The sequence below is a fragment of the Desulfobaculum bizertense DSM 18034 genome, from assembly GCF_900167065.1.
GTDB classification, from domain to species: Bacteria; Desulfobacterota; Desulfovibrionia; order Desulfovibrionales; family Desulfovibrionaceae; genus Desulfobaculum; species Desulfobaculum bizertense.
The window spans coordinates 115,344-172,386 of the sequence record NZ_FUYA01000006.1 but is presented as its reverse complement, the minus strand read 5'-3'; the positions used below and the strand labels follow the sequence as shown (position 1 = coordinate 172,386).

50 protein-coding genes (1 of these 50 running past the window's edge) are annotated in these 57,043 nt (G+C 54.6%); 30 read left to right on the top strand and 20 right to left on the bottom strand.

Annotation, left to right across the window (positions count from 1 at the left end; all coding sequences use genetic code 11):
* Positions 1–116: 116 nt before the first annotated feature.
* Positions 117–1,463 (top strand): glutamine synthetase family protein, encoded by a 1,347-nt coding sequence (locus B5D23_RS10305; protein ID WP_078685359.1) that lies wholly within the window; start codon positions 117–119, stop codon positions 1,461–1,463.
* 603 nt (positions 1,464–2,066) lie between these two features.
* Here the strand turns inward: B5D23_RS10305 and plsY are convergent.
* The gene (gene plsY / locus B5D23_RS10295) at positions 2,067–2,657 is read right to left on the bottom strand and encodes a glycerol-3-phosphate 1-O-acyltransferase PlsY (RefSeq protein WP_078685357.1); all 591 of its coding nucleotides are present in this window, start codon (positions 2,655–2,657) and stop codon (positions 2,067–2,069) included.
* Between the two features lie 253 nt (positions 2,658–2,910).
* Between plsY and B5D23_RS10290 the strand changes: the two genes are divergently transcribed.
* The 3 genes from B5D23_RS10290 to B5D23_RS10280 are packed head-to-tail and all read left to right on the top strand — an operon-like array spanning position 2,911 to position 6,096.
* A complete protein-coding gene (locus B5D23_RS10290) occupies positions 2,911–3,381 on the top strand; it encodes a MarR family winged helix-turn-helix transcriptional regulator (RefSeq protein ID WP_078685356.1) in 471 nt (156 codons plus the stop codon).
* Between the two features lie 4 nt (positions 3,382–3,385).
* Positions 3,386–4,555 carry an HlyD family secretion protein gene (locus B5D23_RS10285; protein ID WP_078685355.1) on the top strand — a complete coding sequence of 390 codons (1,170 nt, stop codon included), beginning with the start codon at positions 3,386–3,388 and terminating at the stop codon, positions 4,553–4,555.
* Positions 4,552–6,096 (top strand): DHA2 family efflux MFS transporter permease subunit, encoded by a 1,545-nt coding sequence (locus B5D23_RS10280; protein WP_078685354.1) that lies wholly within the window; start codon positions 4,552–4,554, stop codon positions 6,094–6,096. Before B5D23_RS10285 ends, B5D23_RS10280 begins: the two co-directional genes overlap by 4 nt.
* Positions 6,097–6,599: 503 nt before the next feature.
* On the opposite strand, the gene B5D23_RS10275 is transcribed toward B5D23_RS10280, so the two are convergent.
* Complete coding sequence (locus B5D23_RS10275; RefSeq protein ID WP_078685353.1) at positions 6,600–8,264, bottom strand: hydantoinase/oxoprolinase family protein; 1,665 nt, start codon at positions 8,262–8,264, stop codon at positions 6,600–6,602.
* A gap of 257 nt (positions 8,265–8,521) precedes the next feature.
* On the opposite strand from B5D23_RS10275, the gene B5D23_RS10270 reads away from it, so the two are divergent.
* Entirely contained in the window at positions 8,522–9,841 is a 1,320-nt protein-coding gene (locus tag B5D23_RS10270) for a histone deacetylase family protein (protein WP_078685352.1), read from the top strand.
* 499 nt (positions 9,842–10,340) lie between these two features.
* Here B5D23_RS10270 and B5D23_RS10265 read toward each other — a convergent pair whose 3' ends face one another.
* Positions 10,341–12,200 carry a LysM peptidoglycan-binding domain-containing protein gene (locus tag B5D23_RS10265; protein WP_078685351.1) on the bottom strand — a complete coding sequence of 620 codons (1,860 nt, stop codon included), beginning with the start codon at positions 12,198–12,200 and terminating at the stop codon, positions 10,341–10,343.
* A 155-nt stretch (positions 12,201–12,355) separates the two neighbouring features.
* Between B5D23_RS10265 and B5D23_RS10260 the strand changes: the two genes are divergently transcribed.
* The 11 genes from B5D23_RS10260 to B5D23_RS10210 all read left to right on the top strand — a co-directional run bounded on the left by B5D23_RS10260 (position 12,356) and on the right by B5D23_RS10210 (position 21,044).
* Positions 12,356–13,129 (top strand): TrmH family RNA methyltransferase, encoded by a 774-nt coding sequence (locus B5D23_RS10260; protein WP_078685349.1) that lies wholly within the window; start codon positions 12,356–12,358, stop codon positions 13,127–13,129.
* A 357-nt stretch (positions 13,130–13,486) separates the two neighbouring features.
* Entirely contained in the window at positions 13,487–14,338 is an 852-nt protein-coding gene (locus tag B5D23_RS10255; RefSeq protein WP_078685347.1) for a universal stress protein, read from the top strand.
* A gap of 42 nt (positions 14,339–14,380) precedes the next feature.
* Entirely contained in the window at positions 14,381–15,844 is a 1,464-nt protein-coding gene (gene atpD / locus B5D23_RS10250; protein ID WP_078685346.1) for a F0F1 ATP synthase subunit beta, read from the top strand.
* Positions 15,841–16,239, top strand: coding sequence for a F0F1 ATP synthase subunit epsilon (locus tag B5D23_RS10245; RefSeq protein WP_233813344.1), 399 nt, complete (start codon positions 15,841–15,843; stop codon positions 16,237–16,239). Before atpD ends, B5D23_RS10245 begins: the two co-directional genes overlap by 4 nt.
* Positions 16,239–16,559: an AtpZ/AtpI family protein gene (locus B5D23_RS10240; protein WP_078685345.1), complete on the top strand. Its 321-nt coding sequence runs from the start codon at positions 16,239–16,241 to the stop codon at positions 16,557–16,559. Before B5D23_RS10245 ends, B5D23_RS10240 begins: the two co-directional genes overlap by 1 nt.
* On the top strand, positions 16,559–16,873 hold the full coding sequence (locus B5D23_RS10235; protein WP_078685344.1) for an ATP synthase subunit I: 315 nt from the start codon (positions 16,559–16,561) through the stop codon (positions 16,871–16,873). The genes B5D23_RS10240 and B5D23_RS10235 overlap by 1 nt, the downstream gene beginning before the upstream one ends.
* Entirely contained in the window at positions 16,857–17,573 is a 717-nt protein-coding gene (locus B5D23_RS10230; protein ID WP_078685342.1) for a F0F1 ATP synthase subunit A, read from the top strand. Before B5D23_RS10235 ends, B5D23_RS10230 begins: the two co-directional genes overlap by 17 nt.
* Before the next feature lie 9 nt (positions 17,574–17,582).
* Positions 17,583–17,861 carry a F0F1 ATP synthase subunit C gene (locus B5D23_RS10225; RefSeq protein WP_078685341.1) on the top strand — a complete coding sequence of 93 codons (279 nt, stop codon included), beginning with the start codon at positions 17,583–17,585 and terminating at the stop codon, positions 17,859–17,861.
* 57 nt (positions 17,862–17,918) lie between these two features.
* Positions 17,919–18,668 (top strand): F0F1 ATP synthase subunit B family protein, encoded by a 750-nt coding sequence (locus B5D23_RS10220; RefSeq protein ID WP_159445977.1) that lies wholly within the window; start codon positions 17,919–17,921, stop codon positions 18,666–18,668.
* Complete coding sequence (locus B5D23_RS10215) at positions 18,665–20,197, top strand: F0F1 ATP synthase subunit alpha (RefSeq protein ID WP_078685339.1); 1,533 nt, start codon at positions 18,665–18,667, stop codon at positions 20,195–20,197. Before B5D23_RS10220 ends, B5D23_RS10215 begins: the two co-directional genes overlap by 4 nt.
* Positions 20,184–21,044 carry a F0F1 ATP synthase subunit gamma gene (locus B5D23_RS10210; protein ID WP_159445976.1) on the top strand — a complete coding sequence of 287 codons (861 nt, stop codon included), beginning with the start codon at positions 20,184–20,186 and terminating at the stop codon, positions 21,042–21,044. The genes B5D23_RS10215 and B5D23_RS10210 overlap by 14 nt, the downstream gene beginning before the upstream one ends.
* 499 nt (positions 21,045–21,543) lie before the next feature.
* On the opposite strand, the gene B5D23_RS10200 is transcribed toward B5D23_RS10210, so the two are convergent.
* From B5D23_RS10200 to B5D23_RS10190, 3 genes are all read right to left on the bottom strand, one after another.
* Positions 21,544–22,023: a hypothetical protein gene (locus tag B5D23_RS10200; protein WP_078685336.1), complete on the bottom strand. Its 480-nt coding sequence runs from the start codon at positions 22,021–22,023 to the stop codon at positions 21,544–21,546.
* A 201-nt stretch (positions 22,024–22,224) separates the two neighbouring features.
* A complete protein-coding gene (locus tag B5D23_RS10195; RefSeq protein WP_078685335.1) occupies positions 22,225–23,190 on the bottom strand; it encodes an ABC transporter ATP-binding protein in 966 nt (321 codons plus the stop codon).
* Positions 23,191–23,283: 93 nt separating this feature from the next.
* Positions 23,284–24,171, bottom strand: a complete 888-nt coding sequence (locus B5D23_RS10190; protein ID WP_078685334.1) for a metal ABC transporter solute-binding protein, Zn/Mn family — start codon at positions 24,169–24,171, stop codon at positions 23,284–23,286.
* Between the two features lie 281 nt (positions 24,172–24,452).
* Here B5D23_RS10190 and B5D23_RS10185 point away from each other — a divergent pair, with 281 nt between their 5' ends.
* Together B5D23_RS10185 and mazG are read left to right on the top strand one after the other, a co-directional pair.
* Positions 24,453–25,157 carry a CvpA family protein gene (locus B5D23_RS10185; protein WP_078685333.1) on the top strand — a complete coding sequence of 235 codons (705 nt, stop codon included), beginning with the start codon at positions 24,453–24,455 and terminating at the stop codon, positions 25,155–25,157.
* Positions 25,150–25,992 carry a nucleoside triphosphate pyrophosphohydrolase gene (mazG, locus tag B5D23_RS10180; protein WP_078685331.1) on the top strand — a complete coding sequence of 281 codons (843 nt, stop codon included), beginning with the start codon at positions 25,150–25,152 and terminating at the stop codon, positions 25,990–25,992. The genes B5D23_RS10185 and mazG overlap by 8 nt, the downstream gene beginning before the upstream one ends.
* 58 nt (positions 25,993–26,050) lie before the next feature.
* Here the strand turns inward: mazG and B5D23_RS10175 are convergent, their stop codons facing one another.
* From B5D23_RS10175 to B5D23_RS10140, 8 genes are all read right to left on the bottom strand, one after another.
* Complete coding sequence (locus tag B5D23_RS10175) at positions 26,051–26,677, bottom strand: biotin transporter BioY (RefSeq protein WP_078685330.1); 627 nt, start codon at positions 26,675–26,677, stop codon at positions 26,051–26,053.
* Positions 26,674–27,645 (bottom strand): biotin synthase BioB, encoded by a 972-nt coding sequence (gene bioB / locus B5D23_RS10170; RefSeq protein ID WP_078685329.1) that lies wholly within the window; start codon positions 27,643–27,645, stop codon positions 26,674–26,676. Before bioB ends, B5D23_RS10175 begins: the two co-directional genes overlap by 4 nt.
* A 119-nt stretch (positions 27,646–27,764) precedes the next feature.
* A complete protein-coding gene (gene cbiE, locus B5D23_RS10165; RefSeq protein WP_078685328.1) occupies positions 27,765–28,991 on the bottom strand; it encodes a precorrin-6y C5,15-methyltransferase (decarboxylating) subunit CbiE in 1,227 nt (408 codons plus the stop codon).
* Entirely contained in the window at positions 28,988–30,094 is a 1,107-nt protein-coding gene (locus B5D23_RS10160) for a cobalt-precorrin-5B (C(1))-methyltransferase (RefSeq protein WP_078685327.1), read from the bottom strand. Before B5D23_RS10160 ends, cbiE begins: the two co-directional genes overlap by 4 nt.
* Positions 30,087–31,502: a cobyrinic acid a,c-diamide synthase CobB gene (locus B5D23_RS10155; protein ID WP_078685326.1), complete on the bottom strand. Its 1,416-nt coding sequence runs from the start codon at positions 31,500–31,502 to the stop codon at positions 30,087–30,089. The genes B5D23_RS10160 and B5D23_RS10155 overlap by 8 nt, the downstream gene beginning before the upstream one ends.
* A 225-nt stretch (positions 31,503–31,727) precedes the next feature.
* Entirely contained in the window at positions 31,728–32,195 is a 468-nt protein-coding gene (locus tag B5D23_RS10150) for a MarR family winged helix-turn-helix transcriptional regulator (RefSeq protein WP_078685325.1), read from the bottom strand.
* Between the two features lie 56 nt (positions 32,196–32,251).
* Positions 32,252–35,389 carry an efflux RND transporter permease subunit gene (locus B5D23_RS10145; RefSeq protein WP_078685324.1) on the bottom strand — a complete coding sequence of 1,046 codons (3,138 nt, stop codon included), beginning with the start codon at positions 35,387–35,389 and terminating at the stop codon, positions 32,252–32,254.
* A complete protein-coding gene (locus B5D23_RS10140) occupies positions 35,386–36,552 on the bottom strand; it encodes an efflux RND transporter periplasmic adaptor subunit (protein ID WP_078685323.1) in 1,167 nt (388 codons plus the stop codon). The genes B5D23_RS10145 and B5D23_RS10140 overlap by 4 nt, the downstream gene beginning before the upstream one ends.
* A gap of 446 nt (positions 36,553–36,998) precedes the next feature.
* On the opposite strand from B5D23_RS10140, the gene B5D23_RS10135 reads away from it, so the two are divergent.
* The 9 genes from B5D23_RS10135 (at position 36,999) to B5D23_RS10095 (ending at position 48,174) form a co-directional block, all read left to right on the top strand.
* Positions 36,999–38,879 (top strand): cache domain-containing protein, encoded by a 1,881-nt coding sequence (locus tag B5D23_RS10135; protein WP_078685322.1) that lies wholly within the window; start codon positions 36,999–37,001, stop codon positions 38,877–38,879.
* A 15-nt stretch (positions 38,880–38,894) separates the two neighbouring features.
* Complete coding sequence (locus tag B5D23_RS10130) at positions 38,895–40,319, top strand: sigma-54-dependent transcriptional regulator (RefSeq protein WP_078685321.1); 1,425 nt, start codon at positions 38,895–38,897, stop codon at positions 40,317–40,319.
* Positions 40,320–40,650: 331 nt separating this feature from the next.
* Positions 40,651–41,310, top strand: coding sequence for a succinate dehydrogenase/fumarate reductase transmembrane subunit (locus B5D23_RS10125; protein WP_078685320.1), 660 nt, complete (start codon positions 40,651–40,653; stop codon positions 41,308–41,310).
* A 28-nt stretch (positions 41,311–41,338) separates the two neighbouring features.
* Positions 41,339–43,219: a fumarate reductase flavoprotein subunit gene (locus B5D23_RS10120; protein ID WP_078685319.1), complete on the top strand. Its 1,881-nt coding sequence runs from the start codon at positions 41,339–41,341 to the stop codon at positions 43,217–43,219.
* A 17-nt stretch (positions 43,220–43,236) separates the two neighbouring features.
* Positions 43,237–44,025, top strand: a complete 789-nt coding sequence (locus tag B5D23_RS10115) for a fumarate reductase iron-sulfur subunit (protein WP_078685318.1) — start codon at positions 43,237–43,239, stop codon at positions 44,023–44,025.
* Positions 44,012–44,848, top strand: a complete 837-nt coding sequence (locus tag B5D23_RS10110) for a fumarate hydratase (protein WP_078685317.1) — start codon at positions 44,012–44,014, stop codon at positions 44,846–44,848. The genes B5D23_RS10115 and B5D23_RS10110 overlap by 14 nt, the downstream gene beginning before the upstream one ends.
* A complete protein-coding gene (locus tag B5D23_RS10105; RefSeq protein ID WP_078685316.1) occupies positions 44,848–45,402 on the top strand; it encodes a Fe-S-containing hydro-lyase in 555 nt (184 codons plus the stop codon). Before B5D23_RS10110 ends, B5D23_RS10105 begins: the two co-directional genes overlap by 1 nt.
* Before the next feature lie 12 nt (positions 45,403–45,414).
* The gene (locus tag B5D23_RS10100) at positions 45,415–46,731 is read left to right on the top strand and encodes a malic enzyme-like NAD(P)-binding protein (RefSeq protein WP_078685315.1); all 1,317 of its coding nucleotides are present in this window, start codon (positions 45,415–45,417) and stop codon (positions 46,729–46,731) included.
* 111 nt (positions 46,732–46,842) lie between these two features.
* Positions 46,843–48,174, top strand: coding sequence for an SLC13 family permease (locus B5D23_RS10095; protein ID WP_078685314.1), 1,332 nt, complete (start codon positions 46,843–46,845; stop codon positions 48,172–48,174).
* Positions 48,175–48,780: 606 nt separating this feature from the next.
* On the opposite strand, the gene hisG is transcribed toward B5D23_RS10095, so the two are convergent.
* The 6 genes from hisG to B5D23_RS10065 form a co-directional block, all read right to left on the bottom strand.
* Entirely contained in the window at positions 48,781–49,683 is a 903-nt protein-coding gene (gene hisG / locus B5D23_RS10090) for an ATP phosphoribosyltransferase (protein ID WP_078685313.1), read from the bottom strand.
* Positions 49,683–50,057, bottom strand: a complete 375-nt coding sequence (gene hisI, locus B5D23_RS10085; RefSeq protein ID WP_078685312.1) for a phosphoribosyl-AMP cyclohydrolase — start codon at positions 50,055–50,057, stop codon at positions 49,683–49,685. The genes hisG and hisI overlap by 1 nt, the downstream gene beginning before the upstream one ends.
* A gap of 18 nt (positions 50,058–50,075) precedes the next feature.
* On the bottom strand, positions 50,076–51,125 hold the full coding sequence (gene rlmN, locus B5D23_RS10080; RefSeq protein WP_078685311.1) for a dual-specificity RNA methyltransferase RlmN: 1,050 nt from the start codon (positions 51,123–51,125) through the stop codon (positions 50,076–50,078).
* A gap of 178 nt (positions 51,126–51,303) precedes the next feature.
* The gene (locus tag B5D23_RS10075; protein WP_078685310.1) at positions 51,304–52,635 is read right to left on the bottom strand and encodes an HD domain-containing protein; all 1,332 of its coding nucleotides are present in this window, start codon (positions 52,633–52,635) and stop codon (positions 51,304–51,306) included.
* Between the two features lie 81 nt (positions 52,636–52,716).
* Positions 52,717–53,985 carry a dihydroorotase gene (locus B5D23_RS10070; protein ID WP_078685309.1) on the bottom strand — a complete coding sequence of 423 codons (1,269 nt, stop codon included), beginning with the start codon at positions 53,983–53,985 and terminating at the stop codon, positions 52,717–52,719.
* Between the two features lie 9 nt (positions 53,986–53,994).
* A complete protein-coding gene (locus B5D23_RS10065; protein WP_078685308.1) occupies positions 53,995–54,921 on the bottom strand; it encodes an aspartate carbamoyltransferase catalytic subunit in 927 nt (308 codons plus the stop codon).
* Positions 54,922–55,714: 793 nt separating this feature from the next.
* Between B5D23_RS10065 and B5D23_RS10050 the strand changes: the two genes are divergently transcribed.
* The 3 genes from B5D23_RS10050 to B5D23_RS14925 form a co-directional block, all read left to right on the top strand.
* Positions 55,715–56,227 (top strand): septal ring lytic transglycosylase RlpA family protein, encoded by a 513-nt coding sequence (locus B5D23_RS10050; protein ID WP_233813369.1) that lies wholly within the window; start codon positions 55,715–55,717, stop codon positions 56,225–56,227.
* Positions 56,228–56,340: 113 nt separating this feature from the next.
* Positions 56,341–56,853, top strand: a complete 513-nt coding sequence (locus B5D23_RS15325) for a septal ring lytic transglycosylase RlpA family protein (protein ID WP_078685396.1) — start codon at positions 56,341–56,343, stop codon at positions 56,851–56,853.
* 110 nt (positions 56,854–56,963) lie between these two features.
* Positions 56,964–57,043: the beginning of a hypothetical protein gene (locus B5D23_RS14925; RefSeq protein WP_144012603.1), read on the top strand. It continues 121 nt past the right edge of the window; only the first 80 of its 201 coding nucleotides appear in the window; its start codon is at positions 56,964–56,966; its stop codon lies off the right edge, out of view.

The window sequence follows — 57,043 nt, the reverse complement described above, 5'->3', positions numbered from 1 at the left end:
GGGACTTTCTCCTTTTGGCCCGCCTTTTGAATTACTCTGAAAAGTTTGCAGCACCCCGATCCATTGATCGGTCACTTTTATAAAAAAACGCCCAGCACCCTTTGGAGGAAATGACCATGGAAAACACTCCCGTTTTCAATTGCAAAAACGCTGACGACGTCCTGAAGGCCGTTCGTGACTACAACGTCAGCTTTGTTCAGTTCTGGTTCATCGACATCGTCGGTACCCTGAAAAGCTTCCAGGTTACCCCTAACGAACTCGAAGCCGCTTTCGAAGAAGGCATGGGCTTTGACGGCTCATCCATCCTCGGCTTCACCCGTATCGAAGAATCCGACATGGTCGCTATCCCCGACCCCACAACTTTCCAGATGGTTTCCTGGCGCCCAACCGAGCGCCCCGTCGCTCGTATGTTCTGCGACATCATGAAGCCCGACCTCACCCCTTACGAAAATGACCCCCGCCACATCCTGCGCAAGGTCATCGCTAAGGCCGCTGAGAAAGGATACACCTTCTATGTCGGCCCTGAACTCGAGTTCTTCGTCTTCGGCGACTCCAAGTCCCCACAGCTCCTCGACGTTGGTGGCTACTTCGACGCTCCGCCGCTGGACCTCGGTAACGACATCCGTCGTGACATCATTTTCGCCCTCGAGCGTATGGGTATTCAGGTCGAATACTCCCACCACGAGGTCGCTCCCTCTCAGCACGAAATCGACCTCCGTTACAACGAAGGCCTTAAAATGGCCGACGTCGCTACCACCTACCGCGTCGTCGTTAAGGAAGTCGCTCGCAAGCACGGTGCCTATGCTACCTTTATGCCCAAGCCTATCTATGGCCAGAACGGCTCCGGTATGCACGTCCACCAGTCCCTCTTCAAGAACGGCCGCAACGTCTTCTTTGATCCCAAGGACCCCAACTGCCTCTCTGCTGAGTGCAAATCCTACATCGCTGGCCTGCTCAAGCACGCTAAGGAATTCTGCTGCGTTACCAACCAGTTCGTGAACTCCTACAAGCGTCTCGTGCCCGGCTACGAAGCCCCTGTGTACATCGCTTGGGCTCAGCGTAACCGCTCCGCTCTTATCCGCGTGCCTATGTACAAGCCCGGTAAGGAAGCCGCTACCCGTATCGAACTCCGTAACCCCGATCCGGCTGCTAACCCCTACCTTTGCTTCGCTGTCCAGCTCGCCGCTGGCCTCAAAGGCATCGAGGAAGGCTACGAGCTCGCTCCCGCCGTTGAAGAAAACATCTTCGCCTTCAATGAAGTCGATATGGATACCCACGGCATCGAATCCCTCCCCGGCGACCTTTACTCCGCCGCTAAGGAACTCGAAAAGTCCGAGCTTATGAAAGAAACCCTCGGCGAATCCCTCCACCGGAACCTCGTCGAGAACAAACTCGCTGAGTGGGACGAGTACCGTACCCACGTCTCCGAGTTCGAGATTAACAAGTACCTCCCCGTACTCTAATCTCCACAACTTCTTTCCCCCATTCGTTGAAAGCGTAATCCCCCCTCCTCGTGAGGGGGGATTTTTTTGGCATTTGAACAGGTGGTGTCTGAGGTGGGTGGGGATACGAGACTCCGTCTCGTGCTCTGCAAGGGGCGCAGTTTTATTGGGGCGCTGCCCCAAACCCTGCAAGGGGCGCTGCCCCTTGACCCCGCCCAAGGACGAGGCCCTTGGGAATCCCGCTATCGCCCAAAAATAAGGGGCCGGATGTGTGAAAGCCGTTGGCTTTCCCTTGCATCCGGCCCCTTATTTTTGGCCTAGTGGGCGTTTCCCTACCCCGTGTTCTTCTGCCTTTTTCTACCGCACTTATTTTCTTTCTGAACGCAAGCGTTCAGAAAGAAAATGGTGGCGAACGCGCGGGAAAGAGAAAGAGGCTCTCGACGTTATGCCCAACAAGTTTGAATTTCATTCACGCGAAGCGTGGAGGGAATTCAAACTCGATGAGGATACGTAAGGGAATCATTCCCTTACGCGGGGGGTTGGGGGCAGGCCCCCAATCTTCTTCTTCCCACCCACCCATCCAGCGCTAACGTGCTGGGGCAGGCCCCCAATTCTTTCTTCTTATTAATTTTTCTTTTTTTTCCAGCTTTTTTCAGTTCCGTGAGCGAGTCGCTGAATATTATCAGCGTGTCGGTAAAAGACGAGAGCGGCGATGAGAGCGGCGAAGAAGGCGAGTCCAAACTGTCCGGAGAGGATGAGGAAGAGGACGAGAGCGGAGACGAGAGCGAGGGAGCCGAGGGAGACGAAGCCAGAGGCGAGGACGACGCCGATAAAGACGAGACAGGAGAGGAGGAGTGCGCCGGGGGCGAGGGCGAGGAAGGCGCCGACGGTTGTTGCGACGGCCTTGCCACCTTTCCAGTCGAGGAAGACAGAGTAGACGTGCCCGGCGACGGCGGCGAGGGCGACGAGTCCGAGGAAGAAGGTGGAGTCGCTGAAGGTGGAGGCGAGGTAGACGGGCAGGAAGCCTTTGCCTGCGTCAAACAGGAGCGTCAGCACGCCATAGCGAAAGCCGCAAAGGCGGGCGACGTTTGTTGAGCCTGTGTTGTGGCTTCCGTCGAGCCGCGGGTCGATGCCACAAAATATGCGGCCAACAAAAAGTCCAAAGGGCACTGCGCCAAGCAGATAGGTAACGGCGATCCAACCGAGTGACAGCATGTGTTTCTCCTTAAAAAAAAGTGTCGTCATGAATGGGGTAGCAGCACTTATGCAGATGAGCAAGACGCACTGTAGCAGAGATTTGCAGCGTATAAAATGGGGCAAAAGCAGCCCTGCTTTCTACCTAAAATCCTTGTTTTCATAGAAAAAACATATGCTTTTTATATGAGAAAATAATTTAGTTGCATGTCCAACGATTTTCACGTTAGAGAAGAAGAATAGAGAAATACGAATTCGAGCTGAAGGAGAGGCCATGGTGTGGAGAAGAGACGGAATACTTGGTCGCTGTATTTCGGTGTGTAACCGAGTTGGGATGACATACGTCGGAAGACAGCTCTCGCCTCTTGGGATCGGTAAGGGGCAGTTCATGCATATGGCGGAGCTGTACTACGAGGACGGGATAAGCCAGGAGGAGCTGGCGGGCAGGCTGTACATGGATAAGGGGACAGTCGCCAGGGCGCTGGGGCACCTTGAGAACAAAGGATATATTGAGAAGCGGGCAGACGCAAAAGATGCCCGTAAGAAGCTTATTTTTTTGACAGAGAAAGCCAAGAAACTCGAGGGAGAGTTTATTGGAACACTGATTCGCTGCAACGTGAATGTGACGGAAAATATTCCGGACGAGGAGCTGCAAACCTGCATAAGTGTTTTGCAGCGAGTGGCGAAAAATATGGAATCTTCAGTAAACGATGAGCCGCTTCGAAAAGAAGTGGAAGAAGGATAGCGGTATGGCAGACGAACAGAATGGGACGGAAAAACACGCGGGGCTAAAACGCAAAATTTTTGCTGGCCTGCTCGTACTCATGGCAGTTGCTGCACTGGTCTGGTTCCTGTTCATGCGGGGCAAGGTGCAGACAGACGATGCCTTTGTTGATGGTCATATCTACATGATTTCACCGCGAGTGAGCGGATACGTCACAGACGTTTTGGTGGAAGACAACCAGTTCGTGAAAAAGGGGGAGTCGCTTCTCCTGCTGGACGAGACGGATTATACAGTGGCACTTGCTGAGGCGCGCGCCGCGCTGGCTTCTCTGGAGCTTGGTGTGCCGCTGGAGCGGAGCCAGACCGGCTACAAGGTGCAGAGTGCAACCGCAGCAAAGGTCAGCCTTGAGCGGAAGCTGGAAGAGCTGGCCAAGCGACGGGAATCGGCACTGCACAGCTTTGAGAGTGCAAAAAGTACGCACATCAAGGCTGCAAAGGATCTGCGCCGCTATCGCACACTGGTCAAGGACGACGTGGCTCCGCAGTCGCAGCTTGATGATGCCGTGATGGCCGAGCGGACTTCGCAGGCGGCCCAGTCGCGTGCCGAGTCAGAAGTTGCCGCTGTTGAGCGCGAGATCGCTGCAACTAAGGCTGATCTCAAGCGACTGGCTGCCAACATTGATCTTGCCGCAACGGGCGAAGGTCTGGCCGAGATTAAGTCGCGTGAGGTTGAAGCGCAGATGGCGCGTGTTCACAAGGCTGAGCTGAATCTCAAGTACTGCGATGTGAAGGCCCCTGTTGACGGGTACGTCACCAAGAAGAACGTCGAAGCCGGGCGCGTTGTTGCTTCTGGGCAGCCCGTGCTGGCTGTGGTTCCACTGGCTCCAGAGGATCTCTGGATTACGGCCAACTACAAGGAAACGCAGCTTGAAGACGTTCGCGTCGGTCAGCATGTGACCATCAAGGTCGACACGTATTCCGACGTGACTCTTGAAGGCGTTGTGGAATCCATTATGGCCGGAACAGGTTCTGCCTTTTCGCTTTTCCCGCCGGAGAATGCTTCTGGCAACTATGTCAAAGTCGTTCAGCGCATTCCTGTGCGCATTCGTCTGACCAAAACGGAGGGAATTCCGCCCCTGCGCATTGGCATGAGTGTTGTTCCCACCATTCACACCAACGGCGGCGATGACGAATGACGGCCAAGGCTCCAGGAAAGTGGCTTATAACCTTGTCGGTTATGCTGCCCACCATGATTGAAGTGCTCGACACCAGCGTGGCAAATGTCGCGCTGGAGCACATTCAGGGCAGTCTTTCAGCCGGGCAGGACGAAGTCACATGGGTTCTCACCTCGTATCTCGTGGCCAATGCCGTGGTTATTCCCATGAGTGGCTGGCTTTCGCGCATGATGGGGCGCAAGCGCTATCTTGTTGCCTCCGTTGCGCTCTTTACCTTGAGTTCACTCCTTTGTGGTGCTGCGACCAATCTTATGCAGATCATTCTTTTCCGCGTGATGCAGGGCATTGGTGGCGGTGGTTTGCAGCCCGTGTCGCAGGCCATTCTGCTTGAGACTTTCCCCGCCAAGCAGCGCGGTATGGCGATGGCTATTTTTGGTCTTGGTGTGGTCATGGGACCAATCTTTGGCCCGCTCGTTGGTGGCTGGATTACGGACACCTGGTCGTGGCGCTGGATTTTTTACATCAATTTGCCGTTCGGCATTTTGGCCTTTTACATGTGTTCTGCCTTTGTGCAGGACCCACCGTATCTCAAGCGCGCCAAGAAAGGCGAAGAAGTGGACGTGCTCGGTCTCGCCTTGCTCTCTGTCGGCATTGGCTGTTTGCAGATTGTTCTCGACCGTGGGCAGCAGGATGACTGGTTTGCCTCCACAAACATTACGGTGATGTCCATTATTGCCGTTTCTGCTTTGAGTTTTCTCGTTTGGTGGGAGTTACGGCACAAGAATCCAGTTCTAGACCTGCGCATTTTCAAGAGTGGAAGTTTTTCGATTGGCTGTGTGGTGATGTTTTTAGGCTTTTTCGCCTTTTTCGGCTCCATTGTTTTGCTCCCGATGTTTCTTCAGGGGCTTATGGGCTACACCGCGCTTCTCGCTGGTCTCGTGCTTGGACCCAGTGGCGCTGTCGTCTTCATCTTTATGCCCATCGCGGGCAAGCTGACTGAGCGCATTGACGCTCGCTGGATTCTCTCCTTTGGGCTGCTTTTATGTTCCTACTCGTTGTATCTCATGGCAGGTTTTAACCTGAACATTGATTTCTTTAGCGCGGCGCTTCCGCGTGCGATTCAGGGTGCAGCGATGCCGTTTTTCTTTGTCGCTCTCTCTTATCTCACTTTCGCCTACGTTAAGAACAATCAGATGAACAATGCCTCTGCCCTCTACAACCTTTTGCGTAATCTTGGCGGTTCCTTTGGAACAGCCTTTGTGACGACACTTCTCGCCCGGCGCGCTCAGTATCATCAGAATATCCTCACTGAGCACATGACGCCGCTTAACCCCATTTATCAGCTGCGACTTTCAGAAATTCAGCAGGCTTTGACTGCGAAGCTCGGCCCTCTTTCCGACCATCTCGAAGAGGCCCGCGCCTTTCTCTATCAAGAGCTGATGAAGGAAGCCAACGCCCTCGCATTTAACGACGCCTTTTACATTCAGTGCCTCATCTTCCTCTGTCTCGTCGGTGGTGTCTGGTTTATGAAAAAACCACCCATTAAAGTCGATGAAGAATAAAAAGAATGGGTGGGGGAAAGTTGGGGGCCAGCCCCAGCCTGAAAAGGCTGGATGGGTGGGAGGGGAGAAAACCGGGGCCAGCCCCGGACCCCGCGTAAGGGAATGATTCCCTTACGTATCCTCATCGAGTTTGAATTCCATCCACGCTTCGCGTGAATGAAATTCAAACTTGGGTGAGAATGGCGTAAAGAGCTTCTTTCTCTTTCTCGTGCGTTCGCCACCATTTTCTTTTTGAACGCGAGCGTTCAAAAAGAAAGGGTTGAGGCGCAAAGAAAAAGAACACACGCCCAGTTAATTAGGCCGAAAAAAAGGGGACCGAAATGGAGAAGAGAGCGTAGCTCTCATCACATTTCGGTCCCCTTTTATTTCGGGCGAAATCGGGATTCCCAAGGGCCTCGTCCTTGGGCGGGGTCAAGGGGCAGCGCCCCTTGCAGGGTTTGGGGCAGCGCCCCAATAAAACTGCGCCCCTTGCAGAGCACGAGACAGAGTCTCGTTATTCTCTCTTAATCAACGCCGGGGCGGAGCTGACATTTAACGCGAATGTTCTTGCCGGTGGTGGAGTATCCTTCGACCATGCTAAATGCTTCAGCCTCGGTGATTTCTGGTTCGGAGTCGCGAACGGAGACGCCGCGAGAGCGGAGAAATGCGAGGATTTCTGTGATAGCGTCAGCCTTGGCATCCTCAAGGGTGTAGTTCCGAGCGACGTGCTTTTTCACATCGAGGGAGGGGATGAAGAGGGAGCCTTTTGCGGTGTCGGCGAAAAGTTCAACGTCGAGGGTGGTCCGAGTGCGGGCGGCGCCAATGGCGTTGGCGACGGAGTAGTGGTCTGGCAGCTCGACGGGCAGAGAGAGGGCGTCCTGAATGGGGTCGAGCATGGCCTGAGCGGGACCACCCATCGCGACGACGCGACGGGGTCGAACACTCTTGCCCTTGAGCATCTCATAAATGGTGTACACGGGTTTCTCGTTGATGCGTTCAACCATGCTGCGAACGGCTTCGGCAATGGTGCTTGCGGCGACGCTGACGACCTTCTGCGCGAGTTTCTCGGGAGACATGTCCCAGAGCTTGGCAAGTGCGGCAATGCCTGTCTTTGATGCTTCGACGTCGCCAAAGTCGCTGAGTCCGAGAGTGTTGAGGGCGTCAGTCAGAGTGGGGGTGCAGCCTGAGCCGGAACACACGGCAAGGGCGGGTCCCTGACGATCGGGGCCGACGGTAACACCAGCCTCGCGGGAGAGACGAATAGCGGAGTCGCCACCAATGCCAATGGGGGTGACGCGAAGCGCCTGCACGAGCGTGGGAGCGCCATTGATGGCCATGCCTTCGCTTTCGATGAGTGGTGCGCCGTTGGCGAAAAGGGCGATGTCCGTGGTGGTTCCGCCGATGTCCAAAAGAATGGCGTCATCCTGCACGTCGCAGAGGGAAATAATCCCCATGACACTTGCTGCTGGTCCGGACAAAATTGATTCGACAGGAGTCTCGCGAGAGGCTTCAAGAGGCATGGTGCCGCCGTCAGCCTTGAGGATGTTAATCTCCGCATCGAGACCAAAGTGCGCGGCGCTTTCTTCCACAGCCTGCGCAAAGTCGTTGTAGACGCGCCAGACCGCGCTGTTGAAATACGCAGTTGCGACGCGGCGGGGGAAGTTGAGCGTTCCAGAGAGGGAATGCCCAAGAGTGACGCGATCTGGAGCCAGCGCATCATCCAGGGCCTCGGCGAGCTGGTTTTCATGCGCGGGGTTGCGGGTGGAGAACTTGGTGACAGCGGCAAAGACACGCAGATTGCGCTCCTTGCAGGCTTCAAGCGCGGCATCGAGATCGCGGGGGCTGAGTGATTCCTGCTCGGTGCCCCGGTGGTCAATGGAGCCGCCAAGGACGAAGTAGTTTTCGCCGATGCGGTAGCTTTCGGGGTCAATGCCGGGGCCGGAAGAGACCAGGACGCCAACGGGTTCGGTTTTCCCTTCGACAATGGCGTTGGTGGAAAGCGTAGTGGACAGGTTCACGCGGCGGACGGCTTTGGGGTCAACGCCGTGAAGGACCTTTTCCAGTGCTGTTCTGATGGAGGAGAGCAGATTTTTGTGGTCAGTCGGAATCTTGATTGACGCCTTGATTTCCTGACCGTCCAGTACAACGGCATCCGTGTGTGTTCCTCCAACATCAATTCCAAGCAGCATGGTTTTTCTCCAGATTCTTCATCTCATAAAATTTTTTTATAGAAGCAGGCTGTGCCCAAGGTAACAAGATTCACGGTGAAGTAAAACCAGCCAGAAAAGGCGAAAAGTGTCTTTTTTTGATATGCGAAAAGCATGCAGGAGAGGCTTTGCTATGGCGTGCTGTAGGCGCTCATGCGTTCCGCTCAGTTGACATTTTGGGGCGGAAGTCGTCTCCTCTCTGGAAAAAGCAATTAATGGTGCAACGATAGAGAGGCGTCATGCTCAAGGCACAGAATCGACTCGGTATCATATTTTTCCCGGCCTATGACTGGGCCATTAGCCCTACCCATCCAGAACGCGAAGAGCGCCTGCTGTATACGCAGGACCAGCTTCGTGAAGAGGGGCTTTTTGATATCGAAGGAATAACAGAACACAAACCCGACATTGCGACAGCAAAGGACATTGAACGTGTCCATTTTTGCTTTCCCGATGTGTCCGAAGTGACAACAAAGAGTCACTTTATTTCGGCCGGTGGCGCTATCCGCGCCGGGCGGCTCGTTATGGAGGGCACAGAGGACAAGGCTTTTGCTATGGTGCGCCCTCCCGGCCATCACGCCATGAAGTGTGTTCACGGTAATCGCGGATTTTGCAATATTAACATTGAAGCCATCATGATTGAGCACATCCGTGCGAATTATGGGCACAAGCGTGTCGCGGTGGTCGACACTGACTGCCATCATGGCGACGGTTCACAGGACGTGTTTTGGCACGACCCGGATACCCTGTTTATCTCGCTGCATCAGGATGGTCGTACTCTGTATCCCGGTACGGGCTTCCCGCAGGAACTTGGAGGTCCCAACGCCTTTGGCAAGACCATCAATATTCCGCTGCCGCCTAACACCAGTGATGAGGGCTTCCTCTACGTCATTGAGAACGTTGTGAAGCCGCTCCTTGATGATTTTAAGCCTGATCTCGTTATTAATTCGGCCGGGCAGGACAACCACTTCACTGACCCGATTACCAACATGAATTTCTCTGCGCAGGGCTATGCAAAGCTCAACGAGCTTGTGAACCCAGACATTGCCGTGCTTGAGGGGGGCTATTCCATTCAGGGCGCTCTCCCCTATGTCAATCTCGGGATTTGTCTCGCTATGGCTGGCGCGGATTACTCTGGTGTTCGTGAACCGAATTATGACCCGGATCAGCTCCGGCAGCCCGCAAAGGTGACGGACTACATCAAGGACCTGAGCGACTCCATTCGTGAGCTGTATTTTGACCCGCCGCGTGGCAACATCGAAGGGCGTCTCGTTAACGGTATGTATGTCCGCGACAAGAGTATTTTTTACGACACGGACGGCATCAACGAGAATCAGGTCGAGTCCATTACCAAGTGTGATGACTGCCCCGGTGTGCTCAAGATCGAATCTCGCTCCACTGTGAACCCCCTTTCCGTCGGTATTCAAATCCCCCGGAACTGCTGCCCCAAGTGTTACGCAAAGGCTATGCAGATGTGGGAAGATGCACAGATAAAAGGCAACTACCGCTACCTTAAGCTCATCAACCTCAAAGATGACGACATTCAGTCCTTTGGATTTTAATGCCGTGTTTTGATGGATGAGTGGGGGAAAGTTGGGGGCCAGCCCCAGCACGTTAGTGCTGGATGGGTGGGTGGGGGAAGATTGGGGGCCAGCCCCCAAACCCCCGCGTAAGGGAATGATTCCCTTACGTATCCTCATCGAGTTTAAAAGCCGTTCAAGCTTCGCTTGGACGGCTTTTAAACTTGTTGGGGCTGCCTAAAGCGGCCTCTTTCTCTTTCCCGTGCGTTGCCACCATTTCCTTTTTGAACGCTCGCGTTCAGAAAGAAAATAAGTGCGGTCTGGAAAAGGCAGAAGAACACGCATTCGGGAAACGCCCACTAGGCCAAAATTAAAGGGCCGGATGTACGGGAAAGCCAACGGCTTTCACACATCCGGCCCTTAAATTTTGGGCGATAGCGGGATTCCCAAGGGCCTCGTCCTTGGGCGGGGTCAAGGGGCAGCGCCCCTTGCAGAGCACGAGACAGAGTCTCGTACCCCACCCACCCCAATAAAATTGCCCTTATTGATATAAGGTCAAGCTGTCACCGGGGCGAATATTGGTAGACGAGAGCTTGTTCCACGCCATGATTTTTTTAGTCGTGGTGTTGAATCGACGTGCGATGGCATAGAGTGTATCGCCACGGCGGACGCGATATTTTTTCTGAGCGGCTTTGGAAGAGGAAGCCGTGACAGAAGCGGAGCGTCCGGGGATGTAGAGAGACTTGCCGGGGCGAAGAGTAGCGCGCCGGGAGATGCCGTTTGCACGTGCGAGAGTCGCGACGGTGGTGTTGTGCTTGCGTGCGATGGTCCAGAGCGAGTCGCCACTCCTGATGGTGTAGTTGGAGCGGGACTGTGCGAGCTGCCGGGTGCGAGCTGCTGCGTTGGAGGACGGGATGTAAAGCCGCTGACCGACCTTGAGATGGGCGCGAACGGGGAGGTTGTTCGCACGGGCGAGGGCGCCAATGGAGAGACCGTTGCGCTTGGCGACGACCCAAAGGGTGTCACCTTTGCAGACGCGGTAGGAGCCATTGGAAGTAGCGCGAGAGGAGCGCTTGGAGCTGCGCTTGTTCTGCGCGACCATGCTCCGGGTGAGGCCTTTGCCGGGAACCTTCAAAGACTGACCGGGGCGTAGCAGGTTGGAACGGCGATGGTTGTACTTCTTGAGGACGGCAATAGAGACGCCAAAGCGGCGGGAAATGCGATACCATGAATCACCGCGACGAACGCGATAGAAGGCATAATAGCCTGTGTACTCGCGGAAGGACGAGCTGGCGAGATACTCCTGCGCCTTGGTGATTTTGTCCTGTGGCAGATAAATAGTGGAAGAACGCTCGGGGTGGGTACCGGCCTCAACGTAGGCGGGGTTCATGTCGCGGAAGGCTTTCCAGTCCATGCCGACGTTGGAGGCGAGGCGACGCAGGTCCGTCTTGGGTTTGGTCTCAAGGGCCTGTACGGTGACTTCGCGGTCCCAGTTGGGCTTTTCAAAACCGAGGGATTCAAGATTCCGCACGATTTTGATGACGGCCATAAACTTGGGAACATAGTTCCGGGTTTCTTTGGGGAGGTAATAGAGCCTGCGGCCGCGGCGCCAGCGATTTGAGCGTTTTTTGGAAAGGTCGAAATAATTGTCGCAGCCGGAGCTTTTGAGGGCGCGCATAATGCGGCCTTCGCCAGCGTTGTAGGCAGCGAGGGCGAGATACCAGTCGCCAAAATCGGAATACAGCTTGGTGAGATAGTCGGCAGCGGCGTGTGTTGACTTGTAGGGGTCATAGCGTTCGTCGAGCCACCAGCCAACGCTCAGGCCATACTTCTTGCCAGTGTAGGGCATGAACTGCCAAAGGCCTTTTGCTCCGGCGTGGGAGCCAGCTTTTGGGTTGAATCCGCTCTCGACAAATGGCAGGAAGGCGAGGTCGTGCGGGAGGCCGCGCTTGGCAAGCTCGGTCTGCACGTAGGGCATATATTTCTCGGAACGCTTGAGCCAGCGTTCAAAGCTCTTGCGTCCGCGGCGATCATGGGTGAAGAAGCGGAAGAACTGGAGCATTTCTTTGGTCTCGACAGAGTCGAGTTCAAAGCTGAGGTCTGGTTTAGTGCTCAGGGCCTGTTCTTCCTGAGGGGAGAGAGGCATTGCGTCTTTCTGGGCGAAGTTGGCGACCTCTTCTTCGTTGGGCTGCTCTGAGCCTTCGGCGCGTTCATCCGGGGTATCCGGCGGCGCATCTGCGGAGATGAGAGGAGTATCAGGAGCCTTCTGACCTGTGGTCACACAGGCGGAAAGAGAGAGCAGGGCACAGGCAGCCAGCATAAGGCATAAGAGGCTGAAAACCTTTGATGCCGTATGGCCGGAGATCTGTACGTCTGGAGCGGTGCTTGATATGTTTTTCATCGTTTGCAGAGATGGTTATGGTTTGTTTCAGTGTGCAGTTTACAAGAAAATCTAGAAAACGGCTAATGAAAGTCAAGAAAAATTGAAAACGCAATTGGGAAATAGTCCCGACACGCAATGCTATTTCAATTTTTCATCTGGGAGCAGGAAAGCGAATGCATAATAAAAAAGACATGCGGCAATCCACAAAGAGTGAAGAAAATATTGTTCCAGGGAGAAAGCCTGTTCTGGAGCTTTTGCGTAATAATCCTCAGAGTGTCGACCTTGTTTTGGTGCAGGAAGGCGCACATGGAAAAGAGCTTGGGGAGATTCTGGATTTGTGCCGCAGTTCCCGTGTTCGTTTTCGGCTTTCGTCGCGTACTGACTTGGCACGGCTTTTTTCTGGCAACACGCAGGGCGTTGTCGCCCGGGTCAGTGAGAGTCGTTTTATTGAGCTGGATGAGCTGCTGGCTCAGGCAATGGACGCGCCACTGCCACTTATTCTTGCGCTGGATCAGGTACAGGACCCTGGTAATATTGGAGCGATGGCACGTACACTTTTTGCACTTGGTGGCGCGGGACTGATTGTTCCGAAAGATCGCACAGCATACATGGGTGCTGCTGCAGTAAAGTCTTCTGCGGGTGCACTGACGCGGCTTCCTGTAGCAAAAGTTGTGAACTTGTCACGAGCACTGGATACCTGTGTTGACGCTGGTTGGCCAGTTTATGGCTCCATTGTAGACCCCAAGGGTGAGAACATGTACGCGCGCAGATTGTCAACTCCGGCAGTCCTTGTGATGGGCAATGAGGAGAAAGGAATCCGCCCCGGCGTCGCCAAAAGATGTTCGGAAAGACTGACAATTCCGCTCCAGAGGGATTTTGATTCTTTGAATGTTGCACAGGCTGCGGCGATAATTATGGGTGAATTTTTACGGCAGAAGCTTTTGTAGTCACAAGAAAAAATATTTTTTCTTGAAAAAATCACAAAAAATCTTTTGAAAAGAATTTCCCGTGCACTCCGGAAGAGGAATGCACGGGTTTTTTTATGCAGTATGATAAATAGGTAATGATGGAAAAGACTTGTGTACTTGGGAAAACTATACGATACAGGAGTAGAGGTCGGATCTCTGACGCAATGAGAATGACGTGTTAGCAGAGAAAAAATCTGCTATGTTGAATGATCGGATAAATTGTGTTCCCATTGAGGCGAAAAGAATACAACTTTTGGCCTTTGCCCAAGGCAAAAGAATCAAAAAGATTCAGTATCTTTCTGTGCATCAAAGACGCCATAACGCGGGGTGAGCATTATGAAACGGCATCTTCTTGTCACTGTGAGTGGAGAGAAAAGTAGTCTTCATGGTTTACGTTTCGTGCAGCAGTTTTTTCAGAATCACAAGGATGTTGAGCTAACGCTTTTGTATACCGCGCCACGTGCGGCAGACTGGGGACCGGGGACGGCTTCCGCAGCAGAGACGGCAGTGGGAGAAAAGGGGCAGCAGGCCCTGGAAGAGGCTCAGGAATTTTTGTGCAATCGGCATTTTTCCAAAGAACATGTTCACCTCAAGCTTTTGCCACGGCGCAATACTGCGGCGCTTGATATTCTGGAAGAAGGCGAGAGTGGGCTGTACGACGCCGTGGTTCTTGGGCGCCGGGGCCTCTCGCGGCTGGAAGAGCTGGTGGAAGATAGTGTGACTGGCGAAGCGTTGAGTCAAAAGACCGTGGCCCCACTGTGGATTTGCCGCTGGCCAGAAAAGCACCGCCAGCACGTGCTGCTTGGGCTTGACGGTTCAGAGGCGAGCTACAGAATGGCCGATCATGTGGGCTTTATGCTTGCAGATGAGCCTGAGCACCATGTGCGCATGATGCGGGTGATTTCTCCGGGCACATCGAGCCACAAGGATTCCGAAGAAATTTTTGAGCGTGCCGGAGAGATTTTGGCTTCCAATGGCGTTTTGCAAAATCGTCAGCACATCCTGGTGGTGGAGCGGGTGAACGTCTGGAAAGCCATTCTGGAAGAGGCAGAAACAGGAAAATACGCAGCTGTTGCTGTTGGGCGCACAGGCGTTGGCGGCGGCATGATAAAGAAAATTTTTGTTGGTGCGACGGCGGAAAACCTTGGGCGCAAGCTGAATGGTGCAGCGCTTTGGGTAAATTCCTGACCGTGATTTTGGGCCAAAGCCCGAAGAGAAGGAGAGCAGACTGTGGAACGCAGTGGAACAGAAGAACGTCGGGAAGAAACCCGTTTTGATGGTGTGGTCGATTCCGTCCGGGGAAGCGTTATTGATGTTGCGTTTGAGCAGGGTCTGCCTCCCATGCGGACCTTGCTATACACTGGCCCTGATGGGGCTTTTGTTCTGGAAGTTGCCGCACACCTGAACCGAAATCATGTGCGCTGCGTGGCGCTGACCTCGGTGGCCGGGCTTGCACGTGGTGAGGCTGTGACTGGCGAGGGAGAAACCTTGCAGGCCCCCGTGGGGGACGAGCTTCTGGGCCGGGTTTTCAACGTCTTTGGCAATCCCATTGACGGCAAGGATGCCCCGGATTTGTCGCGCAAGCCTGTGTACTCAGAGCCTGCTCCTCTGGCCGAGCGTGTTGCTGGTGAAGAATTCTTTTCGACAGGCATCAAGGCCATTGACCTTTTGGCTCCGCTGGAGCGAGGCGGCAAGGCTGGCATGTTTGGTGGTGCTGGCGTGGGCAAGACCGTTGTCATCACCGAGCTGATTCACAACATGGCAGGCCACCACAAGGGTGTGAGTATCTTTTGTGGCATTGGCGAACGCTGCCGCGAAGGTGAAGAGCTGTACCGGGACATGAAAGACTCCGGAGTCATGGACTCCACAGTCATGGTCTTTGGGCAGATGAATGAACCTCCGGGAGCGCGTTTCCGCGTTGCCCTGCCTGCGCTGACAATGGCCGAGCATTTCCGCGATGAAGACGGGCGCGACGTGCTGCTACTGGTGGATAATGTTTTCCGTTTCATTCAGGCCGGTATGGAACTGTCTGGACTGATGGGGCGGCTTCCGTCGCGCCTTGGCTACCAGCCCACAATGGCAACGGAGCTTGCCGAGCTGGAAGAACGTATTTCCAGCTCAAAACGGGCGGCCATTACCTCCATTCAGGCCGTGTATGTGCCTGCGGACGATTTGACTGACCCGTCGGCCGTGCACACCTTTGCGCACCTTTCTGCAAGCATTGTTTTGTCCAGAAAGCGGGCCGGAGAGGGCCTGTATCCGGCCGTGGACCCCTTGCAGTCCACATCCAGAATGCTGTCTGCGGCCATCGTAGGGCAAAAGCACTACGATGTTGCCCGTGAGGTTCAGCGGACGCTGGCGTCCTATGAAGAACTCAAGGACATCATTGCCATGCTCGGACTGGAAGAGCTGTCACGCGAAGACCGGAACACGGTGTATCGCGCCCGGCGCATTGAGCGTTTTTTGACCCAGCCATTTTTCACCACCATGCACTTTACGGGTAAGGAAGGCCGGATGGTGACCGCAGAGCAGACCGTCGAGGGCTGCGAGCGTATCCTGAACGACGACTTTTCTGATGTCCCGGAGTCCGCGCTTTACATGGTGGGCAGCATTGATGACGTCGAAGGCGGCAAGACTCGCCACGCTGTCCCGGATGAGATTGGCGAAAGCGAGACCGCAAAGGACGAGGCATGATGCAGTTTGAGCTGATTTTGCCGCTGGAGCGTTTTCTGGAGGTAGAAGCTGAAAAGATTGTCGCCAGAAGTGCGATGGGAGGCTTTTGTCTTCGGCCCCGGCATATCGACATGAGTTCGGCGCTGGTGCCGGGCATCCTTTCGTGGTGGCCACCGGGAGGCGAAGAGCAGTTTGTCGCGGTGAACGGCGGCATTCTGGTCAAGGTCGGTGAGCGCGTTCAGGTGGCGTCGCGCCATGCTGTTACTGGCGAGCTCGGGCAGCTCAAGGACGCTGTGAAGCAGATGCTGGAGGAGCAGGACGACCTTGAGCGTTCGGCACGAACAGCGCTTGCACGGCTGGAAGCCCGTTTTGTGCGCGGAGTTCTGGATTTTGGTTCTCTTCAGGAGGGTGGCTGATGCCAAAGCGTTTTGAAGAGCGTGTCGCACGGGAAGAGGAACGTCGGCTGCACGGGCGGCGGGACAACCGGCCAGAGCTGCTGCGAGGTCTCGGCATGTTTGGGCTTGTGGGCTGGGCCGTTGCGGTTCCGCTTTTGGCTGGCGCATTTCTGGGCCTCTGGATTGACCTGACGCATCCGGGCACCCGTTCGTGGACTTTGATGCTTCTTGTACTGGGCCTCGTGATTGGCTGCATGAATGCGGCCTACTGGGTTGGTCGTGAGCGCAAGGCGATTTTGCGCGACAAGGAAAACAGGGAAAAGCCAAGGCAGGAGGAATAATGCAGCAGGGTCTGGATTTGAATACGCTTTTTGTCGCCACCATGTGGGGCGCATTTCTGGGCGTGCTGTACTTTGGTGGCCTGTGGATGAGTCTCAGGACGACGCCGGGGCGCAGTCATCCCAGGCGAAGCTATTTTTTGCAGTATCTGCTACGTCTTGCCGTTGCGCTTGCGGGCTTTTGGCTGGCCATGCAGCACGGCCCTGCCGCGCTTGTGTGCTCGGTGATTGGGTTTATCGCCATGCGGGTTCTCATGGTGCGGCACCTTGGCCTGCGACCGGGAGAGCGAGGAGGGCAGCATGGACATCAGTCCTGACTGGATTGTCTATTATCAGTACGGCCCGTTCGTCATAAACAAGACCATTGTGCTGACGTGGCTGGTCATGGGCATACTCGTGTGTGGTTCATGGCTGGTGACGCGCAGGCTGGTGCGCCCGCAGGACCTGACGCCAGAGGAGCTGGCCAGTGGCAAGCGTATTCCGCGCGGGCAGACGGTACTGGAGAGCATTGTGGTGGAGTCGGCCAAGCAGATTGATGATGTGATGCAGGTTTCTGCGCGGGGTTTGCTCCCGTTTTTGGGAACCCTGTTTCTCTACATCCTTGTGAGCAATCTTCTTGGAGCGGTACCGGGCTTTGATTCTCCGACGGGTTCGCTGTCCACCACGGTCGCGCTTTCCCTTTGCGTTTTTATCATGGTCCCGGCCTACGGTATATTTCGTGGCGGCATCAGAACCTACCTCAAGGTCTATGTGCAGCCCTCCCCGTTTATGCTTCCACTCAATATTTTTTCTGAGCTGTCCCGGACAATGGCGCTTGCCGTTCGTCTTTTTGGCAACATCATGAGCGGGCGGGTCATGGGCATGATTCTGCTCATTATTGCCCCGCTTTTTGTTCCGGTTGTCATGCAGCTTCTGGGACTGCTTATTGGCGTTGTACAGGCGTATATTTTTGCAGTGCTGGCTGCCGTATACATTGCGGCGGGCATCGAAACAGATCAGCAACACATGAATGAATAGGAGAACAGCATGGACAGTCTGACCCTTATTGCTGCGGCGTCCATTATCGCTTCTGGTTTTGCCATTGGCCTTGGTGCCATTGGTCCCGGCATTGGCGAAGGTCATGCCCTTGGCCGCGCTCTGAACTCTCTGGCTCAGCAGCCAGATGAGGCCAGCACCATCACCCGGACTCTGTTTGTCGGTCTGGCAATGGTCGAATCAACCGCCATTTATGCATTTGTTGTGACCATGATTCTGCTTTTTGCGAATCCGTACTGGAATTACTTTGTGGACAAGCTTGGTGGCTAGCACGCGCTTTCCACGCCTGCACAGAGCGGTGTGGAGTGCAGCATTCGGAGGTACGACGTGCTCATAGACTGGTTTACTGTCGGAGCGCAGATTCTCAACTTTCTGATTCTTGTCTGGCTGCTCAAGCGCTATCTCTATGGTCCTATCCTCAAGGCTGTGGATCAGCGGGAGCAGGCTGTTCGCGATCGTATGCGTGAGGCTGAGGAGGCTCGAAAAGAGGCTCAAAAGCAGCAGGCCGCATTGGTTCAGGAGCGGCAGGACTTGCGCGATGAGCGGCAGGCGCTCCTCCAGCAGGTGCGAAACGACGTGGAGCGCTGGCGGGAAAACGCAACGGAGCAGGTCCGCGAGGAAGTTGATGCCCGGCGTCAGCGCTGGCTCGAAGCACTCGCGGGAGAGCAGAAAGAACTGGAGCGCAATGTGTCTGAGCGTGTGGCGCGCGAAGTTCTGGAGCTGTCTCGGCGTGTTTTGCACGACCTTGGTGGTGCGGACTTTGAGCAGCGCATGATTGCTGCGTTTTTTCAGAAGGTCGACGAGGCAGAGCTTGTGCAGGTTGGCCCGGTGGTGACCGTTTTTACGGGCGCGGACCCCAGCAGTGCATTTTGCGAAAAGCTCGAAGCAGAGCTGAAAGCTCGTTTTCCTGAACTCACGCAGTGCACATTTGAGACTCTGCCGGAACTGGGTTTTGGCCTGCGGCTGGAAGGTGAAGACCGGCGCATTGAATGGACTTTGGCCGGGTATCTTGATGGCCTGGAAGAGCGGGTAATGAGCGTTCTTTCGCGCCCAGAGCACAAGGAGGGCACAGCGTGAACTCTGCTGGTCGTGAACTTGATGCAGCCCTTGAGCGCGGCGCAGATGCCGTGAACAAGGCGCTTGATGAATACAGTTTTGAGGCTCCGGCGCAGGAAGTCGGGCGAGTCATTAGTGTTGGTGAGGGCATTGCCTTTGCCGAAGGACTCCCCGGTGTTGGCTCTGGCGAGCTGGTGACGCTTGGCGGCCGTGTCTCTGCCCTGACCATGGACATTCTCCCGGACCGTATTGGTCTGGTGCTGCTGGACCCCCCACAGGGCTTGGCTGCCGGTGAGGATGCCGTGCGCACAGAGCGTGTTTTGGATGTGCCTGTTGGTCCATCCATTATTGGGCGTGTCCTCGACCCCCTAGGTCGTCCCCTCGATGGCGGTGGGCCTGTTGATGCGGCGACCCGCTGGCCCATTGAACGCGAAGCCGCGCCGATCATGCACCGCGACCCTGTTGATGCGCCTCTCGAAACCGGTATGACGGTTGTTGATGCGCTCATCCCTGTTGGCCGTGGGCAGCGTGAGCTGATTCTGGGAGACAGGCAGACTGGAAAAACGTCTGTGGCTGTGTCCACCATCCTGAATCAGCAGGGCAAGGACTGCCTCTGCATTTACTGCGCGACCGGGCAGCGAAGTGCCAGCGTTGCGCAGGTTGTGGAGACGCTTCGGGCCAATGGTGCGATGGAGTACACCACGGTGGTCGTGGCCGAAGGTGGCGATCAACCCGGTCTGATTTATGCCGCGCCCTACGCTGCTGCGAGCATGGCGGAATATCTCATGGAGCAGGGGCGTGATGTCTTGGTGGTCTATGATGACCTGACTCGTCACGCCATTGCCTATCGTCAGATTTCACTGCTCCTTCGGCGGCCTCCGGGGCGTGAGGCGTTCCCCGGTGACATTTTTTATCTGCATTCCCGCCTTTTGGAGCGGGCAACGCATTTGCGTGAGGCATATGGTGGCGGTTCCGTGACTGCGCTTCCGGTCATTGAAACCGAGGCCCAGAACATGGCTGCCTACATTCCTACAAACCTGATTTCTATTACTGATGGGCAGATTTATGTGAACCCCGATCTCTTCCGCAAAGGGCAGCTTCCTGCTGTTGATGTTGGGCGTTCTGTCTCGCGTGTGGGTGGACGTGCGCAGCATTCCGGCTATCGCAAAGTGGCTGCGGATCTCCGGCTTTCCTATTCCCAGTTTCAGGAGCTGGAAGCCTTTGCCCGTTTCGGTACCCGGCTCGATGACTCCACCCGTGCGACCCTTGAGCATGGGCGGCGAGTGCGTGAGGTCTTTAAGCAGGGGCGGTATGAGCGCATTCCCGCTGCGTGGCAGGTCGCTCTTCTCTATGCCGTGACGCAAGGGTATCTCGACGTCACCCCGCTCGAAGAACTCAGTGCTGCGCGGCAGCAGATTTATGACTTCATTGCTGCCGACTCTGCTCTTGAAGCCCGTCTTCTCGCCGCAGACAAGGACGACCTCATCTGGAACGATCTCGACAGGGAGTTTCAGGCAATGTTTGGTGAGGTGGGTCATGCTGACGCTTGAAGGCCTTGAGAAGCGCATTGGAACAGCAGGAAGTCTGCTCTCCGTTGTCACTTCCATGAAGAATCTCGCCGCCGTCAACATGCGGCAGTTTGAAAAGGCCGTTGAGTCGCTCTCTGCCTACGACAGCGTCACGCAGCAGGGATGGGCCGCGCTTCTTCGCAATGGCGGTCTTCGGACGACGCATCTCACTGGTGCGCACATTGTCCTCGCCGTGGGTACGGATCAGGGCTTATGCGGCGCGTTTAACGAGCTTGTCAGCGAGCACGTTCTTTCCTTTATTGATGCGCAGGACGTCCCCCCTGTGATTTTTGTCAGCGGAGAACGGCTTGCTGGTGCCCTAGAAGATGCCCGGCTTTCCCTGTCTGGGCGTATTCCTCAGCCTGCCGGGCTTCCCGGTATCGCCGGAACCGCAATGGCCGCCGTGCGTGGTTTGCCCGTTAAGCCTGCGCCCTTGACCGTTGTCTACAATCGCCCTGCCTCTGGCGGCGGCTTTGAGTGTCGGGTGCGGCAGGTGCTCCCCCTTAATCGCGACTGGGCTGAGTCACTCGGTGAAAAACCTTGGCCCCGGCGCAATCTCCCCATGATTGGCGTGCCCAAGCGCGACATGTTTTCCGCACTCTTTCGACAGCATCTCTTTATTTCCCTCTATCGCGCCTTTGGCCACTCCATGGCTGCCGAGAATGCCGCGCGTCTCGCCGCGATGCAGCGCGCCGAGAAGAACATCGAAGAAATGCGCGACGAACTCGCTGCGCAGTTCCGCGAGCTTCGGCAGAACATGATTACTGCCGAACTCCTCGAAGTCGCCAGCGGCTTCGAAGCCCTCGGCGGTGACACTGACGTGGTGTAGCCGGTGGGGGAAGATGGTTGGGTGAGGGCTGGATGGGTAGGTGGAAAGATTGGGGGCCAGCACCAGCGCGTTAGCGCTGGATGGGTGGGTGGGGGAAAGTTGGGGGCCTGCCCCCAAACCCCCGCGTAAGGGAATGATTCCCTTACGTATCCTCATCGAGTTTGAATTCCATCCACGCTTCGCGTGAATGAAATTCAAACTTGGGTGAGAATGGCGTAAAGAGCTTCTTTCTCTTCTGCGAGTTCGCCACCATTTTCTTTTTGAACGCTTGCGTTCAAGAAGAAAATAAGTGCGGTTTGGAAAAGGCAGAAGAACACGCGTTAGGGAAACGCCCACTAGGCCAAAATTTAAGGGCCGGATGTACGGGAAAGCCAACGGCTTTCACACATCCGGCCCTTAAATTTTGGGCGATAGCGGGATTCCCAAGGGCCTCGTCCTTGGGCGGGGTCAAGGGGCAGCGCCCCTTGCAGGGCACGAGACGGAGTCTCGTACCCCCGATTTATTGAGGCTGAGTAGAATCGACGTCAGTGAGTCGCGTGAGATAGTCTTTTACTTCGTCGGAGTTTTTCCAGGCGTTGAAGTGGTCGAGCCACTGCTCAAAGCTCATGGTTTCTTCGTCGAGCATTTCTTCGTGGGCATGCATCCAGAGTCCGAAGATGTACATTTCGAGCTTGAGTTCTTTGGAGTCAAAGGCTTTCTGGACGAGTCCGGAGGGGTACTTGGTCCCGTCATAGGCGCTTGCGACGGTTGCGCAGACCTCGGCGCAGGAGCGCTGATAGTCGATAAGGGCGCCGTCATAATGCTCTGCGAGGTTCACCATGTCGGGATACTTGGCGGTGATGTCCTCAAGGGTTTCCTTGGGAATGGAAATCTTGACGGCTTCGCCTTCTTCGCCGGAGCAGAAATAAAAACGCAGCCAGTTTTCGAATTTCATGACGTTAGAAACATCGGCTGCTGCATGTATAAGTTCGCTGGCCATCTTTGCCTCCATTCTAGTCAGGGATTACGTTGTGCAAGGTTTCACAAAGTAGGCACCAGGGGCAATTCCGTCAAGCCCTGTGAACCGGGGAAATGGAAAGAAGGGTGAGGAAAAAAGTAAAAAAAGCGCGCGAAAAAGAAAAAAATAAAAAAGGCCCCTTCGGGGCCTTTGGACTGACGCTGATTCCACGGAAAGTATTCTCTAATACAAATGACAGGATACACTGTGACCTGGAGAAATTTCTTTCCAGCCGGGATGCTCTTCTTTGCAAATGGGAAGAGCCTTGGGGCAACGCGGATGAAAGGGACACCCTGAGGGGAGTAAAAAGGGGCTGGGTAATTCTCCACCAAGATGCAGAGCAAAACGATTCGCTTTTGGGTCCGGGATGGGAATCGCTTTGAGAAGTGCCTGCGTGTAGGGATGAAGGGGCCTGTCGTATAGCTCTTGCGCGGGAGATAACTCCATAAGCTGTCCAAAATACATGACGGCAATGCGGGTACTCATGGCGCGAATAACCGCGAGATCGTGAGAAATAAAAACATAGGTTAATCCTAGACGTTCCTGAAGATCGCGAAGCAGGTTGATAACCTGTGCCTGAATGGAAACGTCGAGGGCCGAAACGGCTTCATCACAAATAATGCAGGCAGGACGAGGAGCGAGAGCGCGGGCAATGGCAATGCGCTGGCGCTGGCCGCCCGAAAATTCGTGCGGATACCGTGTGGCATGCTCTGGACGTAGCCCAACCAGAGCGAGAAGCTTTTGAACCCTTTCGGCACGCTCCGCGCGAGGCATGCCCTGAACGGTGAGCGCTTCCGCAATGGTACTCTGAACGCGACGGCGCGGATTCAGAGAAGAGAAGGGGTCCTGAAAAATCATCTGAATTTTGTGCGGCAGAGCATCTATGAAACGTGGGTCCTGTGACCAAAGACTTTGTCCTTCAAGATAAATATTGCCAGAGCTTGGCGCTTCGAGCCGCATGAGGAGCCGGGCAAGAGTGGATTTGCCACAGCCAGATTCTCCAACAAGACCGAGAGTCTCGCCACGCATGATGTCGAGGGAGATACCATTGAGGGCGTGAACAGCGGAGCGGTTGAGACCGAGCAAACCGGAAGACATTTCATAAGTCCGGGTCAGGTCCCTGATTTGCAGATATGGCGAAGAACTCATGCGATCTCTCTTGTGAAGGTGTTTTGCGGCAATGCGTGGGGGAGTGCCCCGGCAAAGCACGCAGTGTGCAAAGACCGGGGCAAAAACGCAAGCCTAGCGCAGGGCCTTGTGAAAGGCGCGCCCCACGGTTTGCATGTTGGCGAACCAGTCGCGGGCAAGCGGGTCAGCGGGGACGACCTTGCCGTCAATGCCGGAGGCAATGGCTGCGGCACTTCGCTGGGCAAACTGTGGCTGCACAAAAACAACCTTGATGCCGTGCTCTTTGGCAAGACGAATCAGGCGGGCAAGATCTTTTGGTGAAGGCTCGCGCCCCTGCTGCTCAACGGGAATCTGAGTCAGACCATAGGCATTTGCAAAGTATCCCCATGAGGGGTGGAAAACCATGAATGCTCGTTTTTTTTCTGGAATTTCAGCAAAGAGTTCGGTGAATTCAGCGTCGAGCGCATCAATTTTTTTGCAGAAAAGCGTGAAGTTTTTGTGATAGCGTTCTGCATTGGCTGGATCTGCCTTGCTCAGGGCTTCAAGAATGTTCTGGGCAATGATGCGAACATTTTTTGGGGAAAGCCAGACATGCGGGTCAAGCGTTTCATGGTGTCCCTCGTGGGCGGTGTGATGCCCTTCGACATGGTGATGATGTCCTTCGATGGGCAGCTTGTGTATGCCTGCACTCACGTCCACGATCGTGAGGTTTTTGGCTGCATCATGAAAGCGCGGAAGCCATGCTTTTTCAAAGGGAACGCCAATGGCGAAATAGAGTTGGGCCGTGCTGAGCTGTGCCATTTGGCTGGGCTTTGGTTCATAATGATGCGGGTCCGCACCGGGGGGGACCATAACTGTGACCTTGGCGTGAATACCGGCTATTTCCTCCACAAACTGCTGCTGTGGAAGAATGCTGACTGCGACGTTCAGCTCGGCACGGGCTGGAGCTGCGAGCAGGGCGACAGCAAAGAGCGCTGCGAATATGCGAAACATGGCGTGCATGGTGTCTCCTTTTTCTGAAAGATGAGGGAAAAGCTGGTTCTGGTTTGTATACCATTTTTTATGGAATTCAACATGTGGCGCAGTGCGTGGCAAAACTGGAAATATGCAGAAACGGGCTGCATTGCCCGAGGCTGGTGCAGGCTTGTACTATTCACCTTTTTTAGGGCTTCTGATACGAGAATGAGAGCAGTTGCGGCATTGGGCCGCAAGCGTGCTTTGTCTTGGAACACAAAAGTCCGTCATCGGGCTGTTTTGGCCCCTCTGGCAGGAGAAAACGTCTTATGTTCAATGCACTGGACATCGTTTTTGCCGTTATTGGCGTGTATTATGTTATCCGCGGAGTATTTCGCGGCTTTATGCGAGAAGTCCTGTCTATGCTGGGACTTTTGTTTGCATACTGGCTGGCCAATGCGCATGGCGAGGCACTGGTTCCGTATTTTTCCCAGTGGATAAAGAGTCCTGGAATTCTGTCGTTTTTGTCTTACCTGTCAGTTTTTGTTGGTGCGGTGATTGGTGTTGGCATTTTGGCGTGGCTCGTGGTGAAGGTCTTTCGGATTCGCCCTGTGCCGCTTTTGGATATCCCCGGTGGTGGACTGGCTGGGCTGTTTAAGGCTGGCGTGTTCTGCTGCGTTATTTTGGTGGGTATCAACTCCTACCTGCCCGATTACAAGGGGCTTCAGGATTCCAAAATTGCGCCATACCTTGAGCCGGGCGTTGAGGCCCTGCAATATTTTACGCCGGACCGGATGCGGAATTTTGACCCGACAGACCTCCAGATACGTCTTGATGAGCAGCGAAAGGCTGCGCTGGAGGATTTTTTGAACGGGACCAAGGACGAAGCGCGGGAGCTTCAGGAAGAAGCACAAAATTTTGATGCGCGTTCGGAGTTTGGAGACGCAAAAAACAGTCTCAGCGAACGCAGCAAAAAATGGTTCGCAAACGTGAAGGCCTTTTTAGACAAGGCCAGAGAGGATGGGAATGGCTAACAGCACGAATGAACAGGGAGGTGCAGAGGCAAGCGCCGATGCACTGAAAGAACTGGACCGCGTTACAGACGCTCTGCTTGGTGAGGGCGGTTGCCCGTGGGATATTGAGCAGACTCCGTGGACCATGACGGATTACATTCTGGAAGAGGCTTTTGAACTGGTGGAAGCCATTCGGGCCGATGCTCCTGAGCATTCTACTGAGGAGAGCCGCTCCGAAGTCATGGAAGAGCTTGGAGACGTGGCTTTTCTACTCCAGTTTGTTGCCAAGAAGTACAGTCAGGCAGAACATTTTTCCTTGGCAGACAGCCTGAAATACGCTGCTGCGAAAATGGTTCGCCGCCATCCTCACGTTTTTGGTGATCTGCATCTCAATTCCGAAGATGAGCTGCTGTCCAACTGGGAAAAGATCAAGCGCGCAGAGCGAAGCGAAGATGGCGAAGCCCCCAAGCGGGTTTTTGCCTCGCTGCCAAAGGGCCTTCCCCCGATGCTCAAGGCGTATCGCATCAATTCCAAGGCTGCTCGTGCGGGCTTTACCTGGGACAGTGACGATGCTCAGGAAGCACATCTGCAAAGTGAATGGCAGGAGTGGAAAGAGGCAGAAGCCTCTGGCGATGAGGAAAAGATGCAGGAAGAATTTGGCGATTACCTGTTCTCACTTGTTGAGTACGGTCGTCGCAGAGGTCTCAAGGCCAGCATGGCACTTGGTGACGCCAACGTAAAATTCCTCCGTCGCTTCAATCACATTGAAGATGTGGCGCGGGAAAAGGGGCAGGACATCACCGAGCTGTCGCTTGATGAGATGAATGCACTCTGGGATGAGACAAAAAAGAAATAAAGACGTTCCAGAGACTGCACGTCCTGTGTCTTTGCGACGCAGAAAAACGAGGCCAGAGCTATTTGCTCTGGCCTTTTTTGTGGATGAAAACAAAGCTCTGGTGCCAGTCTTCTGGCTCGCGGGAGGTTGCCACGCGAAAAAAGCCAAGCTGGTGCATGGCTTGCGAGACACACAGGGCGGCAACGAGTTTGCATAGCTCCGGAAAGAGATACGGCAGGAGAAGCTGGCGAATCAGGCCAAGATAGCTGTAGCCTTCCATGCGGGCAAACTGCCATGCGCCAATGCTGTGCATGGCGATGAGTCCGAGCAGGCCATAAAAAAGGCCAAGGGTCCATTCTGGGCCGTGGTGGTGGCGGGCGGCAAGGCCGCACATCAGGGCCAGCGGCAAAAGGCCCACAAGGTAGCCGCCAGTGGGGCCGGAAAGGCAGGCAGAGCCTGCGGGAGCCATGGTGAAGACTGCGAGGCCAAGGGCACCGCTAAAGAGATAGAAGCCAACGCTGGTCAGGGCTGGGGCTGCGCCAAGAGAAAAGCCCGCAAGCATTACAAAGAAGCTTTGCAGGGTCAGCGGGATGGGAAACTGCTGATAATGAAGCACAGCTCCAACAGCAATGCACGCCGCAAATATGGCAGACCATATCAGGCGGTGCAGCTGTTCCAGACTTTCGAGACCAGCGGGCGTGCTCATGCCTGTTCCGGACTCAGGCCAAGAGCAAGAATATCTTTGAGGTCCGCATCTGTCTCATTGCCTTTTGTTGTGAGGTAGTCACCGATCATGAGACCGCTGGCACCACAGAGCAGGGGGCGTACCCGGTCCTTGCCAAAGACGGCAGGGCGGCCGCCGCAAATGCGGATGTGTTTTTCTGGGAGCATGAAGCGAAGCAGGGCAATGATTTTGCAGGCTTCTTCCGCGCTCATGATGGGGCGCGTTTGCATGGGGGTGCCGGGAATGGGGCTGAGGAAGTTGACGGGCACGGACTGAACCTTGAGTTCCGCAAGGGTGCGGGCCAGTTCCGCGCGCTGTTCCCAGCTTTCGCCAAGACCAAAGAGTCCGCCGCTGCACACGTAGAGACCCGCGTCGACTGCTGCGCGAACAGTGTTCACATCGTCGTCGTAGCTGTGCGTGGTGCAGATCTGCGGGAAAAAGCTTCGGGATGTCTCAAGGTTATGGTGATAGGCGCAAAGACCGGCATCCTTGAGGGCGCTGACGCGTTCTGGGGTCAAAAGCCCTACACTGGCATCGGCCAAAAGGCCCATCGCGCGGATTTTTCCAATGACGGAGAGGAGTTTGGCAAAGTCGGCGTCAGTGAGTCCCTTGCCGCTGGTGACAACGGCAAAGCGGGCAGCACCGGCCTCTTTCATGGCTTTGGCGGCGGTCAGAATCTGCTCTTCATCAAGAAAGGCATACTTGGGGCTGCTGGTCTGGTAATGCCCGGACTGGGCACAGAATGCACAGTCTTCGGAGCATGTTCCGCTTTTGGCGTTGATAATGGAACAGAGGCTGACTGTTTTTCCAAAGAAATGCTCCCGAATGCGGCTGGCCTGAGCACACAGCTCTTCCACACTATCGCCCTTTGCGTGAGCAATCATTAGAATATCTTTATCCGTGATGTCCGCTCCGTTGAGCACGGCATCAGCGAGTCTGGAAAACGTCATGGTTTTGGTCGTCCTTTCCGCTATGTCACTGAAAAAACAGCACAGGGCGCGCTTGTGGCGTTTTGCCCTGTGCCATGTGGAGTCTTCTTGTATACTTTATGTCCACAGGAGACAAACAGTTATCTGCTGTGTGGCTTCTGCGCAGAGAAAATGAACACTGGATTGAGTCCAACGAGACGCAAATCTCCTGCAAGAGGGGACGATTCCGAGGCCTGCATCATGGTGATGGAGCATTCCCAGCCCAGTTCTTCACAGTATTTTCTGCCCTGATGCAGTGAGTCGAGCAAAATCGTATGGATGACAAGGCGGCCACCGGGTCTGAGTCGTGATGTCACGCAGTCCATGAGTTCGCCATTATCACCACCAAGACCACCACCCATGAAAATACGGTCAGGATCTGGAAGTTCGTCCAGCCCATCCGGGGCAGTGCCGTGCGTCAGCTCAACAGAGAACGCACCCATGCGCCGGATGTTGTCTCGAATCATGGGAATGCGCCGGGCATTCTTTTCTATGGCGTAGACGCGCCCCGCGCCAAGCAGAAGCGAGGCTTCAAGGCCAACAGAGCCGCAGCCCGCGCCAAGGTCCCACATGACCTGCCCCGGCCTCAGCTGAAGTGCTCCAAGACCGGCGGCGCGAATGGGGGACTTGGTAATCAGCCCTTTTTCATGCACAAAGCTCTCGTCTGGGGTGCCAACAGTCAGCTGGACTTCTGGCTCTTTGACCTTTTCGATGATGACGATGTTTTTGGCATGGAAACTTGTCTGGCTGGCCTGCTCAAGGCTGTGGTGTGAAACGTTTTCCTGTGGGCCGCCAAGGTCTTCCAGCACCCACATTTCGTGCATGTCCGGGCACTTTTCTGCAATGCGGTGGGCAATGGCCGATGGAATGTTGTGTTTGTCCGTGAGCACTGCAACGTATTTTTCGTTGCGCAGGCGGGAAAAGAGTGGGCTGTAGTCGTCACGGCCGTGCAGGGAGACACAGGGAATGCCCTGCCACGGGATGCGAAGCTGCGCTGCCGCGCGCTGGAGCGAGGAAATACCGGGGTAGATCTGCACCATATCTGGGCCAAAGCGTTCTATGAGCGGGGCACCAATGCTGTAGAACAGCGGGTCGCCGTCAGCAAGAACCACCACGGTTTTGTTTTGGTGCAGCGCGTCTTCCAGCTGTTCATAGACTTTTTCCAGTGGCGCAGTAATGGCGATTTTTTCTGCTGGATGCTCGCTGTAGAGGTCGTCCAGAAGCAGTCTGCCGGAGCAGAGTACCTGCGCGTGGTGCACAATGTCCTGTGCTTCGCTGGAAAGGCTGGCAGGGTTCTGTCCAAGCCCGACTAGGTGGATGCTGTTCATGCGTTGTCCTCCGCAGAAAGGGCACAAAGCAGGGTGCCGTCAAAGTCATAAACCCGATAGGACAGGGAAACGCCCGGTCCTGCAAAGTCCTGGGCAACGCTGAGTGCCCGGCGGGTGATGCTGGCTAGAATTTTGGGCAGTGCTGGCTGGCCGTGGAGCAGCTCCAGGGCATGGCGGGCAGTGTTGGCCGCCTTGAGTTCGGCGTGGAGCTTTTCCGGGATGCCGTGCTCTGCGCACCAGTCTGCCAGCAGGGAAAAATCAATGCGGTTGTCTTTGGCGTGCGTGTAGGGGAAGCCTTGCGCCATTTTGACCAGCTTACCAAAAAAGCAGCCCACGACAATCTCTGTAAAACCGTGTTCGGCCGCTGACCTGAGCGCAAAGGAATAGAAATCTGCGATCTGGACGCTGGCGAGTTCCGGAATATCTGGGCGGTCCTTAAGAAGCAGACGCTCAGTACGGCCTCCAGTGCTCAGGGCGACAGTGGTGTGCCCCTGATGTTTGGCCACGTTCAGACCTTCGGCAATGCTTGCCTCGTAGGACTCGTGGCTAAAGGGTTTGACTGTTCCTCTGGTGCCAAGGATGGAAATACCACCGACAATCCCAAGGCGGGGGTTCATGGTATGTTTGGCGATTTCTTCGCCTTCGGGAACCTCAACCGTGACAGAGAGTCCAACGTGGGTCTGGTGGACGCTGAGGACTTCTTTGAGTCCTTCCCGCAGCTGTTCACGAGGTGCCGGGTTAATGGCTGGGTCACCGGGGGGGACGGGAAGCCCGGGCAGGGTCACGCGCCCAACGCCCTGACCGCCTTTCAGAGAAATTTCATCTTCCTGCGCCGGGAGCAGCTCAACCACCGCGTGGATTTCTGCCTTGTGCGTTGCGTCGGGGTCATCTCCGCCGTCTTTGATAACGCAGGCCCGGGCCGAAAGCTTTCCTTCTGGCCGCACCCAGTGGATGGGAATGGTGATTCTGCCTGCGCGTGGGGTGGGAATCTCTATGGCCGTAAGCGTGTCGTTGGTCATGAGAAAATGCAGGGCCGCCATTGCTGCGGCCGTGGCCGAGCTTCCGGTGGTGTAGCCCTCACGCAGTTTTTTTTTCTTAGCCATGAACAGAGTCCTTGTTCTCCTGCGCAGCTTTCCAGTTCGAGCAGCAGCGCACAAAAGCGGCTGCGCATTCCGGGTTCGACGCAAAGTGCAGGTGGATGTACGAGGCAAGGGTGTTGCGGACCACAAAGCCCTCTTCTCCAGAGCGGGGACCCTTGCGGTCACTGACTTCATAGATGCCGTGCGTGCCCTCTTTGAGCCGGGGGGCTGAATAATGAAATTCATGGCCTCTGGCAGTGGTGCCTGCCGGACCAATGGGGCTGTCCTGCCGGGTACGGATACCCCGGTAGCCAAGCGCACGGAAACGCTTTTCCATTGTGGCCTCAAAAGGGAAAATTCCGGTCATCTCGGAACGCTGTCCCTCGGCGTCACAAATGCCCTGCATGGTGAGCATAAATCCCCCGCATTCAGCATAAATGGGTCCATCTGCATGGGAAAATTGAGCGATGGCCTGACGAATGGACTGGTTCTTTTCAAGCTCTGGGGCAAAGAGTTCCGGGTAGCCGCCGCCAAGGTAAAGGCCGTGGATATTTTCGGGCAGCGCGCTGTCCGTGAGAGGAGAAAAGGGCACCAGCTCTGCTCCCGCCTCTTCGAGCAGTCGCAGGTTGTCGTGGTAGTAGAAGCAAAAAGCGCGGTCCCGTGCAACGCCGATGCGAACTGCTGCGGTCCGCTTGGGCTGTGTGCTGTCCTGCTGCGTTTCACCACCGCAGTGCGGAAGTTCTGCAAGCAGCGTCTCAAGGTCCATGCCTTTTTCGACCCATGCGGCAAGGGCATTCTGCCTGTCGGCGCTCATGGTGCTGTCGTCGGCCATGTGCAGGCCAAGGTGACGGGAAGGAAGGCTCAGGTCTTCGCTGCGGCGGAGCACTCCCCGCACCGGTGGCAGGGGGGCAAGGTGTGCGGGAGCCTTGCGGATGGCTTCCTCGAGAATGGATGCGTGGTTGTCGCTGCCAACCCGGTTCAGGGCAATGCCTGCAAAGTTGAGCTGTGGGTCAAAGCCCGTGTATCCGGCCACAAGGGCGGCCGCAGAGCGGGCCATAGAGCGGGCATCAACGACCAGCAGCACGGAGGCGCCAAGCCATTTGGCAATCTGGGCGGTGCTTCCGTCATCTTCGCTGGCACTTCGGCCATCAAAAAGCCCCATCACGCCCTCAACAACCGCAATATCTGCATCCTGTGTGGCGCGTTCAAAGCAGTGCCTGACGCTTTTCTGGTCCATCATCCAGCCATCAAGGTTGTGGCTGGGGCGGCCTGTGACTGCGGCATGGTGACCGGGGTCAATGAAGTCTGGGCCGCACTTAAAGGCCTGTACCGTCAGTCCTCGGCGGACAAGCGCCGCAAGCAGCCCAAGGGTGACTGTGGTCTTTCCGCAGCCACTGTGCGTGCCTGCAACAACAATTGTGGGTATTGGCATCAAATGAATCCGTTTGTCTGAATACTGGTTACTGGCCGGATGTATAGCCTAACATGACGGGACCGAAAAGGCTTTGGAGGGCAAGAAAAAAGCCCCGGGAGTTCCGGGGCTAAAAAAGCGCCTGCAATGTCCAAGGATTGTGGGGGTTGAACACCGCAGGGCGGCGGGAAAGAGGGACTAAAGGGAATGGTGTGGGGGTGTGTCGGTCTCTTTCCCAAATTTCTTTTATGTCGAAGTGCTGTTCAGCTCGTGCAGACGGTCTCTCAGTGTGATGAGTACAGAGAGGGTCGTCATCAGATCTTTGCTAGGAATATCTTTGGTAATACAGTCCTTGATGCCCTGCGCAATATTGATGAACTGGTCCAGAAATGCGTACGCTTTTTCCTGAATCTCAATCATTTTGACTCTGCGGTCTGTGGGGCAGACCTTGCGCTTGACCCAGCCGTCCTGCTCCAGCCTGTCCAGCAGGCGAACAAGCGTTGGGCCTTCAACACCAATGGCTTCGGCCAGTTCTTTTTGCGAGGTCGGGCCAAAGTCGTGCAGGCAGATAAGGGCTATCCAGCGGGCACCACTCATTCCGAGTGGTTTCATCTTTTCATCAAGCAGAGAGCGCCATGACTTGGCAACATCAGCGACAGCATAGCCAAGATTTAAAGGCGCATCTTCTAAAGGTTCTACTTTCCCTTTGCCCATAAACGCTCCTTTCCGAGAGAAAGTCCGGGCAGAACACCGCTCTGCCCGGATGTTTTTTATTGTTCGTCTTTACGCCTGTTTTTGACCTTCTTGCTGATTCCTCGGGATTTCTCCGTGAGGCTTGCAACGGTCATGTAGAACGCAGGAATAAAGAATGTTGCAATGAATGTTGCGGCCAGCATGCCGCCAATAACACCAGTACCGATGGAATGTCTGCTGGCTGCACCAGCACCGTGGCTTGTGGCCAGAGGCATACAACCGAGAATGAAGGCCAGAGAGGTCATGACGATTGGGCGGAAGCGCAGTCGTGCGGCTTCTGCTGCGGCGTGCATGATGTCTTTGCCTTCGCGGTGAATCATTGCTGCGAACTCAACGATAAGAATGGCGTTTTTACACGAAAGACCAATCAGGGTGACCAGTGCAATCTGGAAGTAGACGTCATTTGACAAACCTCTGAGGAAGTTCGCAGAAATGGCGCCAAAGAGTGCAAAGGGAACCACCATGATAACTGCAAATGGCAGGCTCCAGCGTTCATACTGGGCAGCCAGAATCAGGAAGACCATAAGCAGGGCCAGAAGCAGAACCTGAGCGGAGGTGCCGCCAGTGGCTTTTTCCTGATAGGCCGAACCCGTCCATGACAGCGTATAGCTTTCTGGCAGGTATTTGTGGGCCAGCTCTTCCATGACTTCGAGAGCCTGACCAGAGCTGTATCCGGGGGCCGGAGAACCCATGACCTTTGCGGCCGGGAACACGTTGAAGCGTTCCAGAACGTCTGGGCCTGTTTCCTGACGGATGTTTACCAGAGCGGTCAGCGGAATCATTTTGCCGTTCTCGGAACGGACGTAGACGTTTTTCAGGTCGTCTGGAGTCTTACGGTATTCGCCTTCGGACTGGAGCTGTACGCGGAAGGTACGGCCCAGTTTGTTGAAGTCGTTCACGTAGTAGGCGCCAAAGGTGGACTGCATGGTCTCAAAGACACGGTTGACCGGAACGCCAAGGCTTTTGGCCTTTTCGCGGTCGAGCTCGACGTGAATCTGAGGAGCGTTGGCACTGAATGTCGTACGAACAGCAGTCAGCTCTGGGCGCTTGTTTGCTTCGGCAGCAAAGGCCTGAACCTTGCGTGCCATTTCACGGGGATCATCACCGGCGCGGTTCTGGACGTAGCCTTCAAAACCACCCGTGTTGGACATGCCACTGATGGGCGGCGGGTTAAAGGCCATTACCAGTGCGTCGGTAAAGCCGTATCCGTAGCCAAAGATATTTCCTACAACCGCATTGGAACTCTGCGATTCGTCACGCTTGTCCCAGTCCGTGAGGTTCAGGAAGATTGTTGAAGAGTTTGTTTTTGGAGAACCAGAGAAGAGGTCAAAGCCAGAGATTTCAATGGTATCCTGAATGGCTGGGTTATCCAGCATCATCTTGGAGACCTTGTCTGTGACGGCCTGTGTTCTGGAGAGTGAAGCTCCATCCGGCAGGAATGCTGCCGAAATGATGTAGCCTTGGTCTTCTTCTGGAACCAGAGAGCCGGGAACGTGCTGGAAGAGCATCCACGTTGCACCGCAAAGCAGGGCAAAGATGGAAACACCAAGCGCTGTGCGTTTCAGGATGAAGCGAACGCCTGCTGTGTAGCGGGCCGTAATCCGGTCAAAGAAGCTGTTGAACCAGCGAAGTGGTGCAATGGGGGCCTTGCGTTCCTGCTTGAGGAGCAGGGAGCAGAGTGCCGGGGTCAGGGTCAGTGCGACAATACCAGACAGAATAACTGAAACCGCGATGGTAACAGCAAACTGTTTGTACATTTCACCAGCCAGACCACCCATGAATGCGACTGGGATAAATACCGAGCAGAGCACCAGAACAATGGCGATAACCGGACCGGTTACTTCTTCCATTGCCTTGACTGTCGCGTCGTGAGGATTCAGCCCCTCGGTCTCCATGATACGTTCGACGTTCTCAATAACAACAATAGCATCGTCAACAACGATACCAATGGCCAGAACCAGACCAAACAGGGTCAGGGTGTTGACCGAGAAGCCAAGAATATACATGCCTGCGAAGGTACCAATAATGGATACCGGGACCGCAAGACATGGAATGACTGTGGCGCGCCAGTTCTGGAGGAAGATAAAGATGATGATAAAAACAAGGGCCATTGCTTCGAACAGCGTGTGCACAACCTCGTTGACCGAAATTCGAATGAATTCCGTGGTATCAAACGGGATTTTGTACTCAATGCCATCCGGGAAGCGCTTGCTGATTTCTTCCATCTTGGCAGACACGCGGTCTGCGGTATCAAGGGCGTTAGCGCCCGGAGCAAGGTAAACACCAATGGCAATAGAATCATTGCCGTTATGTTTACTGACAACGCTGTAGCTGTATGCACCAAGCTCGACACGGGCGACGTCCTTAAGACGCAGCATCGTGCCGTCGGGGTTGGCGCGGAGGATGATGTTGCCGAATTCATTTTCGTCAGCGAGTCGGCCCTGTGTGGTGACTGTGTAGGTCAGTTCCACGGGGTCACCCAAAGGCTCAAGGCCAATACCACCAGCAGCGAACTGGGCGTTCTGCTCGCGAATGGCGTTGGCGATGTCGCTTGGCGTCAGCTTGAGCTGGGCAAGCTTGTCCGGACGAATCCAGACACGCATGGAGTAGTCGTGATCGCCAAAGATCATGGCATCACCAACACCCTCAACACGCTTGAGGTCGTCAAGGACGTTAATCAGGGCGTAGTTGCCCATGTACACGGAGTCATAACGGCCATCAGACTCAATATTCACAACCTCGAGCATACTGGGTGAACGTTTTTTGACGGTCACACCCTGCTGGCGAACTTCGGCAGGAAGACCTGCCAGAGCTGCCTGAACGCGGTTGTTGACGTTAATGGTGGCCTGGTCGGGGTCCGTGCCAAGTTTAAAGGTGATACTCATGCTCAGCGCGCCACTGCCAGAACTGGAAGACTGGAGGTAGAGCATATTGTCAACGCCGTTGATTTCCTGCTCAAGTGGAGCTGCTACCGTTTTGGCGATAACGTCAGCACTTGCGCCGGGGTACACGGTGGAGACATTGACTTCTGGCGGAACAAGTTCCGGATACTGAGCAACTGGCAGTACCCTGATTGCCAGCAGGCCTGCCAGCGTAATCAGGATAGAGATGACAGTCGCAAAGATTGGACGGTCAATAAAAAAGCGTGAAATCACTTCCCGGCCTCCGGAGCATTGGAGGTTTCACCTGCAATTTTGACAACGGTGCCGGGGCGGACCTTGATGACGCCTTCGCTAATGATGCGTTCGCCATCTTCGAGGCCGGAGTTCACAACAAATTCTTTTCCAACACTGTCACCAAGCACAACCGGGCGCGGGGTGGCTGTGTTTTTTTCATCCAGCACGTACACAATCGGGCCGGACTGGGTGAAGAGCACGGCGCGCTGGGGCACGGCCAGCGTGTTGATGAACTTGGAGCCATCCATCAGCACGCGGACAAACTGGCCGGGAAGAACAATCTTGTCCGGGTTGTCGAACTGCGCACGGGTGCGGATGGAGCCTGTCAGCGGGTCGACCTGCTGGTCAGCAAAGTTGATGTGGCCTGCGAGTTTGTAGTTTGAACCATCACTCAGGCGGATATGTACTTCGTATTCCTTGGGCAAAAAGAGTTTGCCCTCAGCCTGAAGCTTGCGGAAGCGCATGGCTTCGGTGCCGGGAACGGAGAAGTTGACGTAAACCGGGTTGAGCTGGGTGATGGTGGTCAGCAGGCTTCCCGCAGCATCGGTGCTCACAAGGCTTCCCTCGGAGCGGGTTTCCTGACTGGTGATGCCGGTGATTGGTGCGCGGACTTCGGTGTAGCCGAGGTTAATCTCAGCTTCGCGAACCGTGGCTTTTGCGGCCAGAACGTCGGCTTCACCGGTACGGTATGCGGTCAGAGCCTGATCCCGTTCCTGGGTGCTGACGACGCCGTCCTTGTAAAGTTTGAGAGTCCTGTCGCGATCCAGCTTGCGCTGGGAAAAAGCGGCCTCAGCCTTTGCGAGCTGACCACGGGCCTGACCAAGGGCAGCCCGGAATGGCTCGGGATCAAGAGTGAAGAGCAGGTCGCCTTTTTTGACAAGGCTTCCTTCTACATATTTTCTGGTGAGCAGAATGCCGCCAACGCGAGCGCGAACTTCAACTTCGCGCGAACCTGCGGCCTGTCCAATGTACTCAAGGGTGAGCGGAACGTCTGCTCGAGTAATTGTCTGGGCCTTGACCAGCGGCGGCGGTGGCGTTTTTTGTGCACTTTTGGAGGCTTCACTGTCTGTGCAGCCAGCCAGAAATGCTGCCATGACGAGGGCAAGCCCAAGAAGCAGCAGAGAGCGTTTTGTTTTCTCCATGTGTCCTATCTCCATATTCTCTTCTATAGATAGTCTATAAATAGTTAGCATACTATTTATTAGAGCGCTTCCTATAGGAAGTGTTAACTAAAAAGTCAAGGCACTTCACAGTGGCCAAAAAGTCCGAAATACAGGGGGAGAGAGGAAAATTCATGTATAGCAAGCTCCTATGAAAATTGCTCTCTGTATATTTTTTATGGTGGACGCATTTTGCGTCCATCTTGTGCAATGCGTTTTGCGCAGAAAAAAAATCGGTGGGTTTGCGCTGTTTTTCTCGTTTTCCCAGCAGGAAAATCAGGAGAACTGAGAGGCGAGGTCTCACGGGAATGAACGTTCTATGAGGAGAAAAACTGAGATAAGTTTTTGGCCGTGTTCTTTTTTGAAAAAATGACGTACGGTCTTGAAACGGTATACTGTAAGTGCATGAAAGGTGGAGGCTTTTTTGAATGTTGCAGCGGAACCCTACAATTGCTCGACGCATTACACTGCTTGTGCTCATCATGGTGTGTTCATCCGCGAGCATCGGCATTGCATACATTTACTTTATGGAACGGGTTCAGCAGAAGATTATTCAGGAATCCCGTCAGGCAACACTGGAAGGGTATAAGCGGACGCTTGCGACCTCCATTCATTCTGTTTCGGCCCAGCTTGGAGCCATGCTTGAAGATGTTCCCGGAGAATTGTCTCCGGAGGCACTCCGCCATGCGACAGAAGAAATGCGTTACGGTGAGGATGGATATTACTTCATATATGATATGAATGGTATCAATATCGCACATCCCTTGCATTCAGAGTTCAAAGGTGTCTCCAGACTGCACCATAAAGATCCGTATGGCAAAGAGTACATTGCGGAGCTGACAAAAAAAGCATCCAGTGGTGGTGGGTTTGTCAAATACTGGTTTGCCAAGCCTGGGCAGGCATATCCGAGTCAAAAGCTCGTATACTCAGAACGTATTCCGGGAACGTCTTACTGGATTGCAACAGGCTTTTACATAGATTCCATAACGCATGAGCAGGACGAGCTTTCTGAAAAGCTGCATTCTCACATGTATCGGGCCATCATCATGGTTGTGGTGGGAACCCTTGCGGTTCTGGCCGTGGTGATTGTCCCGGTGAGCCTGCACATGGTTGGTTCCATTATTGAGCCGTGGCGACAGATGGAGCGCGGGCTTCATCAGGCCCAGAAGATGGAAGCTATTGGCGTGTTTGCTGGTGGGATTGCCCACGATTTTAACAACATACTTGGAGCGATAATTTCCTGTGGTGAACTGGCTTTGGCCGAAACCCGCGGGGACAGTTCGATCAATGAAGACCTGCGGCGCATTTTGCACGCGGCCAACCGGGGCAAAACCATTGTCCGCCGCCTGCGGGCCTTTGGTGCTCCCAACAAAGGGAAGAAGCGTCCGGTTCATCCGGGGCGGGTGCTGGAAGAGTGCTTGCAGCTCCTGCGGACCTTTATCCCGCCGACCGTGACCGTGCAGGTCTATAACCGCTGCCGCTCGGCCCTGATTAGCGCTGACCCTGACCAGTATCTCCAGATCATTATGAATCTGTGTACCAACGCGGTGCAGGCCATGTCTGGAGGCAGGGGCACCTTGCGCCTTGATCTTTTTGTGCGGGATGTTGGCTCGCGGGAAGCCGAGGCCCGGGGCATCAGCAATCGGCACTATGTGGTGCTGGAGGTGCGGGACACGGGGCATGGAATTGCACCGTCTGCACTGGAAAAGATTTTTGATCCATTTTTTACCACCAGAAAGTACGAAGGCGGCACAGGGCTTGGGCTGTCTGTGGTGGAATCCATTGTTCGCAATTCGCATGGAGACATTCGGGTTGCCAGCACGGTTGGTGAGGGCACAACCTTTTCTGTGCTCATGCCCTACGCTGGCAACAGCATGGAAAAAGACGTTCCTGTGCGACAGGAAAACGTGCATTGCGAGGGTACCGAAAGGATTATGCTCGTGGATGACGACGAGGATATGGCCTATCCGGTGCAAAAGCTCTTTGAGCGCTGTGGCTATCAGGTCGCGGTGTTTTCGAGTGGGGTTGATGCGCTGAGTGCGTTTCGGGCCAAGCCAGAGGACTATGACTTGCTCCTGACGGATCAGCTTATGCCACACATGACTGGCACCGAGCTTATCCGGGTGGTGCGGACGTTGCGGCCGGAACTCCCCACGATTCTCTACAGTGGTTTTGAAGGGGAGGGCTATTCCTCTGCCTCAGATGCAGACTGGAAAAAGCAGGGCGTATCGCGCTTTTTCCGTAAACCTTTTGATACATATGAATTGTGTAAGGTGGCGAGGGAACTTCTGGACGAAAATACAACCTAAGAGGCGGGGCAGAAAATGAATCCGCAAAATGTTCTCATCCTGGATGACGATGGAGACATGAACTATGCCCTGTGCAGAGTCCTGCAAAATGCTGGATATGCGGCCCATGCTGCAACAACATTGGGGCAGGGACTTGAACAGGTGCGAAAGAAGAATTTTGATGCTGTGTTTCTGGACGTGCGCCTTCCAGATGGAAACGGCCTGTCCATAATTCCAGATATTATTGGCCAGCCGTCACATCCTGAGGTGATTATCATCACCGGAAACAGCGATCCTGATGGTGCGGAACTGGCGATTACCAGCGGGGCATGGGATTACATCGAAAAGACGGATTCCATGACTGAAATCATTGCCACGCTGGACCGGGCGATGGATTACCGCCGCGAGCGGCTGGGAACCAAAAAAGTTCGGCAGGTTCAGAGCCTGCGCCGTGAGCATATTGTGGGTGAAAGCCCGCAGATTGTACGGACGCTGGAGCGGGTGGCCCAGTGTGCTCCGGGTGATGTGAGTGTGCTGGTGACAGGCGAAACAGGCACAGGTAAGGAGCTGTGCGCCAAGGCCATCCATAACAACAGCCCACAGGCTTCGGGACCATTTATTACCGTGGACTGTGCGGCGTTGCCCGAGCAGATTGCGGAATCCCTGCTTTTTGGGCATGCCCGTGGGACCTTTACGGGCGCTGTTCGTGACACACAGGGGCTGCTTTTGCAGGCCAGCGGAGGCACGCTGTTTCTTGATGAAGTTGGTGAACTTCCGCTTTCGGTGCAAAAGATTTTTTTGCGGGTCTTGCAGGAAAGAATGGTGCGTCCGCTGGGCGCAAAAAAAGAGCAGCCTTGTGATTTTCGTCTGGTCGCGGCGACAAACCGTAATCTTGATGAAATGATCAGCGCCGGAACGTTTCGGCCTGATCTGGCGTTTCGTATCCGTGGGGCAAGCGTTGAACTGCCACCGCTACGGAACCGGGAAGGTGATGTGCATCTTTTGGTGGAGCATTATATGGCACTAGTGGCTGACCGAAATGGGTGGGATCCCAAGGAATGTGGGTCAGACGTTATTGCCGCGCTGGAGGAATATGACTGGCCGGGCAATGTGCGCGAGCTGGTTCATGCTGTGGAATTTGCGGTGACGGCTGCCCGGCATGAGAGTCAGATTTATCTCAAGCATCTTCCGCCAGAGCTGCGGGCCAAGATTGTTCGCAAGCGCATCACTCCGGATGCAGAAAAGGGTGGCCTGCCGAAAAACTTTGAGTATGTGGCTGACGACGAAAGCATTCCTACTATGCAGGAACACCGAAATAAGGTGGTCTCGCAGGCAGAGCAGGGTTACCTCAAGCATTTGCTTGCCAGTACGGGTGGCTCAATCAAGCGCTCTGTGGAACTTTCGGGCCTGTCGCAGTCCCGTTTTTATGCACTTCTCAAGAAATACAAGATAAAATCATAAAACAGGAACATGTTTTCCTGTAGCGTAAGAGGATTTTCCTGCTGAGCAGGAAAATCCTCTTTTGTTTTGAGAGCGTGAAAAGTTAACTGTTTAAAAATATGCGTCTTTTTTTGAAATCATACTTGGCACGACAGATGCTTTACTGAAAAGCAGGAAAGAGAAAAACAGGAATGTATATAGAAGAAATCAAAAGAAGTCTGTCTGCCAAAAAAGACAAAGGAGGAAGGGCACAGGTTCATGGCAGGAGATGATGTGTTTTTGGTGATGAAGCGTTTTTTCTCGTGCACCGCATTCACGCACACAAACCCACCCTTTTCGTGAAGGAGTTGTTATGGACGCTAGCACGCTCACTCTCCACGTCAAAAAGAAGAAAAGTATCGCCATGGGGCGGCTTGATGCTCTTCAAATGGCGACAGGAGTTCTGCTTATCCTTTTTCTGTGGGCACACATGATACTGGTCGCCAGTGTGTTGATCAGTCCCAAGCTCATGAATGCCATCGCGTGGTTCTTTGAAGTGACCTATATGGCCCAGATTGGTGGTCCCCTCATCGGGATGATGATCTTTGTGCACTTTGTCGTGGCAGCCAGAAAGATGCCGTGGAAGATTTCCGAGCAGGAAGCTTACCTCAAGCATAGTGTCATGATGCACCACAAGGATACGTGGCTGTGGGTCGTGCAGGTCGTTTCTGCACTGGTTATTCTGGTTATGGCCAGCATCCATATCTGGGTTGTCCTGACCAACCTTCCCATCACCGCAGTGAAGAGTGCCGCCAGAATCCAGAGTGGCTTCTGGCTTCCATTCTATCTGGTCCTGCTCCCCGCAGCCGAGCTGCATGTCGGCATCGGCTTCTATCGTATCGGTGTGAAATACGGCTTTATCTCCAGTGAAAAACGTCACTGGTATCAGAAGGCTGAGAATGTCCTCATGGGTGTTTTCATTGCGGTTGGTCTGCTGACCCTTATCCGCCTTCTGACCTTGCCCCTTACTTAACGCCAATAAGAATAGACAGGATGCAGCTATGAAAACATTCTACACTGATCTTCTGTGCATGGGGGCCGGGCTTGCAGGTGAGCGCGTTGCCGTTGAGGCCGCAAAGGCCGGATTCAACGTCACCTGCCTGTCCATTGTCCCGCCGCGCCGCTCGCATTCCTCTGCTGCGCAGGGTGGCATGCAGGCAGCTCTCGGAAACGCCATTATGGGTCAGGGCGACAGCCCAGACATCCACTTTGCAGATACGGTTAAAGGCTCCGACTGGGGCTGTGACCAGGAAGTCGCCCGCATTTTTGCGGAAACCGCTCCTATCGTCATGCGCGAAGTCGCCCACTGGGGCGTGCCGTGGAACCGTGTCGAAGCCGGAACCCATACGTATTACAAAGGTGGCAAACCCTTTGAAGCCACTGAACTGAAAGAAAAGCATGGTCTCATCCACGCTCGTGCCTTTGGTGGCACCGCCAAGTGGAGAACCTGCTACACCGCAGACGGCACAGGCCGTTCTGTTCTGAACACTCTTGATTCCATGTGCCTGCGTTTCAACGTGACCATTCACGACCGCACACAGGCCGAAGCGTTGATTCACGACGGTGAAAAGTGCATGGGCGCCATTGTTCGCGATCTGCGTACTGGCGAACTCATGACCTATTATGCTCGCGCAACCCTGATCGCCACAGGTGGTTTTGGCCGCATTTACCGCGCCACAACCAACGCTGTCATTTGTGATGGTGGCGGACAGATTACTGCCCTGAATACGGGACTGGTTCCCCTTGGCAACATGGAAGCCATTCAGTTCCATCCCACAGGCACCGTGCCCACAGACATTCTGGTAACTGAAGGTTGCCGTGGTGACGGTGGTACCTTGCTGGACGTGAACGAATATCGCTTTATGCCTGACTATGAGCCTGAAAAGGCCGAGCTGGCATCGCGTGACGTTGTGTCCCGCCGCATGGAAGAACACATGCGCAAGGGCCTTGGCGTGAAATCACCATACGGCGATCACCTCTGGCTCGACATTCGTCACCTTGGCGAAAAGCACATCACCACCAAGCTTCGCGAAGTCTATGACATCTGCAACAACTTCCTTGGTGTGAACCCCATCCATCAGCTTATTCCGGTTCGTCCGACCCAGCACTATTCAATGGGCGGCATCCGTACAGACAAGAACGGTGCAGCGTATGGCCTGCAGGGTCTGTATGCAGCTGGTGAGTGCGCATGCTGGGATATGCACGGATTTAACCGTCTTGGTGGCAACTCGCTTGCTGAGACCGTTGTTGCTGGCCGCTATGTCGGTAAGCAGATTGTTGAATTCTTGCAGGGACATTCCGTGGACTTCAAGCAGAGCGCCATGCAGGACGCACACGATCTGGTTGCGGACCGCATCAAGACGCTGAGCACTGCCAAGTCGAACAGCGAAAGTGCAACCGAGCTGCGTAATGAGATGCAGGACACCATGATGGAAGGTGTTGGCATTTTCAGAAACGGCAAGGACCTGCAAAAGGCTGTGGATCGCTTGCAGGAGCTGTCCAAGCGTGCAGAAAACATCACGCTTCAGGGTTCCACCATTGGCTTCAACCCAGAAGTGTCTCTCGCCCTTCGGGTGCCCGGAATGATCAAGCTGGCCCTGTGCGTCGCATACGGTGCTCTCCAGCGAACAGAATCCCGCGGTGCTCATACCCGTGAAGACTTCCCGGAAAGAAACGACAAGGAATGGCTCACCCGTACGCTGGCGTACTGGAAAGACGGCGAGACCTTGCCTGTGCTGAAATATGAAGAAGCTTCTCCATATTACGAGATGCCTCCGGGCGAGCGTGGTTATGGCGGCGGTAAGATTATCCCAGCCGATCTGCCGGAAGAAAAGCTGACTGTTCCCGGCAAGGGCAAAAAAGCCACCAAAAAGACCAAGTAAGCAGAAGGAGCCGCAAAATGAATCGTCGTCTTCATCTTGAAATCTTCCGGTATAATCCGTTGGACCCGGCTTCCGTGCCGCACATGCAGTCGTTCTATGTTGACGAGTACGACTCCATGACCCTGTTCATCGCGCTGAACAAAATCCGCGACGAGCAGGACCCCACGCTGCAGTTTGATTTCTGCTGTCGTGCGGGCATCTGCGGGTCCTGCGGCATGGTCATTAATGGCCGTCCCGGTCTGGCCTGCCACACGCAGACCAAAGACCTTCCCGAACATATCGTGCTCCAGCCCCTGCCAGTCTTTAAGCTGATTGGCGACCTGTCTGTAGATACTGGAACCTGGTTCCGTAATGCAGGCGAAAAGATTGAGGCTTGGGTGCATAACGACCACGATCATTTTGATCCGAAGCAGGAAGAAGAGCGGATGGAAAATGATCTGGCAAACGACCTGTTTGAACTTGATCGCTGCATTGAATGCGGCTGCTGCATCGCTGCCTGCGGTACAGCCCGCATGCATAAGGATTTCCTTGGTGCTGCGTCCATCGTCCGCATCGCCCGGTTTTATCTGGACCCGCGCGACGAGCGCACCGAGGAAAACTATTACGAGGTTATTGGTAATGATCAGGGCGCGTTTGGCTGCATGGGCCTGCTCGGTTGCGAAGATGTGTGCCCCAAGCACATCCCGCTTCAGGACCAGCTCGGCATTATGCGTCGTATGCTGACCCTGCACTCCGTGAAGGGCATTGTCCCCAAACGCATCATCAAAAAGCTCCAACACAAGGGGTGTACGCATGAGAGTCATTGAGGCTTCACAGATTCATGATGCCGTTGTTGATCTTGTTCTGAACGCGGCTCGCTACCTTCCCGAAGATGTGGAAGAGGCGCTGAAAACAGCTCGCGACAAGGAAGATTCTGACTCTGCCCGTGAGGTCTTGGGCCAGCTGCTCGAAAACGCTGAACTTGCCAGAAATTCTGGCCTGCCGCTCTGTCAGGATACCGGTGTTGGTGTCTTTTACGTCGAGCTTGGCAGTGATGTTCACGTCAACGGTAACCTCGAAGAGATCATTAACGGTGGCATGATTGAGGGCTACGACAAGGGCCTGCTGCGTAAATCCCTGTGCGACCCGCTGACCCGCAAGAATACGGGCGACAACAGCCCGGCTGTTGTGCACATCAAGATTGTTCCCGGTGACAAGCTGCACATTCGCCACATGGCCAAGGGCGGCGGTTCTGAGAACATGTCTCGCTGCACCATGCTGACCCCGGCTCAGGGCTGGGAAGGCATCAAGGACTTTGTGCTCCGCCGCATGGCCGAAGCTGGCCCGAACCCGTGCCCGCCCACCATCGTTGGCGTTGGCATTGGCGGCACCTTTGACATGGCCCCCGCGCTTGCAAAAGAAGCCCTGTTCCGTCCGCTGGCTCAGGAGAACCCTGATCCGCAGCTCGCCAAGATGGAAGAAGAGCTGCTTACCGAGCTGAACAAGCTGGGCGTTGGCCCCATGGGCCTTGGCGGAAAGACCACCTGTCTGGGCGTGAAGATCGAAATGCGGCCCTGTCACATCGCCAGCCTGCCGCTGGCCGTGAATGTGCAGTGCCATTCATCCCGCATTAAGGAGGTTGTACTCTAATGGCGACCTACAATCTGACCACTCCGCTGCAAGACGAAGACATTGCGAAACTGCATGCTGGTGATGTGGTGAAGCTGACCGGTACCATTTACACCGCTCGTGACGCTGCCCACAAGCGTCTCTGTGACATGCTGGACCGTGGCGAAGAGCTTCCTTTTGATGTGCAGGGTTCTGCCATCTATTACGTCGGTCCAAGCCCGGCTCCCAAGGGCCGTCCCATTGGTGCTGCTGGCCCCACGACCAGCTACCGTATGGATGCCTACGCTCCGCGCATGTACAGCCTTGGCATGAAAGCCAGCATTGGCAAGGGCAAGCGCAATCAGGAAACCCGCGACGCCATGAAGCAGTACACAGGCGTGTACTTTGGTGCCACAGGCGGCGCTGGTGCGCTCCTCTCGCAGTGCATTACCGAGGCAGAAGTCATCGCTTTTGATGACCTTGGCCCCGAAGCTGTACGCAAGCTTTCGGTAAAGGATTTTCCGCTGCTCGTCGTTGACGACAGCCATGGAAACGACCAGTACGCCGTTCCCAATTACGATTTTAACAAGAAATAACAGGAGATTAAAATGGCTCTTTTCACAAAGGAAGAGGCTCTGGCTTATCACAAAGTCCCGCGTAAGGGTAAAGTGGAAGTCGTTCCGGTCAAGCCTTGCGTGACCCAGAAAGATCTGTCTTTGGCCTATTCTCCTGGTGTTGCAGAAGCATGTCGCGAGATTGATGCTGATCCTGCTACGGCTGCTGATTACACCGGCCGCTCCAACCTTGTTGGCGTCGTGACTGACGGTACCGCCGTCCTCGGCCTTGGCAACATCGGCCCGCTGGCTGCAAAGCCCGTTATGGAAGGCAAGGGCGTTCTCTTTAAGACCTTCGCCGACATCGATGTTTTCGACATCAACCTTGAAGTCCAGAGTCCTGACCAGCTCATCGAGATCGTCAAGGCAATGGAGCCGACCTTTGGTGGCATTAACCTTGAGGACATCAAGGCCCCTGAGTGCTTCTACATTGAAGAGAAGCTCAAGAAAGAAATGAATATTCCTGTGTTCCATGACGACCAGCACGGCACAGCCGTTATTTCTGGCGCTGCTCTGATGAACAGCTGCGAGATTACTGGAAATCGTATGGAAGACCTCAAAGTCGTTGTCGTTGGTGCTGGCGCTGCTGGTACTGCCTGCGCAAAGTTCTATCTCCAGCTCGGTGTTCAGAAGAAAAATCTCTTCATGTTTGACTCTCGTGGTCTCATTTACAAGGGCCGCGAAGGTTTGAATAAGTACAAGGAAGAGCTTGCTCAGGACAAGAACTATGGCTCGCTCGAAGAAGTCATCAAGGGCGCAGACATGTTCCTCGGCCTGTCCACCAAGGGCCTGCTTTCGCAGGACATGGTTCGCAGCATGGCTCCCGTGCCGGTTATCTTTGCCATGGCAAATCCCGATCCGGAAATCACCTACCCCGAAGCCAAGGAAGCCAATCCGAAGTGCATCATGGGTACTGGCCGCTCCGACTTCCCGAATCAGGTCAACAACGTTTCCGGCTTCCCCTATATCTTCCGCGGCGCTCTCGACGTTGGCGCTACCGAGATTAACGAAGAGATGAAAATCGCTGCCGCTCAGGCCCTTGCTGCTCTCGCCAAGGAGCCTGTCCAGAAGGAAACCCTCGACGCCTACGGCGTGACAGAGCTGTCCTTTGGCACTGACTACGTCATTCCGAAGCCTCTTGATTCTCGCGTACTTGAGTGGGTCGTTCCCGCCGTTGCTCAGGCTGCTATGGATACTGGTGTTGCAACTCAGACTATCCCGGACATGGATGCCTATCGCCGCCAGCTTCGCGACAGGGTCAAGCGCTCTCACGAGCGTATCGCTCCCTTTGTTGAAAGCTATGAACATTAACCCATAAAAAAATCCCCCGCTCAGAGCGGCCACTCTGAGCGGGGGAACATAAAAAATGGACGAGAGACGTGACCTTTCTTCTATCGCTTCCCCCATAACCGAGGATACGACATGAAAAAATTATGCACTTTCGGATTGTTAGCCTGTGCACTGGTCTTGGTCTTAGCCACAACTGCTTATGCGGCACCCGTTCCATCTCTTACGCATGCGTATCTAACCTTAATCATTCTTTTTGTCGCTGCAATTCTTTTTTTCTCAGAACTGGTGCCTTTGCCCATTACTGCAATGCTGGTTCCCGTTGCCCTGAGCGCATTTGGGATTATTCCAGCAAATGAAGCCTTCATAAATTTTGGTAACCAGTGGGTTGTCATCTTTATGGGAATGTTTGTCGTGGGAGAGGCAACATTCGTGACTGGTTTTGCAGAAAAAATCGGGCTGCTTACGCTTAAGTTTTCAAAAGGAAAGGAAAGTCGGGTGCTCATCCTTTCCATGCTTGCTGTTGGCGTTTTGTCTGCCTTCCTCTCTAACACAGGAACCATCGTCGTTGCCATCCCCATGATTATGGGCATGTGTGCGACTGCGAAGATCAAGCCAGGTAAAATTTTGATGCCTGTCGCTTTTGCCGCGTCACTCGGCGGTACCATGACTCTCGTCGGTACCCCCCCAAATGGACTCGTCAACAGTGTGCTTGAGCAGATGGGTCCCGCTGGCGTCGAACCCTTTGGCTTCTTTGAGTTCGCTAAAATCGGTGCCATCCTCTTTGCTGCTGGTATTATTTATTACGCCGTGATCGGTCGGCGCTTCTTGCCCGATGAGGTCAAGGAATGTGAGATGGTCGAAGTCCAAAAGCCAAAAAGACCAGAAAAAATGTGGTGGTCTGTCGGCATCTTCATCTTCGTCGTCGTCGCTATGGTCTCCAAGCTCCTCCCGCTCGTGACTGCGGTTATGCTCGGTGCCTGTCTCGTCGTGATTACCGGCTGTATGACTGTTAACGAAGCCTACAGAGCCGTTGACTGGACAACAATCTTCCTCTTCGCAGGCATGCTCTCCATGTCTACCGCGATGAAGGACTCTGGTGCTGCTCAGCTCATCGCTGACAACGTCGTTAAGCATGTCTCAAACCCGTACATGCTCCTCGCTGTCTGTTGTGCGCTCACCGCTATGGTAACCAACTTTATGTCCAACACGGCTACTGCTGCGCTTATGGCGCCTCTCGCTATCCCCATCGCTGTCAACGGCGGCGTCTCTCCGTTGCCTCTCGTTATGGGTATCGCTATGTCCGCCTCCGCCTGCTTCCTCACCCCCGTGGCTACCCCGCCTAACACTATCGTGCTCGGCCCAGGTCGCTACTCCTTCCTCGACTACACTAAAGCAGGTTGGCCCTTGCAGCTTATTAGCTTCGTGCTCATCGTGATATTTGTACCCATGATTTGGCCCTTTTAGGCCTTTCATACCCTCCCCCCCAGCATAAGCCGGAAGCTTCACCCGCTTCCGGCTTTTCTTATTGGGGGAGAGGAAGATTGGGGGCCTGCCCAGCGCGTTAGCGCTGGATGGGCGGGTGGGAAGAAGATTGGGGGCCTGCCCCAGCGTGTTAGCGCTGGATGGGTGGGTGGGGGAAGTTGGGGGCCTGCCCCCAAACCCCCGCGTAAGGGAATGATTCCCTTACGTATCCTCATCGAGTTTGAATTCCATCCACGCTTCGCGTGAATGAAATTCAAACTTGTTAGGCATAACGTCGAGAGCTTCTTTCTCCTTCTCGTGCGTTCGCCACCATTTTCTTTTTGAACGCGAGCGTTCAAAAAGAAAGGGTTGGAGCGCAAAGAAAAAGAACACGCGCCCAGTTAATTAGGCCGAAAAAAAGGGGACCGAAATGGAGAGGAGAGCGTAGCTCTCATCACATTTCGGTCCCCTTTTATTTCGGGCGAAATCGGGATTCCCAAGGGCCTCGTCCTTGGGCGGGGTCAAGGGGCAGCGCCCCTTGCAGAGGTGCGGGGACAGAGTCCCCGCCCACCACCCTAAAAAAAAGCCCCCTTGCGGGGGCTTGAGAAGCTAGATGATTTTATTGAGTGGGTACTCGATGATGCCTTTGGCGCCGAGTTCGACGAGTTTTGGAATGAGGTCACGGACGACGGACTGGTTGACGATAATTTCGACAGAGACCCAGTCTTTGTTCCAGAGGTTGGCGACTGTAGGGGCTGTAATAGCGGGCAGTTCGTCAAGGATGGAGGGAATGCGGTCTTCCGGGACGTTCATTTTGAGGCCGACCATGGATTCAGCGTCGAGGGCGCCGTGGAGGAGCATGTCGATCTGCTGGATTTTTTTAAGCTTAGCGGGGTCCTTGAGGGCTTCGCGGTTAGCGATGAGCTGGGTATTGGACTGCATAAGTTCGGCGATAATGCGAAGGCCGTGGGCCTTGATGGTCGTGCCTGTTTCGGTCACTTCGACGATAGCGTCAGCGAGACCTTCGACGACTTTGGCTTCGGTCGCGCCCCAGGAGTACTCGACCTGCACAGGGATATTTGCGTCTTCGAAATATTCCTTGGTGAAGTTCATCAACTCGGTGGAGACTTTTTTCCCTGCGAGGTCTTCTGGTCGCTTGTATGGGGAGTCACCGGCGACGGCGAGGACCCAGCGAGCGGGGCGGTTTGAGACCTTGGAATAGACGAGATCGGAGACAACGACGACGTCTTTGTCGTGGCCGGTTTCGTGGATCCAGTCTTTTCCGGTGAGTCCGAGGTCGAGGGTGCCGTCGGCAATGTAGCGAGGGATTTCCTGAACGCGGCAGAGGCTGCATTTCATTTCGCTGTCATTGACGTCGGGGAAGTAATTTCTGTGGTGCTGTCGCAGTTTCCATCCTGCGCGTTCGAGCAGGGAGATGGTGGAGTCCTGGAGTGAGCCTTTGGGCAGACCGAATTTCAGCAGGGAACCGTTGTTGTTAGCGTCAGCAGCCATTATTTATAAACCTCCGAAGGATCGAATATTTTAGGGGAACACTCAGAGACGGTACCGTCTTTGAGTTCGCGATAAAAGCATGAGCGATAGCCCATATGGCAGGCAGCGCCGCCGACCTGCTCCACGAGGAGCACGATAGTGTCGCTGTCACAGTCCACACGGATGGACTTGACATGCTGCACATGACCGCTGCTTTCACCTTTATGCCAGAGCGAATGTCGGCTACGGCTCCAGTAATGAGCCTCCCCTGTCTCCAGGGTTTTATGCCAGGCATTTTCGTTCATGTAGGCGAGCATTAGGATTTCTCCTGAGCGGGCATCCTGAGCGATAGCAGGGACGAGACCGCCCTGCTTGTCAAAGTCCAGATCAATCATGATTCGTCCTTTTGAGGGTTATTGTTGTGCTTCGAGCTGTACCTTGAGCTGTCCACAGGCCGCGGCGATGTCCTGTCCTCTGCTTTTTCGCAGGATGACGGTGATGTCGCGGCTCCAGAGGATTTTTTCAAAGGTAAGCACATCTTCCGGGAGAGGAGCCTCGTACGGGTCTCCGGGGGCAGGGTTGCAGGCGATGAGATTCACCTTTGCCTTGCGGTTTCCCAAAAGTTTGGCCAGTTGCCGTGCGTGTTCGGGCCTGTCGTTGACCCCACGCAGCAAAATGTATTCATAGGTCACACGTTCGCGGGGGCGCAGCGGATACTGGTCCAGAATGTCCATAAGCTGGTCGAGCGGGGTCATTCTGGCAGCCTTTGGCATGATCTGCTCGCGCAGTTCCTGCGTTGGTGCGTGAAGGGAGATAGCGAGCCGACACAGGGCAGCTTCTCCCAGGGCCTGAATGCCAGCTGGGATGCCGACACTGGAAACCGTGATTTTTCTGGTAGAGAACCCAAAGGCTTTGGGGTCTGTCATGATGCGCAGGGAGCGGATGACGGCATCGGTATTGAGCAGCGGCTCACCCATGCCCATAAAAACGGTATTCCGAAGTGGGGGCAGACTGCCATCCTGCTGGATGTAGTCCTGCGCAACGAGAATCTGGCCGAGGATTTCGGCCTGAGTCATGCTGCGGGTAAATCCCATCTGCCCAGTGCTGCAAAAGGTGCAGGCCATAGTGCAGCCGACCTGCGTCGAGAGGCACTGGGTTGTGTAGGCTTCGTCAGGGATGAGAACGGTTTCGACCAGTTCTCCATCTTTGAGGCGAAGCAGAAATTTGACTGTACCGTCAGAGCTGACTGCGGTTTCGGCGATTTCTGGGTAGCTGATGACGGCGCTTTCGGCGAGTTTTTCGCGAAGGGCCTTGGAGAGGTTTGTCATGTCCTCAATATTTCGGCAGCGCTTTTCCCAGAGCCACTGAAACACCTGCCCGGTGCGGAAGCGAGGTTCGCCAAGCTCGGCAAGTGTTTCGTGAAGTTCTTCGATGCTCAAATCGAGCAGATTTGTTGTATCCATTCTCTCTAACCGGATGCAGGCAGTCACGAATGATGAGACTGCCAAATGTGGAGCAAAAAAATATATCGGTGCAAACGAGTTGTCGCCTGCACCGATTGTTTGTCTCTTATTTTTGTCTGATTCACAAGGTGAAAACAGAATTGTGACGTTGTGAGCTTTGGACTGGGTGCAAAACGCGCTACTCTTTTGTGCTGTTTTCCTTGTATCCCAGGACAAATTCAACAGCTTCGGGCACAGAACTGACGTCTCCGGAAACTTGTGCATTGAGCAGGGCGTCTCGAATCAGTCCTACCGCAGGACCGGGGTTCAGGTTGGTGAACTCCATAATTTCGTTGCCGTTGAGAAGTGGCTCAAGCATTTCTTCGGGAAGCTCTGTTCGTTCCATCATTTTGAGATTGTGATTAAAGTCCGTGTAGTTGCCTTTGCGGGCCTTAACGTTGGCGCGTTCCATTTCAATGAGGCGAAGATGTTCTGGCAGGGCGCGGAAGCGGCGAATGCCCTTGTCTGTGAGCATGGAAGAGAAACGCATGTGATGGCGGACAAGATGGCAAATGAGGTCGGTGTCTTCGGGGGTGAAACGCAGACGGTGAAGTATCTTGCGGGTGACCTGCGCGCCGACCTGATGATGCTGGTGGAAATGCCAGTTCCCGGCGAAATACTCCGCTGTGTAGAGCTTGCCGACGTCGTGGAATAGACAGGCAATGGTGCCTTTCCAGTCAAATGGATTTTGTTCTGGATAGTGCCGCATAAGCTTGAGCGTGTGCTCAAAGACACTTTCCTCCTGATCTGCTTCCCGGTTCAGGAGCTGGGTAACGCGGGAGAGGGCGGCAATTTCTGGAAGCAGGCCATGAAGAATCTGACAGTCAAAGAGAAGTCGCACAAATTCATACATGTTTTCGGCTTCAACCCGTCGCCACTCGTCCATGATGTCCGCAATGGAAACGTAGTCCAAAATGCGGCGGGCACCGCGAACTATGGCAATCCATGTATTGTGCTCAATGGGAAGATTATAGTTGGCCGAAAAACGAAGGGCACGAATGCCACGAAGATAGTCCTGCTTGAGGGTGAGGTCTGCATTGCCAGAAAATTTGACGAGGCCTTGCTCGATGTCGACAAAGCCCGCGTAGCGGTCCTTGATGCCGGGGGTGTATGGGCAGGCAATGTTTGGGGGGAGTTCGCCCTTGTCGCCAAGCCGCTTGAGAAGGCGGGGAGTGAGTCGGGCAACATACTCTTCGGGGTAGGCAGAGTCTTCTGCTTCGAGAGGGTAGAACCTGTACAGCACGCCGCCTTCGCTCAGTTTCCCGAGGAAGCGGCTGTTTTCTGAAAGTGTGAGTTCCGGGAAAATTTTGTCGAGGCCTTCCGGGTCCATGTCGGTTGCAATATCAAGCTCGGCTTCACCGGTCTCTGCAATGAGTTCCCGCTGAAGCCGAGCGTTGATAACATATGCCTCGAAGCCGTTTCGCATAATGGTTTTGCAAATGCTGACGGCATCTCTGTACGTTTTGTCCATGTTCTCTCTCCATGTGATTCAGTTAGTCAGCTGGAAAGTCCTTACCGGAGAGAGAAACTATATGAATGGAAACGTGAGAGGTCAAATCACGCTGTGGCCGCCAACATAAAGAGCAGCGCAGCGTCCCAGCATTGTGGTGCCGAGCAGAGGTGTGTTTTTGCCCTTAGAATAGAGCGTTTCCTCTGATACAACCCAAAATTCCTTGGGGTCATACAAAATAAAGTCTGCTGGATCACCGGGTGCAAATGTATTGCAGGGCAGTCCAAATGTTTTTGCCGGAGCGGTGCACCACAGACGGATAAGATCGTCAATGCTCAGAATTCCGTCTTCTACAAGCTTCATGGTCACGGGCAGCGCTGTGTCCAGCCCGGTGATGCCGTTGGGAGCCTGCATAAAGGGGTGTTCTTTTTCGTGGGCGGCGTGAGGCGCATGGTCCGTAGCGAGCATGTCAATGACACCGGTACGGACAGCCTCGCGCATGGCGTCCACGTCGTCCTGTGTGCGCAGGGGCGGGTTTACCTTGGCATTGGTGTCGTATTCGGCAGTGGCTTCTTCGGTCAGCGTCAGATAATGCGGGCAGGTTTCTGCCGTAATCTGCACGCCGCGCTCTTTGGCGCTGCGAATGATTTCAAGAGATTCACGGCAACTGATGTGTGCGAGGTGCACGGGAATCTTGAGATATTCCGAAAGAATCACGTCGCGGGCAACCTGAATGGCCTCGGCGCAGGTGGACTGGCCCTTGAGACCAAGGCGGGAGGAGACCACGCCTTCGTTGATGCCTGCACCAATGGTCATGTGCGGATCTTCGCAGTGGTCAATGACGCGCACGCCGCAGTCTGCTGCGTATTCCAGCGCGCGGCGGAACAGCTCGTTGTTTTCTACGGGCTGGCCATCATTGGAAATGGCTTTGCAGCCCGCTTCGACCAGTTCGCCCATTGGGGCGAGGTCCTTGCCTGCGAGGTCCATTGTGAGTGCGCCAATGGGGAAGAGGCGCGGGCCACCGTCCGGGAAGGCCTTGCGGGCCTTGTCCAGCATGAGGGTGGTTACAGCGGCAGTGTGGTTTACCGGGCTGGTGTTGGCCATGCACATGATGTTGGCAAAGCCGCCGTGTGCGGCTGCCGTGAGACCAGAGGCAATGTCTTCTTTCCACTCCTGGCCGGGTTCACGCAGATGGGTGTGAACGTCTGTCAGGGCGGGAAGCAGAAGCATGCCTTTGCCGTCAATTTTTTTGGCGTCGGATGCAACGGAGCCAGCCGGAACCAGCTCTTTGACTGCGCCGTTTTCCACATGCAGGTCGTGCGCAGCATCGTGCCAAAGAACATTCTCAAGAACAAAACTCGACTGTGACACGTCTGCCCCCTAGTCGTTGCGGGTTATGAGGAGGAACAGCATGGCCATGCGGATGGCAACGCCAGAGGTAACCTGATCCAGAATGATGCTGGCGTCGTGGTCGGCCAGTTCGGAACTCAGTTCAACGCCTCGGTTGATGGGACCGGGGTGCAGAATCTTTGCGCCGGGGTTCATCAGTTCAAGATGCTTGACGCCAATGCCAAAGAGCTTGGAGTACTCATCGAGGCTGGGGAGCAGGCCGTCCTGCATGCGCTCAAGCTGGAGGCGCAGGGTGGTGACTGCATCAACGCCTTTGACGGCTTCGTTGACGTCGTGGAAGACCTCGACGGGCCAGCTGTCCAGACGGGGTGGAAGCAGGGTGCGGGGACCGCAGAGGCGGACCTTGACGCCGAGCTTGGTCAAAAGATGAACATTGGAACGGGCAACACGGCTGTGGGCAATGTCGCCAAGGATGAGCAGGGTCTTGCCTTCAAATTCACCATTCCAGACTTTGCGGAGGGTGTAGGCATCGAGCAGAGCCTGTGTGGGGTGGGCATGGCGTCCGTCACCAGCATTCAGTACGGCGCAGTTCAGACGCTCTGCGGCAAATTTTGCGGCCCCATCGCGTGGGTCGCGGATGACAACGGCGTCGATCTTCATGGACTGGAGAGTCTGCACCGTGTCTTTCAGTGTCTCGCCTTTGGTCAGGCTGCTGGAGCCTTTGGCAAGGGAGAATGTGTCTGCGGAAAGGCGTTTCGCAGCCATGTCAAAGGATGTTTTAGTCCGCGTTGATGGCTCCACAAAAAAAAGAACCACGCTTCTACCTTTAAGCGTGGGAACTTTTTTAACTGAACGATTATTGATCTCCATAAAGGAGTCGGCGGTTTGGAAAATGCGCTGCACCTCCTCACGAGTGAGGAGGTCGACGTCAAGGAGATCTTTGTAAGGCCACTTCATTTGGGTCCCTCGCATGATGGTGAAGATTGGGATGCTTTTCGATGCTTCGAAACAGGACATTCCATTCGGGTCACACTATAGCGTGCATATACCTTTCTTTCCAGCCCGCTTTGTCGCACAGGACAAAGAGGCAAAATTCTCTGCGTACGTGTCCTGCTGCGTGAAACGGGCTTTTACGCCTAGTGCTTTCACAGGCGCGCAGAACGAAGTCATTGGGGTACATAACTGCGGGCGCATGTTGCAGCCCGAGAAAAAGCGCATTCCCAAGTGCTGGAAACGCGCTGTGCTTCATAAATATATGTATGCGCCCCTCACAGAACCCTGTGTGACTTACGCATCCGGGGCAAGATAACGATTTTTTCAGAAATTTCCAGCCCTGTTTTTTCGATATACACAATTTTTCAGTGTTTCTTGCTGAAATCGTTTTGAAAAAAATATGGAAAAGTCATGTCTGTGCGAGGGCTTGAGAAGCGGAAGCTTCTGTCGGGCAATATGCTGTTTTTTCTGCAAGATAGATGCAATGGGAAACCGATTTTTATGTATGAAGAGGCGTATGATATGCGCAGGGTGTGCACAAAGAAAATGCAAAATCGAAAAGAAAATGTGTTTTCAGATAATTATAGATTGGTCTGACCAATTTTGCGGCCTTTTGACAGGACAAAATTTATCAGAATAACAGGAAAAAAAGTGGAAATCATCTGTTTTCCTCTCCCCTGCTGTGCTGGGCTTGCATAAAAAACAAAATTTTGTGTAGGAGCTTGGCTTGGGCTTAACTAAGGTACGAGGAAAGACGATGAATAGCTACAGAATTACAATCTTCAGTATGTGGATGGCTGCTATCGCAGCTTTTCTATTTTTCTGGCTGATGATTATTACATTGACAAATGCAACAAATGCTTTTGCTGATGTAGGGCCAGTGCTTGAAGAATCCGTTCAGATTGCCCCTGCTTCCTACGTGGTGCGTGGCCGTCGCTACCACCCGATCAAGGACACTCGGGATTTTGAACAGCGGGGCGTTGCGTCCTGGTACGGCAAGCCGTTCCATGGACGGAAGACCGCAAATGGTGAGCGCTACAACATGTACAACATGACCTGCGCACACAAAATTTTGCCAATGAATACCCTGGTGGAGATCACAAACCACCGTAACGGGAAGAAAATAATCGTTCGGGTAAACGACCGCGGACCCTATAAGCCGGGCCGTATCGTTGACCTGTCCTATGCCGCCGCAAAGAAGCTTGGTATTGTAGGTCCTGGAACCGCAGCTGTCACGCTGCGAGTCATTCCTTCAAAAAAGCATACATAATTATACAGTTATCCGTGCTTGTGCACGGTTTCGACGGCATGCAGACTCTCTTGTAGGTTCTGGACTGCATCACCCCTATGATGCACAAGGTCACAGAAGAAAGCAGGATTCACATGTTTCGAAATATTTGCATTTTCATGTGCACACTTGCGGTGTGCCTTCTTGTGGCCGGATGTGGAGCACGACGCTCGACTCCGGCCGCTCCCGTTGTGCAGACTCCGGCTCCAGCCCAGACGAGTCCTGCACCGGCACCCACTCCCCAAGCTGCTCTTGCGCCAGCTCTCCGGCAACAGCCTGTTGCCAGAACCGCGTCTCGTCCGCGAGCAGAAGTTGTTTCTGTGCAAAAGGGCGTTGCATCGTGGTATGGCCGCCGCTTTCATGGCCGCCGTACGGCCAGTGGCGAGCGTTTTAACATGTACGCCATGACCTGTGCGCACAGAACCCTGCCAATGAAGACCCGGGTTCGGGTCACCAATCTTCGTAATGGAAAAAGCGTTGTTGTTCGGGTGAACGACCGTGGTCCCTATGCGCATGGCCGTATTGTGGACCTGTCTTATGCTGCTGCCAAAAAGCTGGACATTGTCCGCTCTGGTACGGCGCGGGTTCGCCTTGACGTACTTCGCTAGCTGAATCCTCTTCTGCTGAGACCTTCTGTGTGCTGTCGTGAACGGCATCGACGTGATGCCCTGTCTTTTTTGACGCAATCCCCAATCGAAAAACAATCCCCGGAGTTTTTATGCCCCGTCGATATCTGCGCCTTGCGATACTTGGCCTGAGCCTTGTGTTTTTGCTTGGTCTGTCTGGCTGTTTCCCTGG

Bases quoted from the DNA above. Each gene is read 5' to 3' on its own strand.
- B5D23_RS10160 (WP_078685327.1), bottom strand. From the start codon at position 30,094: ATGGCTAAGAAAAAAAAACTGCGTGAGGGCTACACCACCGGAAGCTCG.
- B5D23_RS10210 (WP_159445976.1), top strand. From the start codon at position 20,184: ATGCTGACGCTTGAAGGCCTTGAGAAGCGCATTGGAACAGCAGGAAGT.
- B5D23_RS10110 (WP_078685317.1), top strand. From the start codon at position 44,012: ATGAGAGTCATTGAGGCTTCACAGATTCATGATGCCGTTGTTGATCTT.
- B5D23_RS10225 (WP_078685341.1), top strand. From the start codon at position 17,583: ATGGACAGTCTGACCCTTATTGCTGCGGCGTCCATTATCGCTTCTGGT.
- B5D23_RS10275 (WP_078685353.1), bottom strand. From the start codon at position 8,264: ATGCTGCTTGGAATTGATGTTGGAGGAACACACACGGATGCCGTTGTA.
- B5D23_RS10130 (WP_078685321.1), top strand. From the start codon at position 38,895: ATGAATCCGCAAAATGTTCTCATCCTGGATGACGATGGAGACATGAAC.
- B5D23_RS10185 (WP_078685333.1), top strand. From the start codon at position 24,453: ATGTTCAATGCACTGGACATCGTTTTTGCCGTTATTGGCGTGTATTAT.
- B5D23_RS10200 (WP_078685336.1), bottom strand. From the start codon at position 22,023: ATGGCCAGCGAACTTATACATGCAGCAGCCGATGTTTCTAACGTCATG.
- B5D23_RS10150 (WP_078685325.1), bottom strand. From the start codon at position 32,195: ATGGGCAAAGGGAAAGTAGAACCTTTAGAAGATGCGCCTTTAAATCTT.
- B5D23_RS10105 (WP_078685316.1), top strand. From the start codon at position 44,848: ATGGCGACCTACAATCTGACCACTCCGCTGCAAGACGAAGACATTGCG.
- cbiE (WP_078685328.1), bottom strand. From the start codon at position 28,991: ATGAACAGCATCCACCTAGTCGGGCTTGGACAGAACCCTGCCAGCCTT.
- hisI (WP_078685312.1), bottom strand. From the start codon at position 50,057: ATGATTGATCTGGACTTTGACAAGCAGGGCGGTCTCGTCCCTGCTATC.
- B5D23_RS10095 (WP_078685314.1), top strand. From the start codon at position 46,843: ATGAAAAAATTATGCACTTTCGGATTGTTAGCCTGTGCACTGGTCTTG.
- B5D23_RS10265 (WP_078685351.1), bottom strand. From the start codon at position 12,200: ATGAAAAACATATCAAGCACCGCTCCAGACGTACAGATCTCCGGCCAT.
- B5D23_RS10255 (WP_078685347.1), top strand. From the start codon at position 13,487: ATGAAACGGCATCTTCTTGTCACTGTGAGTGGAGAGAAAAGTAGTCTT.
- B5D23_RS10260 (WP_078685349.1), top strand. From the start codon at position 12,356: ATGCATAATAAAAAAGACATGCGGCAATCCACAAAGAGTGAAGAAAAT.
- plsY (WP_078685357.1), bottom strand. From the start codon at position 2,657: ATGCTGTCACTCGGTTGGATCGCCGTTACCTATCTGCTTGGCGCAGTG.
- B5D23_RS10190 (WP_078685334.1), bottom strand. From the start codon at position 24,171: ATGCACGCCATGTTTCGCATATTCGCAGCGCTCTTTGCTGTCGCCCTG.
- hisG (WP_078685313.1), bottom strand. From the start codon at position 49,683: ATGGCTGCTGACGCTAACAACAACGGTTCCCTGCTGAAATTCGGTCTG.
- B5D23_RS10235 (WP_078685344.1), top strand. From the start codon at position 16,559: ATGCAGCAGGGTCTGGATTTGAATACGCTTTTTGTCGCCACCATGTGG.
- B5D23_RS10125 (WP_078685320.1), top strand. From the start codon at position 40,651: ATGGACGCTAGCACGCTCACTCTCCACGTCAAAAAGAAGAAAAGTATC.
- B5D23_RS10065 (WP_078685308.1), bottom strand. From the start codon at position 54,921: ATGAAGTGGCCTTACAAAGATCTCCTTGACGTCGACCTCCTCACTCGT.
- B5D23_RS10230 (WP_078685342.1), top strand. From the start codon at position 16,857: ATGGACATCAGTCCTGACTGGATTGTCTATTATCAGTACGGCCCGTTC.
- B5D23_RS10240 (WP_078685345.1), top strand. From the start codon at position 16,239: ATGCCAAAGCGTTTTGAAGAGCGTGTCGCACGGGAAGAGGAACGTCGG.
- B5D23_RS10100 (WP_078685315.1), top strand. From the start codon at position 45,415: ATGGCTCTTTTCACAAAGGAAGAGGCTCTGGCTTATCACAAAGTCCCG.
- B5D23_RS10305 (WP_078685359.1), top strand. From the start codon at position 117: ATGGAAAACACTCCCGTTTTCAATTGCAAAAACGCTGACGACGTCCTG.
- B5D23_RS10270 (WP_078685352.1), top strand. From the start codon at position 8,522: ATGCTCAAGGCACAGAATCGACTCGGTATCATATTTTTCCCGGCCTAT.
- B5D23_RS15325 (WP_078685396.1), top strand. From the start codon at position 56,341: ATGTTTCGAAATATTTGCATTTTCATGTGCACACTTGCGGTGTGCCTT.
- B5D23_RS10290 (WP_078685356.1), top strand. From the start codon at position 2,911: ATGGTGTGGAGAAGAGACGGAATACTTGGTCGCTGTATTTCGGTGTGT.
- B5D23_RS10075 (WP_078685310.1), bottom strand. From the start codon at position 52,635: ATGGACAAAACGTACAGAGATGCCGTCAGCATTTGCAAAACCATTATG.
- bioB (WP_078685329.1), bottom strand. From the start codon at position 27,645: ATGACGTTTTCCAGACTCGCTGATGCCGTGCTCAACGGAGCGGACATC.
- B5D23_RS10120 (WP_078685319.1), top strand. From the start codon at position 41,339: ATGAAAACATTCTACACTGATCTTCTGTGCATGGGGGCCGGGCTTGCA.
- B5D23_RS10285 (WP_078685355.1), top strand. From the start codon at position 3,386: ATGGCAGACGAACAGAATGGGACGGAAAAACACGCGGGGCTAAAACGC.
- B5D23_RS10245 (WP_233813344.1), top strand. From the start codon at position 15,841: ATGATGCAGTTTGAGCTGATTTTGCCGCTGGAGCGTTTTCTGGAGGTA.
- B5D23_RS10280 (WP_078685354.1), top strand. From the start codon at position 4,552: ATGACGGCCAAGGCTCCAGGAAAGTGGCTTATAACCTTGTCGGTTATG.
- mazG (WP_078685331.1), top strand. From the start codon at position 25,150: ATGGCTAACAGCACGAATGAACAGGGAGGTGCAGAGGCAAGCGCCGAT.
- B5D23_RS10050 (WP_233813369.1), top strand. From the start codon at position 55,715: ATGAATAGCTACAGAATTACAATCTTCAGTATGTGGATGGCTGCTATC.
- B5D23_RS10115 (WP_078685318.1), top strand. From the start codon at position 43,237: ATGAATCGTCGTCTTCATCTTGAAATCTTCCGGTATAATCCGTTGGAC.
- rlmN (WP_078685311.1), bottom strand. From the start codon at position 51,125: ATGGATACAACAAATCTGCTCGATTTGAGCATCGAAGAACTTCACGAA.
- B5D23_RS10175 (WP_078685330.1), bottom strand. From the start codon at position 26,677: ATGAGCACGCCCGCTGGTCTCGAAAGTCTGGAACAGCTGCACCGCCTG.
- B5D23_RS10140 (WP_078685323.1), bottom strand. From the start codon at position 36,552: ATGGAGAAAACAAAACGCTCTCTGCTGCTTCTTGGGCTTGCCCTCGTC.
- B5D23_RS10135 (WP_078685322.1), top strand. From the start codon at position 36,999: ATGTTGCAGCGGAACCCTACAATTGCTCGACGCATTACACTGCTTGTG.
- B5D23_RS10155 (WP_078685326.1), bottom strand. From the start codon at position 31,502: ATGCCAATACCCACAATTGTTGTTGCAGGCACGCACAGTGGCTGCGGA.
- B5D23_RS10195 (WP_078685335.1), bottom strand. From the start codon at position 23,190: ATGAGTTCTTCGCCATATCTGCAAATCAGGGACCTGACCCGGACTTAT.